The sequence below is a fragment of the Corynebacterium sp. HMSC074A01 genome, assembly GCF_001831515.1.
Lineage (GTDB): Bacteria > Actinomycetota > Actinomycetes > Mycobacteriales > Mycobacteriaceae > Corynebacterium.
In genome coordinates this window covers 1-48,154 of the sequence record NZ_KV825630.1, presented here as the reverse complement: position 1 = coordinate 48,154, position 48,154 = coordinate 1, and the positions used below count along the sequence as shown (strand labels likewise).

Annotated in this window: 41 protein-coding genes and 1 tRNA gene; 29 read left to right on the top strand and 13 right to left on the bottom strand. The window is 64.7% G+C overall.

Annotation, left to right across the window (positions count from 1 at the left end; genetic code table 11):
• Positions 1 to 72: 72 nt before the first annotated feature.
• Both HMPREF2550_RS09915 and HMPREF2550_RS09910 read right to left on the bottom strand, forming a co-directional pair.
• Entirely contained in the window at positions 73 to 1,269 is a 1,197-nt protein-coding gene (locus HMPREF2550_RS09915; protein WP_210400227.1) for an MFS transporter, read from the bottom strand.
• A gap of 24 nt (positions 1,270 to 1,293) precedes the next feature.
• A complete protein-coding gene (locus HMPREF2550_RS09910; protein WP_070790900.1) occupies positions 1,294 to 1,734 on the bottom strand; it encodes a MarR family winged helix-turn-helix transcriptional regulator in 441 nt (146 codons plus the stop codon).
• 139 nt (positions 1,735 to 1,873) lie between these two features.
• Between HMPREF2550_RS09910 and HMPREF2550_RS09905 the strand changes: the two genes are divergently transcribed.
• Positions 1,874 to 2,968: a DNA alkylation repair protein gene (locus HMPREF2550_RS09905; RefSeq protein ID WP_070790899.1), complete on the top strand. Its 1,095-nt coding sequence runs from the start codon at positions 1,874 to 1,876 to the stop codon at positions 2,966 to 2,968.
• A 47-nt stretch (positions 2,969 to 3,015) separates the two neighbouring features.
• On the opposite strand, the gene HMPREF2550_RS09900 is transcribed toward HMPREF2550_RS09905, so the two are convergent.
• Positions 3,016 to 3,089: transfer RNA gene (locus HMPREF2550_RS09900), tRNA-Leu, on the bottom strand.
• A 117-nt stretch (positions 3,090 to 3,206) separates the two neighbouring features.
• Between HMPREF2550_RS09900 and polA the strand changes: the two genes are divergently transcribed.
• The gene (polA, locus tag HMPREF2550_RS09895) at positions 3,207 to 5,807 is read left to right on the top strand and encodes a DNA polymerase I (protein WP_070790898.1); all 2,601 of its coding nucleotides are present in this window, start codon (positions 3,207 to 3,209) and stop codon (positions 5,805 to 5,807) included.
• Between the two features lie 454 nt (positions 5,808 to 6,261).
• Here polA and HMPREF2550_RS09890 read toward each other — a convergent pair whose 3' ends face one another.
• Positions 6,262 to 6,999 carry a class I SAM-dependent methyltransferase gene (locus tag HMPREF2550_RS09890; protein ID WP_070791129.1) on the bottom strand — a complete coding sequence of 246 codons (738 nt, stop codon included), beginning with the start codon at positions 6,997 to 6,999 and terminating at the stop codon, positions 6,262 to 6,264.
• A 235-nt stretch (positions 7,000 to 7,234) separates the two neighbouring features.
• Between HMPREF2550_RS09890 and rpsA the strand changes: the two genes are divergently transcribed.
• The 3 genes from rpsA (at position 7,235) to HMPREF2550_RS09875 (ending at position 9,853) form a co-directional block, all read left to right on the top strand.
• Positions 7,235 to 8,698: a 30S ribosomal protein S1 gene (gene rpsA, locus HMPREF2550_RS09885; protein WP_070790897.1), complete on the top strand. Its 1,464-nt coding sequence runs from the start codon at positions 7,235 to 7,237 to the stop codon at positions 8,696 to 8,698.
• A gap of 78 nt (positions 8,699 to 8,776) precedes the next feature.
• Positions 8,777 to 9,385, top strand: a complete 609-nt coding sequence (gene coaE, locus HMPREF2550_RS09880; protein WP_070790896.1) for a dephospho-CoA kinase — start codon at positions 8,777 to 8,779, stop codon at positions 9,383 to 9,385.
• 57 nt (positions 9,386 to 9,442) lie between these two features.
• Positions 9,443 to 9,853: a DUF4259 domain-containing protein gene (locus HMPREF2550_RS09875; protein ID WP_070790895.1), complete on the top strand. Its 411-nt coding sequence runs from the start codon at positions 9,443 to 9,445 to the stop codon at positions 9,851 to 9,853.
• Here the strand turns inward: HMPREF2550_RS09875 and HMPREF2550_RS09870 are convergent.
• Genes HMPREF2550_RS09870 through HMPREF2550_RS09845 form a run of 6 tightly spaced genes read right to left on the bottom strand, consistent with a single transcriptional unit; the run spans position 9,795 to position 17,543 of the window.
• Complete coding sequence (locus HMPREF2550_RS09870) at positions 9,795 to 11,513, bottom strand: choline/carnitine O-acyltransferase (protein ID WP_168167707.1); 1,719 nt, start codon at positions 11,511 to 11,513, stop codon at positions 9,795 to 9,797. The two genes, HMPREF2550_RS09875 and HMPREF2550_RS09870, sit on opposite strands and share 59 nt — an antisense overlap.
• A 55-nt stretch (positions 11,514 to 11,568) precedes the next feature.
• Positions 11,569 to 13,182 (bottom strand): ABC transporter ATP-binding protein, encoded by a 1,614-nt coding sequence (locus tag HMPREF2550_RS09865; RefSeq protein WP_070790894.1) that lies wholly within the window; start codon positions 13,180 to 13,182, stop codon positions 11,569 to 11,571.
• Positions 13,183 to 13,186: 4 nt separating this feature from the next.
• Complete coding sequence (locus HMPREF2550_RS09860) at positions 13,187 to 14,164, bottom strand: ABC transporter permease (RefSeq protein WP_070790893.1); 978 nt, start codon at positions 14,162 to 14,164, stop codon at positions 13,187 to 13,189.
• Positions 14,164 to 15,111 (bottom strand): ABC transporter permease, encoded by a 948-nt coding sequence (locus HMPREF2550_RS09855; RefSeq protein ID WP_070790892.1) that lies wholly within the window; start codon positions 15,109 to 15,111, stop codon positions 14,164 to 14,166. Before HMPREF2550_RS09855 ends, HMPREF2550_RS09860 begins: the two co-directional genes overlap by 1 nt.
• A 5-nt stretch (positions 15,112 to 15,116) precedes the next feature.
• Positions 15,117 to 16,670: an ABC transporter substrate-binding protein gene (locus HMPREF2550_RS09850; protein ID WP_070790891.1), complete on the bottom strand. Its 1,554-nt coding sequence runs from the start codon at positions 16,668 to 16,670 to the stop codon at positions 15,117 to 15,119.
• Positions 16,671 to 16,673: 3 nt separating this feature from the next.
• The gene (locus tag HMPREF2550_RS09845) at positions 16,674 to 17,543 is read right to left on the bottom strand and encodes a TetR family transcriptional regulator C-terminal domain-containing protein (RefSeq protein ID WP_070790890.1); all 870 of its coding nucleotides are present in this window, start codon (positions 17,541 to 17,543) and stop codon (positions 16,674 to 16,676) included.
• 107 nt (positions 17,544 to 17,650) lie between these two features.
• Here HMPREF2550_RS09845 and uvrB point away from each other — a divergent pair, with 107 nt between their 5' ends.
• From uvrB to HMPREF2550_RS09830, 3 genes are all read left to right on the top strand, one after another.
• Complete coding sequence (gene uvrB, locus HMPREF2550_RS09840; RefSeq protein WP_070790889.1) at positions 17,651 to 19,744, top strand: excinuclease ABC subunit UvrB; 2,094 nt, start codon at positions 17,651 to 17,653, stop codon at positions 19,742 to 19,744.
• Between the two features lie 25 nt (positions 19,745 to 19,769).
• Positions 19,770 to 20,228, top strand: coding sequence for a universal stress protein (locus HMPREF2550_RS09835; RefSeq protein WP_038590371.1), 459 nt, complete (start codon positions 19,770 to 19,772; stop codon positions 20,226 to 20,228).
• A gap of 70 nt (positions 20,229 to 20,298) precedes the next feature.
• On the top strand, positions 20,299 to 20,742 hold the full coding sequence (locus HMPREF2550_RS09830) for a universal stress protein (RefSeq protein ID WP_038590374.1): 444 nt from the start codon (positions 20,299 to 20,301) through the stop codon (positions 20,740 to 20,742).
• Positions 20,743 to 20,809: 67 nt separating this feature from the next.
• Here HMPREF2550_RS09830 and HMPREF2550_RS09825 read toward each other — a convergent pair whose 3' ends face one another.
• From HMPREF2550_RS09825 to HMPREF2550_RS09815, 3 genes are all read right to left on the bottom strand, one after another.
• Positions 20,810 to 23,011, bottom strand: coding sequence for a HelD family protein (locus HMPREF2550_RS09825; protein WP_246819802.1), 2,202 nt, complete (start codon positions 23,009 to 23,011; stop codon positions 20,810 to 20,812).
• A gap of 111 nt (positions 23,012 to 23,122) precedes the next feature.
• Positions 23,123 to 24,157 (bottom strand): DoxX family membrane protein, encoded by a 1,035-nt coding sequence (locus tag HMPREF2550_RS09820; protein WP_070790887.1) that lies wholly within the window; start codon positions 24,155 to 24,157, stop codon positions 23,123 to 23,125.
• 150 nt (positions 24,158 to 24,307) lie between these two features.
• The gene (locus HMPREF2550_RS09815; protein WP_070790886.1) at positions 24,308 to 24,904 is read right to left on the bottom strand and encodes an MBL fold metallo-hydrolase; all 597 of its coding nucleotides are present in this window, start codon (positions 24,902 to 24,904) and stop codon (positions 24,308 to 24,310) included.
• A gap of 114 nt (positions 24,905 to 25,018) precedes the next feature.
• Between HMPREF2550_RS09815 and uvrA the strand changes: the two genes are divergently transcribed.
• The 21 genes from uvrA (at position 25,019) to tyrS (ending at position 48,016) form a co-directional block, all read left to right on the top strand.
• A complete protein-coding gene (uvrA, locus tag HMPREF2550_RS09810; RefSeq protein ID WP_070790885.1) occupies positions 25,019 to 27,871 on the top strand; it encodes an excinuclease ABC subunit UvrA in 2,853 nt (950 codons plus the stop codon).
• 306 nt (positions 27,872 to 28,177) lie between these two features.
• Entirely contained in the window at positions 28,178 to 28,699 is a 522-nt protein-coding gene (gene infC / locus HMPREF2550_RS09805; RefSeq protein WP_083317190.1) for a translation initiation factor IF-3, read from the top strand.
• 32 nt (positions 28,700 to 28,731) lie between these two features.
• A complete protein-coding gene (rpmI, locus tag HMPREF2550_RS09800; protein WP_070790884.1) occupies positions 28,732 to 28,926 on the top strand; it encodes a 50S ribosomal protein L35 in 195 nt (64 codons plus the stop codon).
• A 60-nt stretch (positions 28,927 to 28,986) separates the two neighbouring features.
• Positions 28,987 to 29,370 carry a 50S ribosomal protein L20 gene (gene rplT, locus HMPREF2550_RS09795; RefSeq protein ID WP_038590394.1) on the top strand — a complete coding sequence of 128 codons (384 nt, stop codon included), beginning with the start codon at positions 28,987 to 28,989 and terminating at the stop codon, positions 29,368 to 29,370.
• Positions 29,371 to 29,478: 108 nt separating this feature from the next.
• Positions 29,479 to 29,889: a TM2 domain-containing protein gene (locus HMPREF2550_RS09790; protein WP_083319889.1), complete on the top strand. Its 411-nt coding sequence runs from the start codon at positions 29,479 to 29,481 to the stop codon at positions 29,887 to 29,889.
• A gap of 22 nt (positions 29,890 to 29,911) precedes the next feature.
• Complete coding sequence (locus tag HMPREF2550_RS09785; RefSeq protein ID WP_038590397.1) at positions 29,912 to 30,715, top strand: TrmH family RNA methyltransferase; 804 nt, start codon at positions 29,912 to 29,914, stop codon at positions 30,713 to 30,715.
• An 83-nt stretch (positions 30,716 to 30,798) separates the two neighbouring features.
• On the top strand, positions 30,799 to 31,845 hold the full coding sequence (gene pheS, locus HMPREF2550_RS09780) for a phenylalanine--tRNA ligase subunit alpha (RefSeq protein ID WP_070790883.1): 1,047 nt from the start codon (positions 30,799 to 30,801) through the stop codon (positions 31,843 to 31,845).
• Positions 31,846 to 31,880: 35 nt separating this feature from the next.
• On the top strand, positions 31,881 to 34,388 hold the full coding sequence (gene pheT, locus HMPREF2550_RS09775; protein WP_070790882.1) for a phenylalanine--tRNA ligase subunit beta: 2,508 nt from the start codon (positions 31,881 to 31,883) through the stop codon (positions 34,386 to 34,388).
• 54 nt (positions 34,389 to 34,442) lie between these two features.
• Positions 34,443 to 35,486 (top strand): N-acetyl-gamma-glutamyl-phosphate reductase, encoded by a 1,044-nt coding sequence (argC, locus tag HMPREF2550_RS09770; protein ID WP_070790881.1) that lies wholly within the window; start codon positions 34,443 to 34,445, stop codon positions 35,484 to 35,486.
• A gap of 55 nt (positions 35,487 to 35,541) precedes the next feature.
• A complete protein-coding gene (argJ, locus tag HMPREF2550_RS09765) occupies positions 35,542 to 36,714 on the top strand; it encodes a bifunctional glutamate N-acetyltransferase/amino-acid acetyltransferase ArgJ (protein ID WP_070790880.1) in 1,173 nt (390 codons plus the stop codon).
• Between the two features lie 24 nt (positions 36,715 to 36,738).
• Positions 36,739 to 37,686, top strand: a complete 948-nt coding sequence (gene argB / locus HMPREF2550_RS09760; protein ID WP_070790879.1) for an acetylglutamate kinase — start codon at positions 36,739 to 36,741, stop codon at positions 37,684 to 37,686.
• Positions 37,683 to 38,873, top strand: coding sequence for an acetylornithine transaminase (locus tag HMPREF2550_RS09755; protein ID WP_070790878.1), 1,191 nt, complete (start codon positions 37,683 to 37,685; stop codon positions 38,871 to 38,873). Before argB ends, HMPREF2550_RS09755 begins: the two co-directional genes overlap by 4 nt.
• A 1-nt stretch (position 38,874) precedes the next feature.
• Positions 38,875 to 39,807 (top strand): ornithine carbamoyltransferase, encoded by a 933-nt coding sequence (gene argF / locus HMPREF2550_RS09750; RefSeq protein WP_070790877.1) that lies wholly within the window; start codon positions 38,875 to 38,877, stop codon positions 39,805 to 39,807.
• On the top strand, positions 39,804 to 40,301 hold the full coding sequence (locus tag HMPREF2550_RS09745) for an arginine repressor (RefSeq protein WP_070790876.1): 498 nt from the start codon (positions 39,804 to 39,806) through the stop codon (positions 40,299 to 40,301). Before argF ends, HMPREF2550_RS09745 begins: the two co-directional genes overlap by 4 nt.
• Positions 40,302 to 40,406: 105 nt before the next feature.
• Positions 40,407 to 41,615 (top strand): argininosuccinate synthase, encoded by a 1,209-nt coding sequence (locus HMPREF2550_RS09740; protein WP_070790875.1) that lies wholly within the window; start codon positions 40,407 to 40,409, stop codon positions 41,613 to 41,615.
• Between the two features lie 12 nt (positions 41,616 to 41,627).
• A complete protein-coding gene (argH, locus tag HMPREF2550_RS09735) occupies positions 41,628 to 43,061 on the top strand; it encodes an argininosuccinate lyase (RefSeq protein WP_070790874.1) in 1,434 nt (477 codons plus the stop codon).
• A 51-nt stretch (positions 43,062 to 43,112) separates the two neighbouring features.
• Complete coding sequence (locus tag HMPREF2550_RS09730; RefSeq protein WP_070790873.1) at positions 43,113 to 44,273, top strand: hypothetical protein; 1,161 nt, start codon at positions 43,113 to 43,115, stop codon at positions 44,271 to 44,273.
• Positions 44,270 to 45,856: a vWA domain-containing protein gene (locus HMPREF2550_RS09725; protein ID WP_038590434.1), complete on the top strand. Its 1,587-nt coding sequence runs from the start codon at positions 44,270 to 44,272 to the stop codon at positions 45,854 to 45,856. Before HMPREF2550_RS09730 ends, HMPREF2550_RS09725 begins: the two co-directional genes overlap by 4 nt.
• Positions 45,843 to 46,502: a hypothetical protein gene (locus tag HMPREF2550_RS09720; RefSeq protein WP_051904835.1), complete on the top strand. Its 660-nt coding sequence runs from the start codon at positions 45,843 to 45,845 to the stop codon at positions 46,500 to 46,502. The genes HMPREF2550_RS09725 and HMPREF2550_RS09720 overlap by 14 nt, the downstream gene beginning before the upstream one ends.
• An 11-nt stretch (positions 46,503 to 46,513) precedes the next feature.
• Positions 46,514 to 46,699, top strand: coding sequence for a Trm112 family protein (locus HMPREF2550_RS09715; RefSeq protein WP_038590438.1), 186 nt, complete (start codon positions 46,514 to 46,516; stop codon positions 46,697 to 46,699).
• A 54-nt stretch (positions 46,700 to 46,753) separates the two neighbouring features.
• A complete protein-coding gene (gene tyrS / locus HMPREF2550_RS09710; RefSeq protein ID WP_070790872.1) occupies positions 46,754 to 48,016 on the top strand; it encodes a tyrosine--tRNA ligase in 1,263 nt (420 codons plus the stop codon).
• The last annotated feature ends 138 nt before the right edge of the window (positions 48,017 to 48,154 follow it).

Below are 48,154 nucleotides of genomic sequence, written 5' to 3'. Positions count from 1 at the left end.
ACCGCAAACCACCCGACTAAACCTGCACGCAACGCCTGCGCGCCAGCAAGCCTGGCGCGCCACAGGCATGCCCTAAACAATCCGACCCAGGTGGCGCTTGCCGCCGAAGAGGATGAGCAGCGAGATGCCCAGACTGGCTGCGCCGAACCAGTAGGGCATCCCAGCCCCGCGGGCCGTGGCAAGCGGGCCGGAAACGGCGGGGGCGAGCGCGCCACCCAGGAAGCGCAAGCCGGAGTAGGTTGACGAGGCGACGTTGCGCGGCAGGTGGGTGGCCTCCATGACGGCCTCGGTAAGCACGGTGTTAAACACGCCGATAAACAGACCCGCGAGAATCACCAGCACGATGATGGCGGTGAGGTGTTCTGCGGCGAAGCCGAGCGCGGCCAGCAGGATGCCGAAGCCGCCCAGAATGACGATCAGCACCGGGAACAGCCCGAGTCCTTGCACGAGGCGGGGCGCGAGGAAGACGGAAGAGACCGCGAGCGTGAGCCCCCAGCCGAAGAAGACAAAGCCTAGCTCGATCGCGCCGAAGTCTTTCCCGGCCGCAGCGGCCGCCGCGTCGATGGGGTAGGGGGAGTAGGCGAGCAGGGTGAAGAAGCCGAAGTTGTAGAAGAAGGCCACGAGCCCAAGTGTGAGCAGCGCGGGCTCTTTGAGGGCGGTCAGCCCTGCCGTGAAGTCGACCGGCTCAGGCGTATGCGAGCGCGAGTGGAGCAGTGTGGCGATAGCGATAAACCCGATGGCCATGAGGGCGGCTGTGCCGTAGAAGGGGGCGCGCCAGGAGATCTCGCCAAGCAGGCCGCCGGCAAGCGGGCCGACGGCGAGGCCGACGCCCATAGCGGCCTCGTACAGGATGATCGCCTGCCCGGCGCTGCCGGCTGCCGCGCCGACGATCGCGGCGAGAGCGGTTGAGATAAACAGTGCGTTGCCCAGGCCCCAGCCCGCGCGGAAGCCGATGATCGCGTCCACCGAGCACGCCGCGCCGGAGAGGAAGGAGAAGACGACGATCAGCGCGAGCCCGATCAAGAGCGTGACCTTGACCCCAATTCGGGAGGAGATGAACGCACTGAAGAACATCGCGAGCGCCGTAATCAGCAGGTAGCTGGTAAACAGCAGCATCGTCTGCGTCGGCGACGCGTGCAGCTCCCGGCTAATCGCCGGCAGGATCGGGTCGACGAGCCCGATACCCATGAACGACACGGCGCAGGCAAAGGCAAGGGCCCAGACGGCGACGGGCTGGTTCAGGATGGAGTGCGGTTCTTCGTTGTGCAAGGGTGTGGCCTCCTTTGGGGGTCGTTAGCGGTTGGTGGACAGCTCCTCGGTGATGTGCTGGAGGAGTTCGGCGGCGCGCTTGAGGCAGGCGACGTCTTCGTCGTCAAGCGACTCGAGCACCGGCACGATCTGTGCGGCGGAGTCGGCGCGGTACTGCAGGAGGATGTCGCGGCCCTTGTCGGTGATCATGAGGTCGGTGGCGCGTGCGTCTTCGGGGGAGGGGTGGCGGGTGATGAAGTTTTCGTCGACAAGCTTCTTTATTGCCTGACTCATTGACGGTTGTGTGATACCCTCACGACGTGCGAGTTCGCCGACTCTGAGGCCCGGTTCGCGGTTAATCGCGGCCATCGCGCGCAGCGAGACGTAGGAGAGTTGGACTGGGGTGGCCTGGTACGCGGTCCGCGCGAAGCGGCTGCTGGCCCACACGAGGTCGTTGGCCAGTTGTTTCTGAGGGTCGTTATCCATAGGGGGAATATATATACAAGCTATGGAAATTGCAAGCGCGAAAAAGCCCGGCGGTGAGGTGGCACCAAGGGTGTGCCCCAGCTGAGACGCACATTCGGGTCGTGCACGAGCGCTCCCGCGCAAGGTAGAGTGCACAGCCATGGCCCCCAAAATGAAGGACTATTTCAACGAGGACACAGCGAGAAAACTCGGTGCCCAACTTGACATTGACGGCGAGGAGTACGCCGCGTGGGTCGCGCCGCGCGTCGAAGGTCTAGAGATTTCGGACCGCGTCACCGTCTTTGCGCAGGGGCTTCAGCAGCGGCTTGTGGGGGATTACGCGGGGGTGGTTGGCGGGATCGTCGATAAGCTTGGGCCCGAGCTTGCGGAGGGGGAGGGCTACTTCAACCATGCATTCCACCTGTGGCCGGTCAGCCGTTTCATTGAGCTGTACGGGGTGGATGAGCCGGACGTTTCTTTGGATGCGATCGAGGCGCTCACGCGGGCTTTTACTGGCGAGTGGGCGGTGCGTCCCTACTTGGAGCGCTATCCGGAGCGCACCTTGGCGCGGGTGCATGGGTGGGCTGGCTCGGACAGCCACAACGTGCGCCGCCTCGCTTCCGAGGGCATCCGCCAGCGCCTGCCCTGGGCGAAGGTGCACACGCCGTTTGTGGAGGACCCCTCGCCGATCATTCCGGTCTTGGATCGGCTTTACGACGACGCTTCGCTGTTCGTGCGCAAATCCGTCGCAAACAACCTCAACGACATCGGGCGCACGCACCCTGAGCTCGCGCTCGCCACCGCCGCGCGCTGGGCTGACAGCGGCACGCCGCACGCTGCGTGGGTGGTGGAACGGGGGCTGCGCGGGCTGATCAAGCGAGGCCATAGCGAGGCCTTGGAGCTTGTTGGCTTCTCGACGCCTACCGCACTCACCACCTCCCGCCCCGAATTCCCCAGTGCCGTGGCCATCGGGGAGAAGGCCACCCTTTCAGCGACGCTCACCAACACAAGCGATGCCGCCGTCAACGTGCTCGCCGAGTACCGCGTGCATTTTTTGAAGAAGAACGGTGCGAGGAAGCCGAGCGTGTTCCGCCTCGGCAAATTCACGCTTGAGCCGGGTGAAACCCGTGTGGTGACCAAGTCGCACCCGTTTCGCGTGGCGAGTACGCGCACCTACTATCCGGGCACGCAGGCGCTCAGCGTGGTCATCAACGGACGAGAAGGCGAGCTGGTGGACTTCGAGCTCACCGAGTAGCTACAGCTACAGCGCGAAAAAGCCCCGCGTTGAAACGGGGCGAAGCGTGCCCCAGGTGAGACTCGAACTCACACTGGACGGGTTTTGAATCCGTTGCCTCTGCCAATTGGGCTACTGGGGCTCGCGGGAAAGCTTAACCCATCTGCGCGCCGATCCGGAAATTGCCGGCCACGGGCGGCGGCTAGACTGGGGCACCGTGACTGATCAAAAACGCCTTCTGCTCATCGACGGACACTCCATGGCCTTCCGCGCCTTCTACGCACTGCCCGCGGAGAACTTCTCCACCACGGGCGGCCAGCACACGAACGCGGTCTACGGCTTCCTCTCCATGTTTGCCAACATCCTCGCCGAGGAGGCACCGACGCACGTCGCGGTGGCCTTCGACGTGGGCCGCAAAACCTTCCGCACGGAGCGCTTCCCGGAGTACAAGGCGCAGCGCGAATCGGCACCGCCGGAGTTTAAGGGCCAGGTGCCGATCATCGAGGACGTGCTGCACAGCCTGGGCATCGTGACCCTGTCGAAGGAAAACTTCGAGGCCGACGACATCGTCGCCACGCTGGTGACCCAGGCGCGCGGGGACTTCGAGATCGTCATCGTCACCGGCGACCGCGACTACCTGCAGCTTGTCGACGCCACCACCACCGTCCTCTACCCAACCCGCGGCGTCTCGACGCTCACCCGGTTTACCCCGGAGGAGGTGGAGCGCAAGTACGGGCTCACCCCAGAGCAGTACCCGGATTACGCAGCGCTGCGCGGGGACCCTTCGGATAACCTGCCGAGCGTGCCGAAGGTGGGGGAGAAGACGGCGACGAAGTGGATCGTGCAATACGGCTCGCTGAAAGAGCTGATCGCGCATGCCGACGAGATCAAGGGCGTGGCCGGCAACAACTTCCGCGAGCGCATCGAGCAGGTCCAGCTCAACCGGGAGCTGACCCAGATGGTCACCGACGTCGAGCTGCCCGTCGGCCCGGAGGACTTGGAGCTCAAGACCGCCGACGTGAGCGAGGTATCCAAGGACTTCGACGACCTGCAGTTCGGCGCGAACCTGCGCGAGCGCGTGCTCGCCGCCGTGCCCACCGACGGCGAGGACGCCAGCGCTCAGCCGCCGGTGGAGCTGCCGGAGGTGGAGGTTTCCGAAGAGCCGCTCGACACCTGGCTGAAGGCGCGCCGCGGCGAGGGCCTGGCACTCTACCTGTCCGGTACGGCGGTGCCGGCGGGTGGAGATGTGACGGGTTTGGGGATCGTCGATAAGCAGCGGCGCGGCATCCAGCGCGACACCGCCGACCTTTCCCCGGCCGAGGACGCGGCGCTCAAGGCGTGGCTGGAGTCGGAGGACCCGAAGTATTGCCACGACGCGAAGGCGGCCTACCACATGCTGCGCGGGCGCGAGATCACGCTGCGCGGCATCGCGCACGACATGGCGATCGCCGCCTACCTGCTGCGGCCCGGGCAGCGCACCTACGAGCTGGAGGACGTCTACCAGCGACACCTGCAGCGCCAGCTCACGATCGGCGGCGACCAGCTGAGCTTGCTCGCCGACACTTCGCTTATCGACGCCGCCGCGGCCGTCCTCGAACTCGCCGAAGCACTCACCGCGCAACTGCGCGAGATCGACGAGTACGAGCTCTACGCCGACCTCGAAGTGCCACTGGTGACGATCCTGGCCGAGATGGAGCACACCGGCATCGCCGTCGACCGCGACGTGCTCGAGGCGCAGCGCAAGGACTTCGCCGACAAGGTCACGCAGGTCGAGGAGAAAGCCCGCGCGCTTGTCGACGAGCCCGACCTCAACCTGTCCAGCCCGAAGCAGCTCTCGGTGGTGCTCTTTGACAAGCTCGCGCTGCCGAAGACGAAGAAGACGAAGACCGGGTATTCGACGGCCGCCGCCGAGATCGAATCGCTCGCGGAGAGGCATCCGCACGAATTCCTCGACTACCTGCTGCTGCACCGCGAGTACCAGAAGATGAAGTCCACCATCGAGGGCCTCATCAAGGCGATCCACGACGACGGGCGGATCCACACCACCTTTAAACAGACTGTCGCCTCGACTGGACGCCTAAGCTCTGCGGACCCGAACCTGCAGAACATCCCGGTGCGCACCGACGCGGGGCGCGAGATCCGCTCCGCGTTCACCGTGGGCCAAGGCTACGACTGCCTGCTGACCGCCGACTATTCGCAGATCGAGATGCGCGTGATGGCGCACCTCTCTCGTGATGAGGGCCTCATCGAGGCGTACAAGGCGGGGGAGGACCTGCACAACTTCGTCGGCTCGCGCGTGTTCGACGTGCCGATCGACGAGGTCACCCCGGAGCTGCGCCGCCGCGTGAAGGCGATGAGCTACGGCCTGGTCTACGGGCTCTCAGCCTACGGGCTGTCGAACCAGCTGGGCATTACCCCCGGTGAGGCGAAGCAGATTATGGAGAGCTACTTCGAGCGCTTCGGCGGGGTCAAACGCTACCTCGACGAGGTGGTCGAGCAGGCGCGTCGGGACGGGTACACCTCGACGGTGTTTGGCAGGCGTCGCTATCTGCCGGAGCTCAATAGCGACAACCGGGTCGCGCGCGAGAACGCCGAGCGCGCGGCGCTGAACGCGCCGATCCAGGGCACGGCCGCCGACATTATTAAGGTGGCGATGGTGCGCGTCGACCACGCACTTGAAGGCTACGACTCGCGCGTGCTGCTGCAGGTCCATGACGAACTCGTCGTGGAGATCGCCGATGGCGAGCTCGACGCGGTGCGCGAGATTGTGGAGCGCGAAATGGACCAGGCGATCACGCTGCGCGTCCCGCTGGAGGTCTCCGCCGGCACGGGTAAGAACTGGAACGAGGCTGCGCACTAAAAGGGCACGAGCTTCTTACCTCGTCACCGGCGGGCGCGGGGCGTGCATAGCCCTTGCAAGGGCAGTACACCCCCGCGCCCGTCTCCGTCCATAGCTCCTCGCCCCCAAGAAGAGCTATGCCCCCCGGTCCCCCCAGTGGTGAGGTATCCCCCAATACCTCGGGTTTCTTCCCTCTTCATTTTTCAATGCCCCCCTGCTGGGGAAGAGGTTTCCGGTGTGGTTCCGCTGGGCCGTTCCGAAAACCAAGGGTGACTTTAACAGCTTCAGAGCCTGCTGCCAGCGGACCGTTATTGGTCATTCAGCTATGAGTGATGTTTTATATTTTTCGGCAGATTTCACAATGTGGGATTCCTGTGACCTGCGGCGCTGCCGGATGGGCGAAACGGCCGAAGCGTACGGCATAAAATAGCGACTATGTTCGCCAACCTTCTGCTTACCCTATCCGGGGGAAAGGCTATGCCGCGCGCGTGGAGAAGATCGCGGTGCCTGGAAAGAGCGCGCCACGCGCGGGTGACCACTGGCCCCAGGTGGTGGTGAGGTCGGTGGGCCAGGTGGGCTCGGTGACGTCGAGAAGCGAAAAGCCCGCGGTGCGCAGCGCGTGCACCCAGTCGCCGAAGGTGCGGTGGTACTCCGCGTAGGTGAGTGCGCCGCTGCTGTCGCGCTCCTCGTAGGCGCGGTCAAAGTAGCTGATGGCGGCGGTGAAAATGTCTGGGTCGTCGGGGAAGACCCAGCGCATTGGGTGGGTGACGCTGAAGACGAAGCGGCCGCCTGGGCGCAGGACGCGGCGGATCTCAGCGAGCGCGACGTCGAGCTCGGCAACGAAGGGCAGCGCACCGAAGGCGGAGAAGACGGTGTCGAAGGCGTTATCCCGGTAGGGGATTGCGAGCACGTCGGCCTGGGTGAGCGCGAGGCCGTCCGCGGCGCGGGCGAGCATGCCGGCGGAGATGTCGAAGCCGGTAACAAGGCGCGCGCCTTGACTCGTGAGCCATTCGGTGCAGGCGGCGGAGCCGCAGCCGATTTCGAGGATGGAGGTGCCGGTGACGTCGCCGAGCAAGCGCGCGTCGGCCTCGTGCAGCATTTCCGGGCACCAGTAGAAGCTGGACAAATACTCAGTGTGATCGGCGTGGTAGCGCTGCGCGTCCGCGTCCCAAAAACGGCGGTTGGCTTGCGAGGCGGTGGGGCTTAAGCTCATAGGGCCTTTCGGGGTCGGGGAAAGGGCGGTGACGTGCATATATGATTTGCTCGCGCAGGTGGCAGGCAGTAGTGTGTTTGGGGCGTATCGCAGTATCGGGGCGACACCAGCCGTAATAGGAGGGCTCGGGTCGATCCTCGCGCGAGATCCACCCTGGAGTCAAACATGCCCAAGGTGTGAGAGATGCGCCCCTGTCCAATCACGATCTCCTATTCAATTCGGAGCACATACACTTATGCGCACTACTAACGCACCGCAGGTAGCCATCAACGACATCGGTGGCCCTGAGGAATTTCTCGCTGCAGTCGACGCCACCATCAAGTACTTCAATGATGGTGACATCGTCAGCGGCAAGGTGGTCAAGGTTGACCACGACGAGGTTCTGCTTGACATCGGGTACAAGACCGAAGGTGTCATCCCGACCCGCGAGCTGTCCATCAAGCACGACGTCGACCCGGACGAAGTGGTCGAGGTCGGCGATGAGATTGACGCGCTTGTCCTGACCAAGGAGGACAAGGAAGGCCGCCTCATCCTGTCCAAGAAGCGTGCTCAGTACGAGCGTGCTTGGGGCACCATCGAGGAGCTGCAGAACAACGACCAGCCGGTTACCGGTACGGTCATCGAGGTCGTCAAGGGTGGCCTCATCCTGGACATCGGGCTGCGCGGCTTCCTGCCGGCATCCCTGGTTGAAATGCGCCGCGTCCGCGACCTGGAGCCGTACATCGGCCAGGAGCTCGAGGCGAAGATCATCGAGCTGGACAAGCACCGCAACAACGTCGTCCTGTCCCGCCGCGCGTACCTGGAGGAGACCCAGTCCGCGGTTCGCTCCGACTTCCTGCACCAGCTGCAGAAGGGCCAGGTACGCAAGGGTGTCGTGTCCTCCATCGTCAACTTCGGCGCTTTCGTCGATCTCGGCGGTGTCGACGGCCTGGTCCACGTGTCCGAGCTGTCCTGGAAGCACATTGACCACCCGTCCGAGGTTGTCACCGTTGGCGACGAGGTCACCGTCGAGGTGCTCGACGTCGATCTGGACCGCGAGCGCGTCTCCCTGTCGCTGAAGGCGACTCAGGAGGATCCGTGGCGCGTCTTCGCCCGCACCCACGCTGTGGGCCAGATTGTGCCGGGCAAGGTCACCAAGCTCGTCCCGTTCGGTGCGTTCGTGCGCGTCGAGGAAGGCATCGAGGGCCTCGTCCACATCTCCGAGCTGGCCCAGCGCCACGTCGAGGTGCCGGACCAGGTTGTCAACGTCGGCGAAGAGGTCATGGTCAAGGTCATCGACATCGACCTGGACCGTCGTCGCATCTCCCTGTCGCTCAAGCAGGCTGACGAGGACTTCACCGAGGAGTTCGATCCGTCCCGCTACGGCATGGCCGACTCCTACGACGAGCAGGGCAACTACATCTTCCCGGAGGGCTTCGACCCGGAGACCAACGAGTGGATGGAAGGCTACGACGAGGCTCGCCAGGAGTGGGAGGCACGCTACGCCGAGGCAGAGCGTCGCCACCAGGCACACGCCGCACAGGTCGAGCGTCACCGCGCCGCAGCTGCCGAGGCCGCGGACCAGGCAGCAGACCAGGCAAACTACTCTTCCGACTCCAGCGCTGCAGCTCCGGCAGCCGAGCCGGCAGAGTCGTCCATGGGCTCCCTGGCTTCCGATGAGCAGCTCGCCGCACTGCGCGACAAGCTCACCGGCAACTAAACTCGCTTGAGTATCGGCCCGCGCCGGCGTCGCTTACCGACGTCCGGCGCGGGCCCTTTGTGTTCTATCATCGCCTTTATGTACATGATCGGACTTACCGGCGGCATCGGCAGCGGCAAATCGACGGTCGCCGAGATGCTGCGCGCCCACGACTTGCCAGTTGTCGACGCCGACCAGATCGCCCGGGACATCATGGAACCGGGCTCTCCCGTGCTGGATGACGTCGCCGCGGTGTTCGGCGCGGACCTCATCGGCTCGGATGGGGCGCTCGACCGGGCGGGGCTGGCCGCCCGCGCGTTCGTCTCCGAAGAGCAGACGCAGAAGCTCAACGCGATCACGCACCCGGCGATTCGTGCGGAATCGGCGCGACGCTTCAGTCAGCTCGAGCGGGCAGGCGAGAAGGCCGCTGTCTACGACATGCCCTTGCTCATCGAGCTCGGCATGAACAAAGACATGGACATGACAGTCGTGGTGGACGTGGACGCCGATGAGCGGGTGCGCCGCCTTGTGGCGCACCGCGGGCTCTCTGAGGATGATGCGCGGAACCGAATCGAGCGTCAGATCCCAAACGCGCAGCGTCGCGCTGCCGCGGACGAGATCCTGGACAACAACGGCACGCTCGCCGATCTGGAACGGCAGGTGGAGGCGCTGACCGCGAAGATCACCAACATATTGCTTGGTGTTTAACCATTGTTTGCCTAGGCGACAACCCTGGGAAACTTCGCTGGCTTAGATTCTTTCCCCATGGGTACGTGGAACTATGGGCCGTTTGATAATGACCACGCGCTTGATGCCGTGCGCGCACTCGCGGACGGCTCTTTCAAGATGGATCGGTTCCGCTTCGATTGCGGCGAGCTGCCTCTGGAATCCGCGCAGGCAGAAGTCGTCGTCGCGCTCGTGGCGGTGATGAACGGCCATCTGCCCTCCGACGAGTTCGAGGAGGCGCTCGCCTTCGAGTTCTCCTTCCACGACCGTATTTGGCTGAAAAGGCAGGTCAGGGAGCTGCTGACCGCCCGCGATTCAGACCTGTACGAGCAGTGGCAGGAGGCGGGCGAGCTGGATCAGTGGCTCGCCGCCACCCGGTACGCCACCGGCGTTAGCCGTCGAGCTCGCCACAGAACTGCCAAAGCAACTCGGAAGCGCGCGCGAGGTTAGCCAAAAACTCCTGCGGCTTCTCCGCGGTATCCGTGTTGTAGGACACACAGTATTCGGTGGCCGTCGCGTGCGGGGTGTAGGCGATGCCGAAGCCCTCCGGCAGCGTCGGCGCAAAGGCGTAGCGCACGATCTGGCTGGCGCTGCCGACGGAGGTGGTGGACAAGAAGTCCTTGCGCGCGGCAGTGACAACGGGATCGCGGAAGAAGGCGTCGGTCTCATGGGCGTCGAGATGCTCGAGCATTTGGATATGGCGGTCGATGCCGTTGCCGGACTTGCAGCGCTTCACCCATCCGCGGTGCGCGTCGGCCGCGGCGACGAGTTGCTCGCGGGTTGCGGTGCCAGCGACGAGGGCGCGTGCGAACGCGGCAGCCTCCGGGGTCAGCGCGCGTAGGCACTCGGTGCGCCCGGCGCGGTATTCGCGCATGTCTACCGCCTCGTAGACGGCGCGGACGCGGCCGTAGGTCAGCTGCTGCGCGATCGTCATGGTCAGCTGGGCGCTCGCGTCACGGCTGAACTTGAAGGGCAGGTCGGTAGGCGGGATGTCTATGGTGTGCAGCTCGACCGTGTAGGGAGTGGCCGGCGTGTTTGGGGTGTGGTCGAGGTCCCAGCGCAGCTCCTCGGCAGCGTGTTTGCTGAGGGTGCTGGATTCCTGGACCTGGGCGTCTTGCATGCGCGAAACCGCGGTGACGAGGGTGCCGCCGTCCTGGCAGGTGTGCTCGACGTGGACGGCGGTCCAGTCGCTGTCGAGGCCGAGCTGGTAGCTCAGCGGCTTGTACACCCACGCGCCGCGGGGACGGAACGCGAGGTCGGCAAGCAATGCGGCGTCGTCGCGCCCTGCAGCGTTGATCAGGTCGACGGTGAACAGTAGGTCGGCGAGGCGCTGGTAGGTGCGCGGGTTGTGCTCGATGAGCTCCGTGAGTTCCGATACATCGCCGGAGAGTGCGGCTGCGTTGAAGTCCGCCTGGTCGGGCGACGAGGTGCGCGCGGCGGCCAGCACCGTGTCCAGGTTCGCGGCGAGATACTCACGCGGGGTGATGTTGCCCTCGGCGTCGCTGATGGGGAGGGCGAACAGGCGGCCGTCGACGAAGACGCCGATCTCACGGTGCGCGGCCGACTTCGTGCAGATCGCGACCTCGTCGACCTCCGGGCGCGGGTGGCGCAGCCCACCGTTGAACACGAACCACTGGTTGAGCGTGATGCGGTTACCGCGCGCGTCCACGTCCGCCGGCAGCGCGTCGCTGGCCGCCTGCAGGTGGACGGTGGCGATGCGCTGGATGGCCGCGGCGGCGCGCTGCGACCCGGCGGCCTCGCCGCCCAAAGGAGCGAGCTGGAAGCCGACGTTCGTGCTCAACTGGAGCGGGCCGCGGACGGCGAGGTAGCCCTCGTACCACTCGTCGTGCAGCCAGTTCGTGCCCTCGTGCTCGCGTGTGGTGGCGCGGTCGCGCAGGGTGGCGTCGAGAAGCGGGCCCTTGCTCTGTGAGAAGTCCTCGATTACCCGGGAGGCGTGGGCGCGCTCGTCGTCATCGAGTACCGCGGAGAGGGCGGTGGCGTACTGCGCAAGTGTCTGCTCGAGCGGGGGAAGCGGCAGCGGCTTCAGATCAGCGGTGGCAGGGTGAGCGGAAAGGGAGTGCACATCGACGGTACGCAGGGTTTCGGACACGGTGTCACGCTTCCTTGAACAGGGGATAGTTACACTCCCTCAGCCTAGCGAGTCCCTACAGCGAAGGGATGTCCGCCAGCAGGTGTTTGGTGTAGTCGTGCTGCGGGTTGTGCAGCACCTCGTCCACCGGCCCATAATCGACGATCACGCCCTTGTTCAGCACCGCGATGCGGGTGGCCACGTGGCGGGCCAGCGCAATGTTGTGGGTGACGAAGAGCATGGACAGGCCGCGCTCGCGGCGCAGCTTGGCCAGCAGGCGCAGGATCGAGGCCTGCACCGAGACGTCGAGCGCGGAGGTGATCTCGTCGCACACCAGCACGGAAGGTGCGTTGACCAACGCGCGCCCGATCGCGGCGCGCTGGCGCTCGCCGCCGGAGAGGTCGCCGGGGCGGCGGTCGTAGAAGCTGGGATCCAGCTGGACCGCCTCGAGGACCTCGTGGACCACCTCGCGCTGCTTGGCGCGGGGTAGGCGCTTCGACATCTCCATCGGCACGCTCAGCGACTCACCGATGGTGCGCCGCGGGTTGAGCGAGGAAAACGGGGACTGGAAGATGTACTGCACACCCTGGCGCTGATCCAGCGTGCGCTCGCGGCTGCTGTGCTCGAGTTCCTCGCCGCGGAAGCGGACGGAACCGGTGTAGCCCGGGTTCAGCCCCGCGATCGAGCGGGCAAGCGTAGTTTTGCCGGAGCCGGATTCGCCGAGCAACAGGGTTGACTCGCCTTCTTCGAGCTCGAGGTTGATGCCGTGGAGGACCTTGTTGTCGCCATAGGACATCTCGAGGTTGCGCACCTCGAGGAGCGGAGTCTCGCTGCGTTCGGCGGGCGCGACGTCTTGGAGCTCGGCGATGTTCTTCTTGCCCTCCAGGTCGGGGATGGAGGCCAGGAGCTTCTTGGTGTAGCGATGCAGGGGAGAGTAAAGCACCTCGTGGGCAGTGCCGACTTCCACGATGTCGCCGCGCAGCATCACGATCACGCGGTCGACCAGTTCCGCGACTACGGCTAGGTCGTGGGTGATGTAGAGTGAGGCGACGCTGTGGCGCTGCGTCATCTCGCGGATGGTTTCCAGCACGTGCGCCTGGGTGGAGACGTCGAGGCCGGTGGTGGGCTCGTCGAGAATGAGCACGTCCGGGTGCAGGGCAAAGGCCATCGCGATGCCCACGCGCTGCTGCTGCCCGCCCGAGAGCTGGTGCGGCCAGCGGGCGAGGTACTCGTCCGTGTCCGGCAGGTCCACGTCGCGCATGACCTCGCGGATGCGGGCGAGTTTGTCGCCGTCGTAGTTGTGCTCGTCGAGGACCTCGCGGATTTGCTCGCCGATGCGCATGGCGGGATTCAGACTGAGCGCCGGGTCCTGGGGGACGTAGGCGACACGGGACCCGCGCATGTTGCGCAGTTCATCCTCGTTGAGGCTCAGCACGTCAATGTTGTCGTTGTTACGGGTGTGGAGGGTGATCGTGCCGTCGGTAAGCGAGAGCCCCGAGCGGCAGTGGCCAAGGGCTGCGAGCCCGGCGGTGGTCTTGCCCGAGCCGGACTCGCCGACCAGGCCGACGATCTCGCCGCGGTGCAGCTCGAAGTCGATGCCGTGGAGGATCTCGGTGCCGTCGTTGGCGCGGATGCGCAGGTCGCGGACCTCGAGCACGACCTCAGCGGAGGGGGTAATAGCGGTCGACATGGGGTTAGGCCTCCTCGGTGTGGCGGATCGGTTCGTTCTTCGGCTGGCGGGCAGCCTCTAACTCCTCCGCGGTCGGCTTGGCGGGCATTGCGGTGGACGCGGTGGCGCGTGCGGTGGCGTCGGCAAGCATGTTGGTGCCGATCGTCAAAAGCGCAATCGCCAGCACCGGCAGAAGCACGCCCCAGGGCTGCAGCGAGAGCGCGATGCGGTTCTCGTTGATCATCAGGCCCCAGTCCGCGGCCGGCGGCTGGATGCCCAGGCCCAGGAAGGACAGCGAGGCGATTGAGCCGATGGAGTAGGTCAGGCGCAGCCCGGCCTCGACGGCGAGCGGGCCGGTGATGTTCGGCAGGATCTCGCGGGTGAGGATGCGGCTGTGCGGCATGGAGTACATCTGGGCGGCGCGGATGTAGTCCTCGTTGGTGACTGACATGGTCGAGGCGCGTGCCACGCGCGCGATGCGCGGCGCGTGGGTGAGCCCGATGACCAGCACTAGCACGGTTGCCGACGGCCCGAAGATCACGATCGCCAACATGGCGAAGATGAGCTGTGGGAAGGCGAGGATGACGTCGTTAAGCCGCATGAGCACCGAATCGACCCAGCCGCCGGTGTAGCCCGCGACCATACCGATGATAGTGCCCACGATCATGCCGAGTGCGGTGGCGAGGAAGGCCGTAACCAGCAGCACCAGGCCGCCGGCGATGAAGCGGGAGAACACGGAACGGCCCAGGTTGTCCGTGCCGAAGGTGCCCTCATTGGTAAAGGGTAGGCCGAGGAACTCGGTGGTGGAGTAGCCGGTGATCTGCTCGGCGAAGAGGTATCCGATCACCGTGCAGATGACGATCAGGCTGGTCAGCACAAGGCCTACCTTGCCTTCCGGCTGGGCCCAAATGCGGGCGAGCACGGGGGCCGGTTTGGACAAGGAGACCTTCAGCTCATCGTCCGGGGACACGGTGGATTCCGGGGTGGTGTGAGGCGTTGTCATCAGTTGCTCCTCAGCTTCGGGTTGGCCATGATGCTCACGATGTCGGCGATGAGGTTCACCACGACGTAGACCACGGCGATCAGGAGGGACACAGCTTGTACGACTTGGACGTCGCGGTAGTTGACGGCGTCGATCAGCGCGACACCTAGGCCCGGGTACCTAAAGAGGTACTCGACGACCACGATGCCGCCGGCGAGCCACGCGAGCTGGATCGCTACGACCTGCGCGATCGGGCCGACGGCGTGCGGCAGCGCGTGGCGGAAGATCACGCGGCGCTCGGGCACGCCCTTCAACCGCGCCATCTCGACGTAGCCAGAGTCCAGGGTTTCCACCATCGTCGCGCGCGTCATGCGTGCGATGTAGGGGCTGACCACCAGCGCGAGCGTGAGCGTCGGCAGGATCAGCTGCGCGGGGAACTCCCACACGTGGCTGCCGGGCGGGGACATCGTCACCGCGGGCAGGACCTGGAAGACAGAGGTGGCAAAGATGGTGATCAGCGCGATACCGATGACAAACTCCGGCATGGCCGCAAGGATCAGCGTGACCCAGGTGATCGCCTGGTCACGCTTGTAGCCGCGCCACCAGGCCGCGTAAATGCCCACGAGGATGCCCACTGGGATCGACACCAGCGCGGCGAGCAGCATGAGCACGAGCGAGTTGGCCAGCGGCTCTCCGAGCAGCTCCACGACCGGGCCGCCCGTCGAGGTAGACGTGCCCAGATCGCCAGTAAACAGGCCGCCCAGCCATAGGAAGTAGCGCTGGATCGGGGGCTTGTCCAGGTTCATTTCCGCCTCGAGCGCGGCGATGCGCTCGGGCGTGGCCTGCTGGCCGAGGATCGCAGTTGCGGGCGAGCCCGGCAGCAAAAGCGTGGCGCAAAAGATGATGATGGACACCGCGATGAGGATGAAGATACTCACCGCGAGTCGTCGCAGAATAAATTTCCCCATTGCTGTTATGCCTCCGCAATCCAGATTTGGTGGAAGTTAGCGTGTGAAAGCGGCACACCGCTCGGGTGAGGGGTGAGGCCGACGATGTAGTTGTGGTAGGCGTCGATCTGGTTGGCAAAGCCCCAGATGATGTACCCGCCCTCGTCGTAAAGCTCTTGCTGCAGCTCGCGGATGCGCGCCTCGCGCTGTTGCTTATCGACGATCGCGCGCGCCTCATACACCCGGTCGGTGAAATCCTCGCGCACCCAGTGCGTCTCGTTGAACGGCGAGTCCGCGGTCGCGCACTGGTTGACCTGCTGCAGGAAGTTGCGGGTGTACCAGAACGACTGCGCAAACGGGTACTCCAAGTAGTTGCCCGAGGCGTAGAAGGTCGAGGCATCAACCTGCTTGATGTTGACCCTGATTCCGGCCTGGCTTGCCTGCTCGGCGAAGACTTGGGCCGCGCGCACCGCGCCGGATTGGATCTCGGAGGTAACAAGGTCGACCTCGATGCCGTCCGGGTAGCCGGCCTCGGCGAGTAGCGCCTTCGCCTTCTCCACGTCCTGCTCGCGCTGCGGGAAGGCCGCAGGGTACGCGTCGTCGTACCGCGCGAACATGTCGTTGCCCAGCTGTCCTTCGCCGGAGTAGACCTGGTCGACCATCTGCTGACGGTTGACGGCAAGCCGCATCGCCTGACGTACGCGGAGGTCGTCGAAGGGCTCGACATCGACGCGCATGGTTAGCGGCAGCCACATGCCGGTCTCGGACACCAGCGTGTCCAGGCGCGGGTCGGACTCGATGACGCGCGCGAGCGCGTGGTTCAGGCTGCCGATCGCGTCGACTTGGGATGACAGCAGCGCGTTGAGCATCGCGTCTTCTTCCTGGAAGTCGATGATGCGCACCTTGTCCAGGTGGGCTGGCCCGGCCCAGTAGTTTTCGTTGCGTTCCAAGGTGGTTGACTGGCCCGCAGTAAAGTCCTTGAGCTTGAACGCACCGGCACCGATCGGGTGCTTCGGGTCGTAGTCCTCCGGCACGATGCCCATCTGGTACTCGGCGAGCGAGTCCACCAGCGCGGCGTCTGGCTCAGAAAGGCGCAGCAGGAGCCGACGCTCGTCGAGCACCTCCATGTCCGCGAGATGGGCGATTGAGGCGGCACCGGACTTCGGGTCCTCGGGGTCGCGGATGCGGTTATAGGAGAACATGACGTCCTCAGGCCGGACCGGGCGGCCGTCGGAAAACTGCACGCCCTCGCGCAGCGTGATGGTCCACTCCGTCGCGTTGTCGTTCGGCTCGATGGCCTCGGCAAGGAGGTATTCCAGGTTGTAGTCGTCGTCGCGGCGCGCCAGTGCGTCGTACAAGTTAATCACGCGGGCGGCGTCACTGGTGCTGGTGGGCACGTGCGCGTCGATCGTGTCGGTGGAGGAGCCACCGACGAGCCCGATGCGCAGCGTGCCGCCCTTGCGCGGGGGACCGGAGGTATCGATTTCCTCCACGGGGGCGGTCGAACACGACGCGAGCGCTAGCGTCGCCCCTCCCATCACCGTGGCGCGCAGGAGCTGCCTGCGGCTGAGTTGCAACATGTGCTACACCGTTCTTTCGTCTTGGTCGTTTCCAGCAGAGGGGGTTGAGGCAATTGGCGGCCCGCCGCTGTCGCTGCTGGCCATCCACCCGCGCACACTCGCGCTGAAGATTTCGCGGATGCTCAGCGGGTCGAGAGCGCCTGCGAGCAACCGGACTCCGAGCCCGTCGATAAGCGCGGTCAGCGAGGCGATCATGACCTGCGGGTCGCCGGACACAAACTCGCCGCTGGCCATGCCTTCCTCGACAATCGGCAGCAATTCCTGCTGCCAGCGTGCATAGGCGATCTCAGTGGCCTGCTGGGCGTCGGCAAAAGCGGCGGAGGAGGACCAGAACTGTGCCCAGGTCGCCCACTCCTGGCGGGACTCCGGCGAGCCGTCGAGCTGAATGGCAAAGAGGGCGCTCAGGCGCTCGGCCGGCGTGGCGAGGGTGTGGGCGCGTGCGCGGCGCTGCGCACCTTGGCGGGAGCACTCGTCGAGCGTGGCGAGGAAGATCTCGTTTTTGCTAGGGAAGTAGTAGTGGACCGCTGAGGGGGACAGGCCGGCGGCCGTGGCGATATCGGCGACGGTGACCGCCTGGTAACCGCGCTGGGTAAACAGCGGCCATGCGGCGGCGACAATAGCGCGCTTGCGGGTCTGTCGTGCACGATCGCGTGTGGACGTACCCGGCTCGCTGACCGTGGCGAGGGACTGCGCGTCGACTCCGGTGAGCGCGGCCAACTGGGCAAGCTCAGTCGCGCTGAAGCGGCGGACGCCGGAGAGCGACTTGGACAGCTTGCTTGCGTCGATGCCCAAGTGCGCGGCGACGTCGCGGTGGCGAAGGCCGGCTGCGGCGATAGCAGCGCGTGCAGCGTTGCGTGGCTGAGCACTAGTCATGATGACAACCGTATGAATTCCTGGCAGAAGTCGCAACCGTTTGATGCTTAGTGTAAAAAACTATCGCAACTTCGCCCCTTTCGGGGGCAACGCGTATGGTTGTGGGCATGGCTTTTGCTGCAGAACACCCGGTCCTGGCGCACTCTGAATTCCGCCCCGTCGGCGAGATCGAGCGGCGCGAGAAGCCCTTCGAGGTGGTCTCCGAGTTCGAGCCTTCGGGCGATCAGCCCGCGGCGATTGCGGAGCTGGACGAAAGGCTGCGCCGCGGGGAGGAAGACGTGGTGCTCATGGGTGCCACCGGTACCGGTAAGTCCGCTACCGCCGCCTGGTTGATTGAGCAGCAGCAGCGCCCGACTCTGGTGATGGCCCCGAATAAGACGCTTGCCGCGCAGCTCGCCAACGAGTTACGCCAGCTGCTGCCTAACAACGCGGTCGAGTACTTCGTGTCCTACTACGACTACTACCAACCAGAGGCGTACATCGCGCAGACCGATACGTACATTGAAAAGGACTCGTCGATTAATGACGATGTGGAGCGCCTGCGCCACTCGGCGACCTCGGCGCTGCTTTCACGACGCGACGTCGTGGTGGTCTCCTCCGTGTCGTGTATCTACGGTCTTGGCACCCCGCAGTCCTACCTGGATCGCTCCATTGTGCTGCGCGTGGGCGAGGAGGTCGAACGTGATCGCTTCCTGCGGCTGCTTGTCGACGTGCAGTACGAGCGCAACGACGTCGACTTCAAGCGCGGCACCTTTCGCGTCAAGGGCGACACCGTGGACATCATCCCCGCCTATGAGGAAGTCGCGGTGCGTGTGGAGTTCTTCGGCGACGAGGTCGACGAGCTCTACTACATCCACCCGCTCACCGGGGATGTGCTCAGCCAGGAAGACGAAGTCCGCATCTTCCCGGCCACCCACTATGTGGCCACTGACGAGCGCATGGAAAAGGCGATTGAGGCGATCAAGGAGGAGCTCGCGGACCGGCTCGAGGAACTGGAGAATAAGGGCAAGCTGCTCGAGGCACAGCGCTTGCGCATGCGCACCGAGTACGACCTGGAGATGATCCAGCAGGTCGGGTTCTGCTCCGGCATTGAGAACTATTCGCGGCACATGGACGGCCGCGGCCCCGGCTCCGCACCGGCGACGCTCATTGACTATTTCCCAGAGGACTTTCTCACTATCATCGACGAGTCCCACGTCACTGTGCCCCAGATCGGCGGCATGTTTGAGGGCGATATGTCGCGCAAGCGCAACCTGGTGGAGTTTGGGTTTCGCCTGCCGAGTGCCGTCGATAATCGGCCCCTGACCTTCGACGAGTTTGAGGCCCGCGTGGGCCAGACCGTGTACATGTCGGCTACGCCGGGCGACTACGAGCTCGAGGCGGCGCACGGCGAGTTTGTCGAGCAGGTCATCCGCCCAACCGGCCTGGTGGATCCGAAGGTGACGGTCAGGCCGACGAAGGGACAGATCGACGACCTCATCGAAGAGGTACGCAAGCGCGTCGAGAAGCAGGAGCGCGTGCTCGTGACCACGCTGACGAAGCGGATGGCCGAGGACCTGACCGACTACCTGCTCGACCATGGCATCAAGGTGCGCTACCTGCACTCCGACATCGACACCCTGCAGCGCGTTGAGCTGCTGCGCCAGCTGCGTCTTGGCGAGTTCGACGTGCTCGTCGGCATTAACCTGTTGCGCGAGGGCCTCGACCTGCCGGAGGTCTCGCTCGTGGCGATCCTGGATGCGGATAAGGAGGGCTTCCTCCGCTCGACAAAGTCGCTGATCCAGACCATCGGCCGCGCCGCCCGCAACGTGTCCGGCGAGGTCATCATGTACGCCGACCAGGTCACCGAGTCGATGCAGCAGGCTATCGACGAAACCGAGCGCCGCCGCGAGAAGCAGCTCGCCTACAACAAGGAACACGGCATTGACCCGCAGCCGCTGCGCAAGAAGATCGCCGACATCTTGGACCAGGTCTACGAGAACGCCGACGCCGAGAGCGCCGGCGCTGGCGAGGCGGCGGTGGTAGCCAAGCCGGACACCTCGACTATGGCCTCTGACGAGGTGCAATCGCTTATCGACGACCTGACGAAACAAATGGGCGACGCCGCCCGCGAGCTCAAGTTCGAGCTGGCGGGTCGCCTGCGTGATGAGATCGCGGACCTGAAAAAGGAACTCCGTGGTATGAAAGACACAGGAAACTAAGACTAGAAAGGCGCATCGACGCACCATGCATTCCTATAACTCGATCGCAGTAGGTACCGACGGCTCGCCGACGTCGCTCGTCGCTGTCCGCGCGGCAGCGAGCCTCGCCCGCGTCTACGACGCACAGCTGACGGTCATCTGCGCGCACTACACGGCCTCCGGCTCGATGCTGAACTCCACTAACGCGGAGTTGAGCAAAATTGACATCGTCACCGAGACCGGCTCGCAGGAAATCCTCGCCCGCGCCCGCGCCATCGCAGAGGAGGAACAGGCACCGCGGATCAACGTGGTTTCCAAGGCGGGCCAACCGGCGAACGTGCTGCTCGAGTCGGTTGCGGAGTACGAGGTCGACCTGCTCGTGGTGGGCAACAAGGGCATGCGTTCGCTGGCGGGCAGGCTCTTCGGCAACATCCCCGGGAACGTGGCGAAGAAGGCACCAGTAGACGTTATGCTGGTGGACACCAGGGCAGAGGGACACGACTAACCAATAGGGTCGGGTCCGGAGTATCATGTGTAAAGATTCCCCAACTTGATGAAAGGTCATCCACTACACCATGGCTGATTACTACAACACCATCGTCGTCGGCTCTGACGGATCTAAGTCCTCCTTGCTTGCAGTGGAGCGTGCAGCAAAGATGGCCGCGGCCTTCGACGCGACGCTGGTCATTGGCACGGCCTACTACCGCAGTGAGGAAGACGCTTCCAAGGCGCTCCGTCAGGACTCGGTAACCATCCTGGGCGATGATCAGGCGTTGAAGAACCTGGAGGAAGCTGCTGAGCACGCGCGTAGCTTCGGTGTTTCGGACGTGCAGACCGCGACGCGCCCGGGTACCCCGGTTGAGGCGCTCATGGCGATCGTCAACGACAACAACGCTGAGCTGCTGGTGGTTGGTAACCGCGGCATCAACTCGCTGACCGGCCGCCTGCTCGGCTCCGTGCCGGCAGATGTGGCCCGCCAGTCCGACTGTGACGTGATGATCGTCCACACCGTCAAGTAAATACGTTCACACAAAACCGGCCGCCTCTCGCAGAGAGACGGCCGGTTTTGTTGTGCGCGGTGGGGGATTAAAGCTCGCCGATCACCGTTAGGCTCTGGGTCGCGCGAGTGGCGGCGACGTAGAGATCCTGCAGGCCCTGCGGTGAGGCGTCGATGATGCGGCGGGGATCAACCAGGATGACGTGGTCGAACTCCAGCCCCTTCATCTGGGCAACGTTGTCTGCGTCGATGATGGCGACCATCCTGCCATCGGCCTGCAGTGAACCAACAACCTCCGCCGGATCTGTGCCTGCCGGCAGGTGGCGCACGGGGACGCCGGTCTCGCGGATCGCCACCGATGAGCTTGCCTCGGGGTCGATCTCGGTGAGGAGTTCGTCGGCGTACTCCATCACCTCGGCGGGGGTCCGGTAGTTCACCGTCAGCTGATGGGTGCGGAAGCGCTCGCCCACGAAAGGCTCGAGGGTTGTGGCCCAGTCGTCGCTGCCGGCGGGGGAGGAGGTCTGCGCGGTATCGCCCACCAGCGTCATCCACTTCGATGGGCAGCGGCGGAAGACCATCCGCCACTCCATCGGTGTGAGCTCTTGAGCTTCGTCGACGATGACGTGGCCGTAGGCCCAGGTGTGGTCCTCGCGGGCGCGCTGAGCCGTGGAGCGAATGTCGGTGACACGCTGGCGGCTGGCCAGGGTCTCGGCGTCGATAACGTCGGCGGCGGAAAGGATCTCGGCCTCGAACTGGTCGTCGTCGTTATCCGTCGACTCGGAGGACGCCAACACGTCGAGCGCGTCCTCGGCTTCCTCCACGAGCTGTCGCCACTGCGCCTCCTCCTTGGCCTTCTGTTCGGTGGGGTCGGTGACGCCGATGAGGACGGACAGCTCGTCGTAAAGCGCGGTGTCTGAAGGATAAAACCCTGTGCTCGGCGCGCGGTAAAGCGCATCCTGGGTGTAGGCATCGTAGTCGCCGGCGACGGTCTCGATGCGGGCGCGGTCGGTGAGCGTGGCCTCGAGTACCTCGGCTGGGTCGAGCTCGGGGAAGTACTCGTTGACCAAGTCGATGACCTGCTGCTCCTCAGCGAGATCGTCGTGGAGCTGGTCCACGTCGGCGGTGGACAGGAGGTTCTCGCCGCCGAGCGGGTCGCGCCCGATGCGATCGGCGAGCGCCTCCGCGAGCGACTGCGTGAGGTGTTCCGCGAAGAACTCGCGCGCCTGATTGTGCGGCTTGCGGGAGCGGCGCGCACGCGTCCGTGCCGCCTTGACCATGGTCGGGGTCGCCGCGATGTCGACCGAGCCGATCTTCAGCGGCACCGGAGCAGCAGGGACCGTCTCGTAAGCCTGGACGGCGCGCTTAAGGATGGTGACCATCTCCTCGGAGCCTTTCACCTCGCGCGCTGCCGCCGACTCACCGCTGGCGGTTGGGCGGAAGCCGGGCACCAGATCCTCGATGGTCGAAAGCACCACGCCGGTCTCGCCCAGCTCCGGCAACACCCGCGAGATGTAGTCCAAAAAGGCGGGGTTCGGCCCGATGATGAGCACACCGGTACGCGAAAGCTGCTCGCGCCACGTGTACAAAAGGTACGCCACCCGGTGCAGCGCGACCGCGGTCTTGCCAGTGCCGGGCCCGCCCTGCACCACCATCACGCCGCGGGTGGGGTCGCGGATGATCTCATCCTGTTCGCGTTGGATCGTCTCCACGATGGAGCGCATGTGTCCCGTGCGGGCGGCGTTCATCGCGTGCCGCAGGGCTGCCTCGGAGCCGACGTTGCCGCGCTCGACCTCCGCGTCGAGGCCTTCCCCGGCGAGTACTTCATCATCCACGGCGGTGACAGTGCGCCCCCGCATGCGGATGTTGCGCCGCTGCTCCACACCCTCTGGGTGCGCGGTGGTGGCGAGGTAGAAGGGGCGCGCGAGCGGGGCCCGCCAGTCGAGGAGCAAGGTGCGGTAGTTGTCCTCGCGGTCGTCCATGCCCATTCGCCCGATGTAGCGCCGCTCCAAGCCTTCGCGGCCGGGCACTGGGTTTTCCACCTCGTCGTCAGCCACATCGATACGCCCGAAGACGAGACCCACCTCGGCGATGTTCAGTGCGTCGAGTTTCGCGTTAAGTCCGTGGTACTCGGTCTCGCGCCGCACGAGCGCATCCGAGTCGGGGTTGTCTGGATCCACGTCGCGCTGCACTGCGGCAAGCTTTTCCTGCGCCGCTGTCACCTCTGCGTCGAGGTGCGCAAAGAGCGTGTCCACATACGCCTGTTCGGCTGCGATGTTCTCGGGGGTTCCCACCCGGTCATTCCTCCTCACGGTTGGTCGCGGGGTGTACCGCTGTAGCAACAAACAGCCCCGCCGCCCGGATTATTCCGGACTGGCGGGGCTTCAGTGTAAAAGCGCGGGGGTTTAGCCCAGCTTCTTCTGCAGCTTCTTCACGGTCTGCTTGGCGCGCTTCTCAGCCTTCTTTGCCTTGCGCTTCCACTTCAGCTTCGTGATGAAGGAGGGATCAGTGTCGAGCTTGTCGAAAGCCTTCTGCAGCTTATCGACGGAATCCTGCGCCTTCTTCTCCAACTTCTTGTGGTTCTTCTTCACCTTGTGCTTGGCGGACAGCTTGTCCAGCGTGCTCGGACGCAGGTCATCGATGGAGTCCTGCAGATCACCGACGACGGCGTTGACCTTGCGCTTTGCCTTGTACTGCTGCAGCTTGGAAGGCTTGGCCTGGTCAATGAGCTTCTCCGCGTCGAAGTCCTCGTAGGCGTCCTGCGCACGATCCGCGGTCTCGGAGAGGAACTTCGAGGTCTGCTTCTTGGCGTCATCGAACCAGTCGCCGGCGACCTCGGTGGCGTGGGCAGCGGTCTTCTTCCAGTCGTCCTTGTTGTCATCGACGTAGTCGGTGACGGTCTCGGTCGCGTCGCTGAACCAGTCGCTGGCCTTGTTCATGGCCTTCTCGGTCTCAGACTGGGTCGGCAGCGCCTGCTGCACGTTCTTCTTTGCAACCTTTGCTGCGTTCTGCGCGCGCCACTGCAGGCCCGGCTTGCCGTCCGTATCGACGGTGGCGAGCAGCACACCACCGGCGAGCGCGACGTCGGTCAGAGCGCCGGTGCGGCGGCGAGCCTTGTCGTCCTCATCCTCGGCCTCCCAGAAGGCGTTGCGGCCAATCAGGGAAGGCACGGTGGTCAGCGCCAGCAGGGATGCGGAAGTGCGCGGCATCTTGCCGATGGCGAAGAGGCTGCCAGCACCTGCCTTCACACCGCCAACGAGCTGCGCGGCGGTCTCCGGGTCTTTCGGCACCAGGCCACGGTACTCGCGCGGCACGACGGAGCGTACCTTCTTCAGCGCGGATGCTGCGGCCTCCTTGTGGCCGGCCGGGTTCAGCATGGTCTCAACACCATCGATGATGTACACGGACGCCAGCATCGGGCGAGCGATCTTACGAATCATCTCTATAACCATTCCTTCTCATTTACGTTTATGGGGATCTTGCGATCGGAGCCCGAAACGGACTCGTCTACCACCAACTGTACTTGCGTTTCCGTGCTTCTGGTGGGGACCCGGGCTACGAGCGTGCAAACGTGCCGGTATTGGCAGGTATTACCAGCGTCGCTGCCACCACTCGTCCAGGTGCGGGCGCTCCTCACCCAGGGTGGTTGGCTTGCCGTGACCGGGCCACACGATGGCCTCGTCCGGGTAGACGGCGAAGAGCTTGTCCTTAACTTCCTTGTACAAGCGGACGAAGTCACCCTCCGAGGACGTCTTGCCCAGCCCGCCCGGGAATAGGGAATCGCCGACGAAGAGGTTCGGTACGCCGTCGATTTCCACGGCAATCGCGGCTCCGCCCGGGGTGTGGCCGCGCAGAATGCAGACAGGAAACTGGTGTCCGGCGAACTCGAGCACGTCGTCGTCGCGCAGCTCGTGGTCGACTGCGGCGGGCAGCGCCGGCGCGTCCAAATAGGGAGCCCAGTGCCGGGCCCCGGTCGCCTCGAGCACCTCGACGAGCGCGCGGGTGTGGTCGTGGTGGCGGTGGGTGGTCAGCACGTCCGTGATCTTTACGCCGGCGTCGCGGGCGAGGGAGAGGAGTGCTTGGGGGTCCGCGGCGGCGTCGATAAGCAGCCCCTTGTCCCCGGCACAAATGAGGTAGCAGTTGTTGTCCATCTCGGACACAGAAATGTGATGCAAAGTAAGCGTCATGGGCCCCAGCGTAGACAGATATGGAATAGGCCGGGGGAAAGCACAGTTGTGAGGGGTTGGTAGCTTCTAGGGCAGAAGAGCAATAGAAACGTACTCGGGAAGGGACGTGGTGACGTGGCTGAATGGCTCACGGTGCGCGGCGCGCGCGAACATAACCTTAAGGGCGTAGATATCGCCCTACCGCGCGACAAGATGGCCGTGTTTACTGGGCTTTCTGGCTCCGGCAAATCCTCCCTGGCCTTCGACACCATCTTTGCCGAAGGGCAGCGGCGCTACGTGGAATCGCTGTCTTCCTATGCCCGCATGTTCCTCGGGCAGATGGACAAGCCCGACGTCGATTACATCGACGGCTTAAGCCCGGCGGTCTCGATTGACCAGAAGTCCACGAACCGCAACCCGCGCTCGACGGTAGGCACGATCACAGAAATCTACGACTACCTGCGCCTGCTCTACTCGCGCGCGGGCACCCCGCACTGCCCGCAGTGCGATGCGGTGATCCAGCGGCAGACGCCGCAGCAGATCGTGGACCAGATCCTGCAGTACGAGGAGCGGACGAAGTTCCAGGTGCTCGCGCCCATCGTGCGCAAGCGCAAGGGAGAGTTCCAGGACCTGTTCGCCGACCTGGCCGCGCAGGGCTACTCGCGCGTCAACGTTGATGGCGAGACCTACCAGCTTTCTGACCCGCCGAAGCTGGAAAAGCAGATCAAGCACACCATCGACGTGGTCGTCGACCGCCTGCAGGTCAAAGCAAGCCAGAAGCAGCGCCTCACCGATTCCGTTGAGACCGCGCTCAAGCTTGCCGACGGGCTGGTCGGCTTCGATTTCGTCGACCTCGAGGCGGACGACCCGGAGCGCGTGCAGATCTTTTCGGAGAAGATGGCCTGCCCCAACGGGCACAAGCTGGACGTGGAGGAATATGAGCCCCGCGCCTTCTCCTTCAACTCGCCCTTCGGCGCGTGTCCTGCCTGCGACGGGTTGGGCGTGCGCAAGGAGATCGACACCGACCTGGTCATCCCGGACCCGGACGCGCCGGCCGTGGACGCCTTCCAGCCGTGGAACTCCAGCCCGAACAAGAAGTACTTCGTGCGGCTGATCGAGGCGCTTGCGAAGGAAGAGGACTTCGACGCGCATGCGCCGTTTTCCTCGCTGACGAAGACGCAGCAGAAGCACCTGGTGCAGGGCTCGAGCACGAAGGTCAGCGTGCGCTACAAGAACCGCTACGGGCGGCAGCGCTCGTTCACCGCGGCCTACGAGGGCGTGATCGGCTACCTCGAGCGCAAACTCGAGCAGGCGGAGACGGACACGCAGAAGGACCGCCTGTTGGCGTATACCCGCGAGGCGCCGTGCCCGACGTGTAAGGGCGCGCGCCTGAAGCCGGAGATTCTTGCGGTGCGGCTGGATTCGACCACGCACGGCGAGCGTTCGATCGCGGGGCTGACCGAGCTTTCCATCGAAGACGCTTCTGAGTACCTGGACAACCTGGTGCTGGGCTACCGCGAGGAGATGATCGCGGGTGCCGTGCTGCGCGAGATCCAGGCGCGCCTGCATTTCCTGTTGGACGTCGGCCTGAACTACCTTACTTTGGCCAGGTCCGCGGGCACGCTCTCCGGCGGCGAGGCACAGCGCATCCGCCTGGCCACCCAGATCGGCTCCGGGCTGGCGGGCGTGCTCTACGTGTTGGACGAGCCGTCGATTGGCTTGCACCAGCGCGACAACAACCGCTTGATTGCCACGCTGAAGAAGCTGCGGGATCTGGGCAACACGCTTGTCGTGGTGGAGCACGACGAGGACACGATTCGCGAGGCGGACTGGCTCATCGACATCGGCCCGCGTGCAGGCGAGTACGGCGGGGAAGTGGTCTACCAGGGAGAGCCGGAGGGCCTGAAGGAGGCAGAAAACTCGATCACGGGTGATTACCTCGCCGGCAGGAAGAAGATCGAGGTGCCTGCCACACGCCGCCCGGTGGATGCGGATCGCACCATCAAGGTGGTCGGCGCGCGGGAGAACAACCTGCAAAACGTCGAGGTGGAGATCCCGCTTGGCCTGCTCGTGGCCGTGACCGGTGTCTCGGGATCCGGCAAGTCCACGCTGGTCAACGAGATTCTGGCGAAGACGCTGCAAAACGAGCTCAACGGTGCGCGCCAAGTGCCGGGGCGTGTGAAGCGCGTCGAGGGCCTCGACTCGCTGGACAAGCTCGTGCAGGTGGACCAGAGTCCGATCGGGCGCACGCCGCGCTCGAACCCGGCAACGTACACCGGCGTGTTTGACAAGATCCGCAACCTCTTCGCGGAGACGCAGGAGGCGAAGGTGCGCGGGTACAAGGCAGGCCGCTTCTCCTTCAACGTGAAGGGCGGGCGCTGCGAAGCCTGCCGCGGCGATGGCACTATCAAGATCGAGATGAACTTCCTGCCGGACGTGTACGTGCCCTGCGAGGTCTGCGGGGGTGCGCGCTACAACCGCGAAACGCTCGAGGTGCGCTACAAGGGCAAGACCATCGCCGAGGTGCTGGACATGCCAATTTCCGAGGCAGCGGAGTTCTTCGAGCCGATCTCGTCCATCCACCGTTACCTCGCCACGCTTGTCGACGTCGGGTTGGGCTACGTACGCCTCGGCCAGTCCGCAACGACCTTGTCCGGCGGCGAAGCGCAGCGCGTGAAACTGGCAACCGAGCTGCAGAAGCGCTCCAACGGGCGCACGATCTACATCCTTGACGAGCCGACCACCGGCCTGCACTTTGAGGACATTCGCAAGCTCATGCTGGTGCTCAACGGCCTGGTAGAGAAGGGCAACACTGTGTTGGTCATCGAGCACAACCTAGACGTGGTCAAGTCCGCGGACTGGATCATCGACATGGGCCCCGAGGGCGGCTCCGGCGGCGGCACGGTGGTCGCGCAGGGCACTCCCGAAGACGTGGCGCAGGTCGAGGGCTCCTTCACAGGCGAGTATTTGCAGCGCGTGCTCGTCTAAAAGCCTTTGGCGGGCGGTGATTTTGACTTTCTAGCCGAAGCTGTTAATGTTTCAAGGCACTACCGCCCAGTGCTCCTTTTCTAGGTGTACGGGCCGCAAGTGGAGTTACTCCCACCCCAAGCCGCGCGGCACACTCGCTGCGAAGGATACGGGTCAACGGTAGGGCGCACGGAGATATGTCCCTGCCCTGCCGGTATGGATGAACTCCCGCTAGCCTGTGTAAGACTAGCGGGTTTTTCGTGTGGGACGAGCATCGCTTGGGGCTTGGTAGCGATCACATTGTAATTCTCGTCTTTAGGAGTTCTCATCAGCGCTGAAGCTCGAATCAACGAACGCATCCGCGTTCCGGAAGTTCGCCTTGTCGGTCCGTCCGGCGAGCAGGTGGGCATCGTCCGTACGGATGACGCTCGCAAGTTGGCATACGACGCCGACCTTGACTTGGTCGAGGTGGCACCGAAGGCCAAGCCGCCCGTAGCCAAGATCATGGACTACGGCAAGTACAAGTACGAGCAGGATCAGAAGGCCCGCGAAGCGCGCAAAAACCAGCAGCAGACCGTGGTCAAGGAACAGAAGTTCCGCCCGAAGATCGATGAGCACGACTACCAGACGAAGAAGAACAACGTCGAGCGCTTCCTGGAGAAGGGCAACAAGGTCAAGGTCACTATCATGTTCCGCGGCCGCGAGCAGTCCCGTCCGGAGCTTGGCTTCCGTCTGCTTGAGCGTCTCGCTGATGACATCGGCGAGCTGGGCGTGGTCGAGTCCCGCCCGAAGCAGGACGGTCGCAACATGACGATGGTCTTTGGTCCGGCTCGCAAGGGCAAGAAGTAGCACACATTTTTCAACTCTGAAGGGCTTTTACCATGAAGCAGAAGACCCACAAGGGCACCGCAAAGCGCATCAAGGTTAACGGCAAGGGCAAGCTGCGTCGTGAGCAGGCCGGTAAGCGCCACCTCAACGAGTCGATGACCTCCAAGCGTCGTCGCAAGCTGTCCCGCACCACCGACGTGGCTCGCGCAGACCAGAAGCGCGTCAAGCGCCTGCTGGGCAAGGCTTAAAGCCTTCCGCGCATCCCATTACCGCACATATACCTCAAAAACGTAAAGGAAGTTTGACTCATGGCACGTGTGAAGCGTTCAGTCAACGCCAAGAAGAAGCGCCGCGCGATTCTGAAGTCCGCGAAGGGCTACCGCGGCCAGCGTTCCCGCCTGTACCGTAAGGCGAAGGAGCAGTGGCTGCACTCCCAGACCTACGCCTACCGCGACCGTCGTAAGCGTAAGAGCGAGTTCCGCAAGCTGTGGATCCAGCGCATCAACGCTGCTGCTCGTCTCAACGACATCACCTACAACCGCCTCATCCACGGCCTGAAGCTGGCTGAGGTCGAGGTCGACCGCAAGATTCTCGCTGAGCTTGCCGTCAACGACTTCGCTGCGTTCTCCGCTATCTGCGAGATCGCTAAGAACGCCCTCCCGGAGGACGTCAACGCACCGAAGGCTGCATAAGCGCCTTTAGCTTGTCGACGCCCACCTGCACCCGCAGGTGGGCGTTTTACGTATGTGCGGACAGTTCGTGCGGAGACCGTATCGGTGTCAGTGTGTATCGTGTGTGCCATGACGAACCCCTACAGCAACAGTGGAAAGCGCGAGTCACCGTACGCGTCCAGCTTTCAGAATGACTGGGCGGAGCACGGCGCGCAGGCTCCCAGCTGGCAGCCACCGCAGTCGCTGTCGGAGCCTGGGGCGGTGCCAGCGGGCCAGGAGCAACCGCGCTCGTGGGTGATCACCGTGCTGCTGTGCTTGTTCTTGGGCGTTTTCGGCGCGCACAGTTTCTACGCCGGCTACACCAAGCGCGGGCTTATCCAACTCGGTCTTTACTTGGCTGGCTGGTTCACGACTGCGGTGCTCATCGGCTTCCTGTTCTGGTTTGCACTGGTGATTTGGGTGATCGTGGATCTGTGCATGGTGTTCACCCGCAGCGGAACGTTCCGCACGGATGCACGCGGGGTGCGGCTCCTGCGCTAGTGGGTGAGTAGAGTGTGAGGACATGGCACTCGATTTCTCCCAACCTTTTACCGAGCGCACCCCGCGCGTTATCAATGCGGCAAAGCTGCACCGGGCGCAGGCGCGCAAGAAGGCAAAACAGTTCCTCGTGGAGGGGGAGAACTCCGTCGAGGCGGCGGTGGCCACGGGGGCGGCCACAGACTTGTTTGTCACCGAGCGTGCCGCCGATGAGTTTGCGGAGATCGTCACCACCGCCGAGTACATGGATGTGTACACCCACGCGATCACGGATCAGGCCGCAAAGCACATGACGGACATGGTGAGCACCACCGGCATTTTCGCGGTGTGCAAGCCGGCGCTGTGGACCGTTGGTGCCGCGCTGCGCGGAAATCCGCAGTTCGTCGCGGTCGGGGTGGAGACAAATGACCCTGGCAACGCGGGCACCATCATCCGTATCGCGGACGCGACCGGTGCCAACGCGGTAATTTTCGCCGGCGACACGGTCGACCCGGAATCTTCCAAGGTGGTGCGCGCCTCGGCAGGCTCGCTGTTCCACCTGCCTGTGGCCCGGGAACGCAACATCAAGGATGTCGTAGGCCAGCTGAAGGCGCAGGGCCTGCAGATTGTGGCGACGGCAATGGATGGGGAGGTCCCGCTCGATGAGGCCAGCGAGGTGCTGGCGAAGCCGACTGCGTGGTTGTTCGGCAACGAGGCGCACGGGCTGCCCTCGGAGCTTCTCGAGCTCGCGGACCACCGCGTCTCCATCCCGATCAAGGGCAGTGCAGAGTCGCTGAACCTGGCGACCGCCGCGGCAATGTGCATGTGGGAGTCCTCGAAGGCGCTCTAAGCACCTCCTCCTGGTGGTGCTCCGTTGCGCGGGTATGCTGGTGTGCGCGAAATTTATCATCTTTAGAAGTGGAAGGGACGAGAGTGTCCGAGACTCCCGAGATCCAACTGACCGAGGAGGCACTCGACGCCGCCGCCGCGGCAGCTATCGAGGCCTTTGAGCACGCAGCCGACCTGCCCGCGCTGGAAGAAGCACACCGGCAGCATCTGGGGGAGAAGGCCTTTATCCCGCAGGCACGCCGCTCCCTTGGTTCGCTGCCGAAGGACCAGCGCAAGGATGCGGGGCGGATGGTGAATATGGCGCGAGGCCGCGTCGAGAAGCGCTATGCCCAGCTGCGCAAGCTGCGCGAGGCGGAGTACCGCGAGCAGCAGCTCAAGGAAGAGGCTGTGGATGTCACCTTGCCCACGACCCGTCGGCAGGTGGGTGCGATGCACCCGATCACCACGTTGAGTGAGCAGATCGCGGACATCTTCATCGGCATGGGCTGGGAGATCGCGGACGGCCCGGAGGTTGAGGCGGAGTACTTCAACTTCGACGCGCTGAACTTCATCCCGGATCACCCTGCGCGCACCCTGCAGGACACCTTTTACATCGGTGCGGAGGATTCCAAGCAGGTCATGCGCACGCACACCTCGCCGGTGCAGGTGCGCTCCCTGCTTGAGCGTGACGTGCCGCTGTACATCGCGTGCCCGGGCCGCGTGTTCCGCACTGATGAGCTGGACGCGACGCATACCCCGGTCTTCCACCAGATCGAGGGGCTTGCGGTGGATAAGGGCCTGACGATGGCCCACCTGCGCGGCACGCTCGACCACCTGGCGAAGACGCTGTTCGGGCCGCAGGCAAAGACCCGCATGCGCACGAACTACTTCCCGTTCACCGAACCGAGTGCCGAGGTGGACGTGTGGTTTGAGAACAAGAAGGGCGGCGCTGGCTGGATCGAGTGGGGTGGCTGCGGCATGGTCAACCCGAACGTGCTGCGTGCTGTTGGCGTGGACCCGACCGAGTACCAGGGCTTCGCGTTTGGCATGGGCCTGGAGCGCACGCTGCAGTTCCGCAACGGGCTGTCTGATATGCGCGACATGGTTGAGGGCGATGTGCGTTTCACCCTGCCGTTCGGTGTACAGGCTTAACGCAGGCGTTACCGAGAAGGAGTTTTGATCAAAGCATGCTGATTTCTAAGAACTGGCTTACCCGCCTGCTGCAAGGTGCTGGCAACGAAGGCTGGACCGTTACCGACGAGGAGCTCGACGCCGGATTCGTGCGCGTTGGGTTCGAGACCGAGGGCTACGCGCCGATTGAAGAGACGACCGGGCCGCTCGTGCTCGGCCGCGTCGCGGAGATCGAGGAGCTCACCGGCTTTAAGAAGCCGATCCGTTACTGCCAGGTCGACGTGGGCCAGGCCAACGGCACTGGCGAGTTGCAGGGCATCATCTGCGGCGCGCGCAACTTTGCGCTGGGCGACTACGTTGTGGTGTCGCTGCCGGGAGCAGTGCTGCCCGGCGGTTTCGAGATCGCCGCGCGGAAGACCTACGACCACATCTCCAACGGCATGATGACCTCGGCTGCTGAGCTGGGCATGACGCAGAAGAGCGAGGGCATCATCACGCTGCCCGAGGGGCTGGGGAACCCGGGCGATGACGCGCGGGAGATCCTGCAGCTCGCCGACACGATTTTTGACGTCAACGTCACGCCGGACCGCGGCTACGCGCTCTCGGCGCGCGGCCTGATGCGTGAGCTCGCCTCCGCCTTTGACCTGAAGTTTGCCGACCCCGCGCAGGACCCGCAGGTCGCAGGCGTCGACACGTCGGCGGTGCCCGCACCGCAGGGCTCGCTTATCGACGTCACGCTGAACCCCGACCCCCGCGCCTCCCGCTTCGGCCTGGCCAAGGTGGAGGGCATCGACCCGGCAGCGCAAGCCCCGTTCTGGATGCAGCGCGAGCTCATGCTGTCCGGCATCCGCTCCGTCAACGCCGCCACGGACGTGACCAACTACGTCATGCTGCTGCTCGGCCAGCCGATGCACGCTTTCGACGCGGACAAGATCTCCGGGAACCTCACCGTGCGCAAGGCGCAGGCGGGCGAGGAGTTCGAGACGCTGGACCACTCCACCCGTAAGCTTCGGGACAGTGACGTGGTCATTGCGGACGAAGCGGGCATCCAGTCGCTGGCCGGCGTGATGGGCGGGGTGACCTCGGAGATCTCCGAGACCACCACGAACGTCTACTTCGAGGCTGCGACGTGGGACGAACTGACCGTGGCGAAGACGGCGCGCCACCACAAGCTGAGCTCCGAGTCTTCGCGCCGTTTCGAGCGCGGCGTGGATCCGGCGATTGTGGAGGTGGCCCTGGACGTTGCCTGCGCGCTGCTGCAAGACATTGCCGGCGGCACCATTGCCACCGGCCGCACGCTGGTTGGCGAAGTACCGCAGCGCGAGCCGATCGCGCTTGGGGCGCAGCACCCCTCGCAGCTGATCGGCGTGGACTACAGCTCGGAGGTCATCACGCGCCGCCTCGAGGAAGTCGGCTGCCAGGTCACCTCAGAAGGCGAGCGCTTCCTGGTGACCCCGCCAACCTGGCGTGGTGACCTGAACGAGGACGTGGAGCTGATCGAGGAGATCGTGCGCCTCGAGGGGCTCGACGCGATCCCGTCGATCCTGCCGACCCCGCGCGGTGGGCGAGGACTCACCCCGGCGCAGAAGCGCCGCCGCGCGGTGACCCACGCGCTGGCGTACGCAGGCTATGCGGAAATCATCCCGACCCCGTTCATTGCCAACGGCACCTTCGACACCTGGGGCCTGGACGCGGACGACCCGCGCCGCAACACCGTGCTGGTGCAGAACCCCCTGGACAACGACTACGGTGTGCTCGCCACCACGCTTCTGCCCTCCATGCTGGAGGCCGTGGGCAAGAACGTCGCCCGCGGCAGGGCAGACCTGGCCATCTACTCGGTGGCGCAGACCAGTTTCAAGCGAGCGGAGTCCTCGCCGATGCCGAGCGTGGCCGCGCGCCCGGACGAAGCAACCATCGCGGAGCTGCTTGCCTCGGTACCGGAGCAGCCACTGTACGCCGCGACCGTCGCGGTCGGCGACGCGGAGGCGGAGGGTCCGCTTGGTGAGGCGCGCGCCTACACCTGGGCGGATGCCATCGAGTCCGCGCGCGTGGTTGCCCGCGCCGCAGGTGTGGAGCTCGAGGTCGCCGCTGCGAACTACCTGCCGTGGCACCCGGGCCGCTGCGCGGAGCTGCGTGTGGGCGAGACCGTGGTTGGCCACGCCGGTGAGCTGCACCCGCAGGTGCTTGAGGCACTCGAGCTGCCGCCGCGCGTGTGCGCAATGGAACTCGACCTCTCCGCGCTGCCCTTTGACGCGGTGCTGCCCGCCCCGAAGCTGTCCGCCTACCCGGCGCTGCACCAGGACATCGCCCTGGTGGTGGACGAGTCGGTACCCGCAGAGAAGGTGCGGGAGGTCGTCGCAGAGGGTGCCGGTGAGCTGCTCGAGTCGGTCACGCTTTTCGACGTCTACCGTTCCGAGCAACTCGGCGCGGACAAGAAGTCCCTGGCGTTTGGCCTGGTCTTCCGCGCGCCGGACCGTACGCTGACCGAGGACGAGGCCTCGGAGGGCCGCTTGGCGGCAGCGGAAGCGGCGAAGGAGCGCTTTGGCGCGGAGATGCGTGGCTAAGCACCACGGCGTGTATAATTTGCAATCGACTGCATAAACGCGTAGGGTGTCGGTATGACACTGAACGTAGCAGTCGCCGGGGCGACCGGGTACGCAGGCGGGGAGATCCTCCGCCTGCTTTTGCGTCACCCGGCCTATGAATCAGGCGCGCTGACCATCGGCGCGCTCACCGGAAACTCGAACGCGGGCCAGCGCGTCGGCGAGCTTATGCCGCACCTGACGGAGCTGTCAGATCGCGTGATCGAGCAGACCACGCCCGAGGTGCTCGCTGGACACGATGTCGTCTTTTTGGGCCTGCCGCACGGCTTTTCCGCCGAGATCGGCAAGGCGCTGCCGGACGAGGCCGTGGTGATCGACTGCGCCGCCGACTTCCGGCTGCGCGATGCCGCCGCCTGGCAGCACTACTACGGCAGCGAACACGCTGGTTCGTGGCCCTACGGCATTCCGGAGATGCCCGGGCACCGCGAGGCGCTGCGCGGTGCGCCCCGGATCGCGGTGCCCGGCTGTTTCCCCACTGGCGCGACGCTGGCGGCGCTGCCTGCGGTTGCTGCGGGTGTGTGTGAGCCTGACCTTCGCGTGGTGGCGATCACTGGAGTTTCCGGCGGGGGCAAGAAGGCGTCGGTAGGCATGCTCGGGGCTGAGACCATGGGCTCGCTCAAGGCTTATAAGACTGCCGGAACGCACCGTCACACGCCGGAAATTATGCAGAATATTGCCGAGGTGACCGACGCCCCGGTGAACGTGAGCTTCACGCCGGTGCTTGCGCCGCTGCCGCGCGGCATCCTCACCACCATCACGGCACCGCTGGCGCAGGGCGCAACGAAGGAGTCTGTGCGCGCTGCCTACGAGGCCGCGTACAAGGACGAGCCTTTCGTCCACCTGCTGCCGGAGGGCGCGCAGCCGCAGACCCAGAATGTGGTCGGCTCGAACATGTGCCACCTGCAGGTCGAGGTGGACGAAGGGGCTGGCGTGGTGCTGATGACCTCGGCGATCGACAACCTGACTAAGGGCACCGGCGGGGCGGCGGTGCAGTGCATGAACTTGGCGCTTGGGTACGCGGAGACGGATGGACTCCCGCGACAGGGCGTTGCACCTTAAACCTGCACCCCAATCCGACACCCCGGACGCTTAAAGAAAGAGAACAATAGAGACTATGAGTACGCACAATGCACAGGGCGTGACCGCCCCGCAGGGTTTCACGGCAGCTGCCGCACAGGCAGGGATTAAGCCTTCCGGCAAGCCGGACATGGCGCTGGTGGTGAATGCCGGGCCGCGCTTCGACGCCGCCGCGGTGTTTACACGCAACCGCGTGAAGGCCTCTCCGGTGAAGCTTTCGCAGCAGGCGGTGGCTGACGGGTCGCTGCGTGCCGTGCTGTACAACTCTGGCAACGCGAATGCCTGCAACGGTGCGCAGGGGGATGCGGATGCCCGCGAATCCCAGTCGTATGCTGCGGCGGCGCTCGGCGTGGACGCGGGCGAGGTCGCGGTCTGCTCGACCGGGTTGATCGGCGAGCTGTTGGAGATGGACAAGGTCAAAGGGGGAGTAGACGCGCTCGTCCCGGCGCTTGGCACCGACAACGGCCAGGCGGCCGCAGACGCGATTCTGACCACCGACCTGGTGCGTAAAGAAGCCGTGTACTCCGGCGAGGGCTTCACCGTCGGCGCGATGGGCAAGGGCGTGGGCATGATGGCACCCTCGCTGGCGACGATGCTGGTGTGCATCACCACGGACGCGCAGGCCACGCCGGAGGCGCTGGAGGTGGCGCTGCGCAAAGCCACGAAGGTCACGTTCGACACGGTGGATATTGACGGCTCGACGTCCACAAACGACACGGTGATCGTCATGGCCAACGGTGCCAGTGGCACCACCCCGCGCCAGGAAGAGCTCGACGCTGCCATCCTGCACGTGTGCGACTCGCTCGCGCGCCAGATGCAGGCGGACGCCGAGGGCGTGACCAAGCGCGTCAACATTACGGTCACCGGTACCGCCGACGATGAGCAGGCGCTCAACGCCGCGCGCACGCTCGGGCGCGACAACCTGTTCAAGTGCGCGATGTTCGGCTCGGACCCGAACTGGGGCCGCACGCTCGCCGCCGTCGGCATGGCGGATGCGGAGATGGACCCGGACAAAATCTCTGTCTCTTTCAACGGCGAGGCGGTCTGCATCGACTCGACTGGTACGCCGGGAGCACGCGAGGTAGATCTGAGCGGTGCGGATATCGACGTGCTCGTGGACCTTGGCACCGGCGGACCGGGCAAGGCCACGGTGCACACGACCGATCTGTCGCACGACTACGTGGAAATCAACTCGGCCTACAGCTCTTAATACCCGCAGGAATAGAGGAAGCATATGGATAGCGCACTGCAGTCGTTGACCAGCGAGGCGCGCGCACACGTACTTGCCGAGGCGCTGCCTTGGCTGCAGCACTACCGCGACAAGATCGTGGTGGTGAAGTACGGCGGCAACGCCATGATTGATGAGTCGCTCAAGACCGCCTTCGCCGCAGACATGGTCTTTCTGCGCACCGTCGGCGCGAAGCCGGTGGTGGTGCACGGCGGCGGCCCGCAGATCACCGCGATGCTCAAGCGCCTGGACTTGGACGGCGGCGAGTTCGTCGGCGGGTTCCGCGTGACCACCCCGGAGATCCTGGACGTGGTGCGCATGGTGCTCTTCGGCCAGGTCGGCCGCGACCTGCTGGGCAAGATCAACTCGCACGGCCCGTATGCGGTGGGCACCTCCGGCGAGGACGCCGGGCTGTTTACCGCCGAGCGCCGCTTTGTCGACGTTGACGGCACGCCCACCGACATCGGCCTGGTCGGCACCATCACAGACGTGAACCCCTCCGCGGTGATGGACATCATCGAGGCAGGCCGCATCCCGGTCGTCTCCGGCATCGCCCCGGGCACGGATGGCAACGTCTACAACATCAACGCCGACGAGGCCGCCGGTGCCCTAGCCGCCGCCATCGGCGCGGAGCGCCTGGTGGTGCTCACGAACGTCGAGGGCCTGTACACCGACTGGCCGGACAAGGATTCGCTGCTGTCCAAGATCAAGGCCGATGACCTGGCGCAGATGATGCCTAAGCTGGATACGGGCATGATCCCGAAGATGGGCGCGTGCCTCACCGCCGTCAACGGCGGGGTCAAGGCAGCGCACGTCATCGACGGCCGCATCGCGCACTCGGTGCTGCTTGAGCTGCTGACCGTCGGCGGCATCGGCACGATGGTCTTGCCGGAAGCTTACGACGCGAACGAGTACCCAGAAGGCACAGTCTTCAGGAAGGATGAAACCGCATGACCGATACGCCAACGTCTAAGTGGAACGCCACGCTGATGAACACCTACGGCACCCCGCCGGTCACGCTCGTCTCCGGCAAGGGCGCGCACGCCACCGGCGAGGACGGCACCGACTACATCGACCTGCTCGCAGGTATCGCGGTGAACTCCTTAGGCCACGCACACCCGGCGATCGTGGAGGCCGTGAGCAACCAGATCGGCACGCTCGGGCACGTGTCCAACCTCTTCGGCTCCACGCCGGTCGTGGCCGCCGCGGAAAAGCTGAAAGCCCGCTTCGGCGACGAGAGCGCGCGTCTGTTCTTCTGCAACTCCGGCGGCGAGGCCAACGAGGCCGCCTTCAAGCTTGCACGCTTGACTGGACGGTCCCGGGTGCTGGCCGCGGTCCACGGCTTCCACGGCCGCACGATGGGTTCGCTGGCGCTGACCGGCCAGCCGGAAAAGCGCGCGCCTTTCGAGCCGCTGCCCGCCGGCGTCGAGTTCTTCGACTACGGCGACCTCGACGCGGTGCGTGCGCTCGTGGCCGAGAACCCGTCCGAGGTGGCCGCGATCATCGTCGAGCCCATCCAGGGCGAGACCGGCGTGATCCCCGCCCCAGAGGGCTTCCTTACCGGCCTGCGCGAAATCTGCGATGAGAGCGGGGCACTGCTGCTTATCGACGAAGTACAGACCGGCATCGGACGGACCGGCGACTTCTTCGCGTTCCAGCACGAGGGCATCAGGCCCGATGTCGTCACCATGGCCAAGGGGCTCGGCGGCGGCCTGCCGATCGGCGCGGTCCTCGCGCGCGGCAAGGCGGCGGAGCTGTTCACCCCGGGCAGCCATGGCACGACCTTCGGCGGCAACCCGGTGGCCTGCGCCGCTGCCAACGCCGTCCTCGACACGATCGATGATGACTTCCTCGCCGAGGTGCGCCGCAAGGGCGAGAAGCTCGCCGAAGGGCTGGCGGCGATTGACGGGGTACGCGAAGTCCGCGGCCGCGGACTCATGCTCGGTGCCGTGCTCGATGCGCCCGTGGCGAAGGAAGCTGTGGCGGCTGGGCTGAAGCGCGGGGTGATCGTCAACGCGCCGTCGGCAAGCGTGCTGCGCCTTACACCGCCACTGGTAATCACAGATGAAGAGATTGACACCGCACTCGAGCGGGTCGCGCTCGCGCTGCGGGACGTGACGGAGCAGCAGAAAGGGAACTAGGATGACCAGGCATTTTTTGGCAGACGACGATCTTTCCCCGGCCGAGCAGGCCGAGGTGCTCGCGCTGGCCGCGGAGATGAAGCGCGACCGCTTTGCGCACCGGCCGCTGGAGGGGCCGAAGTCGGTGGCGGTGCTCTTTGACAAGACGTCGACGCGCACCCGCTTCTCCTTCGACGTGGGCATCACGCAGCTTGGTGGGCACGCGATCATCACCGATACCTCGCAGTCGCAGATGGGCAAGGGGGAGACGCTGCAGGACACAGCGGCGGTGCTTTCCCGCTTCGTGGATGCGATCGTGTGGCGCACCTACGCGCACGAGAACTTCCACAAGATGGCGGAGACCGCGACGGTGCCGCTGGTCAATGCGCTCTCCGACGATCTGCACCCGTGCCAGATTCTGGCGGACCTGCAGACGATTCAGGAGAACTTTGGCAAGCTTAAAGGTCTGCGCGCCGCCTACCTCGGCGACGGCGACAACAATATGGCCAACTCCTACATGCTTGGCTTTGCCACCGCGGGCGTCGACATCGCCATCGTGGCACCGGAGGGCTTCCACCCGAAGGAGGAGTTCGTCACGCGTGCCCGCGCCCGCGCAGCAGAAACCGGTGCCGAGGTGACCGTGACCGCTGACTTGGCCGCCGTTGACGGGGTCGACGTGGTCATCACCGATACCTGGGTGTCCATGGGACAGGAGGACGACGGCAAGGACCGCCGCACCCCATTTTTGCCCTACCAGGTCAACGCTGACCTCATGGCTCGAGCCGGTGAGAACGCCATTTTCCTGCACTGCCTGCCCGCTTACCGCGGTAACGAGGTCACGGCCGAGGTTATCGACGGCCTGGCCTCCCGCGTCTTCGACGAGGCGGAAAACCGCCTGCACGCGCAGAAGGCGCTGCTGGCTTGGCTGATGGCACACCAGGAGGAAAGCGCATGACCCAACCCGTTTCGCGTACCGCCCGCCAGGCACGCATCCTCGAGATCATTGGCTCGACGCGGGTCTCTTCGCAGGCCCAGCTGTCCGAGATCCTGCAGTCCGACGGCATCGAGATCACTCAGGCGACGCTCTCGCGCGACTTAGACGAACTCGGTGCGAAGAAGATTCGCCCGCTTGGCGGCGGCCGCGCCTACTACACGGTGACTTCTGATACCGGTTCCATCAACGTGGTGCAGTCCGGCCCGCGGGAGAAGCTGCGCCGGATGATCGAGGAACTGGTGGTTTCCGTGGACTACACGGGCAACACCACCGTGCTGCGCACACCGCCGGGCGCTGCGCAGTACCTGGCCAGCTACATCGACCGGGTCGGCTTGGACGAGGTGGTCGGCTGCATCGCCGGCGACGACACGATCTTCGTGCTCGCGCGGGAGCCGCTTACCGGCAAAGACCTGGGCGTCAAAGTCTTCGGGCACGTCCACCCGGCCAACGAATAGGCAGTGCACGCCGGTTGCCCCGCTGCTTAAGGCACCGGGGTACGCTTAGCCAAGCGTGAAATTTTTGAACTTCATTTACACCTAAAGCAAAGGAGCTTTCAACTCATGAGCAATCGCGTTGTTCTCGCGTACTCCGGCGGTCTGGATACGTCCGTCGCCATCCCGTATCTGGGCGAAATGCTTGACGCCGACGTCGTCGCTGTGGCGCTCGACCTGGGCCAGGGCGGCGAGGACATGGATTCTGTCCGCCAGCGCGCGCTGGACTGCGGCGCTGTCGAGTCCATCGTGGTGGACGCCAAGGACGAGTTCGCCGAGGAGTACTGCCTTCCCACCATCAAGGCCAACGGCATGTACCAGGGCGAGTACCCGCTGGTATCCGCCATTTCCCGCCCGCTGATTGTCAAGCACCTGGTGGAAGCAGCGCAGCAGCACGGCGGTACCCACGTCGCTCACGGCTGCACCGGTAAGGGCAACGACCAGGTCCGCTTCGAGGTCGGCTTCCTCAACCAGGATCCGGACCTGGAGATCGTGGCACCCGCGCGCGACTTTGCGTGGACCCGCGACAAGGCCATCGAGTTCGCAGAGGGCAAGGACCTGCCGATCGAGCAGTCCGCAGCGTCCCCGTTCTCCATCGACCAGAACGTGTGGGGCCGCGCCGTCGAGACCGGCTTTTTGGAGGACCTGTGGAACCCGCCGACAAAGGACCTCTACGCCTACACCGAGGACCCGGCGCTGGGCAATGCTCCGGACGAGGTCATCATCTCCTTTGAGTCCGGCAAGCCCGTCGCCATCGACGGCCGCAAGGTGACCGTGCTCGAGGCCATCGAAGAGCTCAACCGCCGTGCAGGTGCCCAGGGCATCGGCCGCCTGGACATGGTTGAGGATCGCCTGGTGGGCATCAAGTCCCGCGAGGTCTACGAGGCACCGGGCGCGATCACTCTGATCACCGCGCACAAGGCGCTGGAGGATGTCACCGTCGAGCGTGAGCTCGCGCGCTACAAGCGGCTTATCGACGCCCGCTGGTCCGAAGAGGTCTACGACGGCCTCTGGTTCGGCCCGCTGAAGCGCTCCCTGGACGCGTTTATCGAGTCCACTCAGGAGCACGTTACCGGCGATATCCGCATGGAGCTGCACGCAGGCAAGGCGACGGTCAACGGTCGCCGCTCCAACCACTCGCTCTACGACTTCAACCTGGCCACCTACGACACGGGTGATACCTTCGATCAGACCCTGGCCAAGGGCTTCGTGCGCCTGCACGGCCTGAGCTCGCAGATTGCCAACAAGCGCGACCGCGAAGCGGGCGCGCAGAAGTAGGAGCCGATAGGTATGGAGCAGCACAAGACGAATGAAGGCGCGCTGTGGGGTGGCCGTTTCTCCGGCGGTCCCTCGGAAGCGATGTTCGCACTGAGCGTGTCCACCCACTTTGACTGGGTACTCGCACCGTATGACGTGTTGGCCTCGAAGGCGCACGCCAAGGTGCTGCACAAGGCGGGCCTGCTTTCCGACGCCGACTTGGACACCATGCTCGTCGGCCTCGATCAGCTGGGCAAGGACGTTGCAGACGGCACCTTTGTCCCAGCTCCGACGGATGAGGATGTCCACGGCGCGATGGAGCGCGGCCTGATCGAGCGCGTCGGCCCCGAGGTCGGCGGCCGCCTGCGCGCGGGGCGTTCCCGCAACGACCAGGTCGCCGCGATGTTCCGCATGTGGTGCCGCGACGCCCTGCGCGGGGTCGCGGTTGAGGTGAGCAACCTCATCGACGCGCTCGTCGACCAAGCGGCGGCGCACCCGGACGCGATCATGCCGGGCAAGACCCACTTCCAGGCGGCGCAGCCGATCCTGCTCGCGCACTCCCTGCTCGCGCACGCGCAGCCGCTGCTGCGCGACCTGGAGCGGATCCAGGACGCAGATAAGCGCCTGGCGGTCTCGCCCTATGGCTCAGGCGCCTTGGCCGGATCTTCGCTGCACCTGGACCCGGAGGCAATCGCCACCGAGCTGGGCTTCGACTCTGCGACCGACAACTCGCTCGACGGCACCGCCTCGCGCGATTTCGCGGCGGAGACTGCCTACGTGCTCGCTCAGATCGCCGTGGACATCTCCCGGCTGTCGGAGGAGCTCATCGCGTGGTCCACTCCGGAGTTCGGCTACATTACGCTCGACGACGCCTGGTCGACCGGCTCGTCGATCATGCCGCAGAAGAAGAACCCGGACGTTCCTGAGCTTGCTCGTGGCAAGACTGGCCGCCTACTGGGCAACCTGACGGGCTTGCTGGCCACGCTCAAGGCGATGCCGCTGGCGTACAACCGCGACCTGCAGGAGGACAAGGAGCCGGTGATCGACTCGGTCAACCAGCTGCGCATCCTCCTGCCGGCGATGACCGGGTTGGTCTCCACGCTGGTGTTCCACGAAGATCGCATGCGCGAGCTCGCGCCGGCAGGTTTCACCCTGGCCACGGATCTGGCGGAGTGGATGGTGCGCCAGGGCGTGCCCTTCCGCGAAGCCCACGAGGCTTCCGGAGCCTGCGTGCGTATCGCCGAGCAGCGCGGCGTGGATCTGGTGGATTTGACGGACGAGGAACTCGCGGGCGTCGATAAGCGGCTGAAGCCCGAGGTGCGCGAAGTGCTCACCATCGATGGGGCAGTGGCCTCCCGAGACACGCGTGGCGGCACCGCCAAGGTGCGAGTAGTAGAGCAGCGCGAGCGTGTGGCGGAAGCCAACGCAGCCTTCCGCGCATGGGCTGAGAAGCCCGTGCGTGGCTAGGTGACACTCCTTTCCCCTGCGAAGTGACTTAGCACACTCTATGCTGGGTGCATGACTGTTTCGAACGGCAACAACCGAAAGCAGCGCGGATCTCGCGTGCTTTCGGTTGTTTTGGGTTGCATCCTGCTCGTGCTGGCTGGCTATGCGGTCTACAGCGCGCGAGACTCCCAGTCTTCTGGAGGGTTTTTCGGGCTTGGTGGCGGCTCGGGTATGACCACAGTGCGCGGTGTGATCGGCTCGGAAAAGCGGGACTACTTCGACGACCCGGAAGTCAAAGAGCGACTGGAGAAGCTCGGCTATACCGTCGAGTTTTCAACCGCGGGCTCGCGGCAGATCGCCACGAGTACTGACTTAGAGAAGCAGGACTTTGTCTTTCCCTCGTCCGGCCCGGCTGCGCAGAAGGTGAAGAGTCTGGGATCCAACTACTCGGTGGACTATCCCTTCTTTACCCCGATGGCCATTGCGAGCTGGAAGCCGCTGGCGGAGATGCTCGAGCGGGAAGGCGTGGTTCACAGCACCGATGGCGGCTATGCCTTCGACATGGCTGCCTATATCAAGCTGGTGGAAGAGGGGAAGCGCTGGCGCGACCTCGGCGATGGCTACGCCTCGCCCCGCCAGGTGCAGGTAAGCACCACGGATATTCGTACTTCCAACTCTGCGGCGATGTACCTGTCGCTGCTGGCGTGGCAGTTCCAGGAGGAAGAGCCCGGCATCTCCCCTGATGCGCTGGTGGACAAGATTGCCCCGTTTTTCGTGGGCCAGGGATACTCCGAATCCTCGTCCTCGGCGCCGTTTCGCGATTACCTGAGCCAGGGGATGGGTTCCATGCCGCTGGTGCTGGTGTACGAGGCGCAGTTCCTCGGCGAGCAGATGAAGGAGCGCTCGCGGATCCGCGAGGACATGGTGCTCATGCGACTTGAACCCACTGTGGTGGCCAACCACGGCATCGTCGGGATCTCCGATGGAGGCAAAGAGCTTGGACGCCTGCTGAGCACGGACCCGGAGCTGCAGCAGCTGGCCGCCAAGCACGGCTTCCGCCCGGCTGAAAGTGGCTCGCTGGCAGAAGAGCTTGAAGCACACGGCCTGCCCGCGCCGTCCGATTACGTCAACAGCGTCGACCCACCCACCTTTGACCAGCTCGAGCAGCTGCTTGACGGGGTGGGCGAGCGCTACGGAGGCCAACCGCCCGCCAACGAGGAGGCAACCCTATGAAGAGAATCTTTGCCCTCTGCACGACGCTGATGCTGGCACTGGTCGCATCCGGGTGCTCGGCGCTGGACCAGCTCCCGCAGCTGGGAGAAAACAAGCCGCTGCACATTGTGGCGGCCACTGAGCTGCAAGACCTCGAACCGCTAATTCAGCAGGCCGGTGAGGAGCTGGGCACCGATATCGAGGTGACCTACCTCGGCGGCACCCTAGAGAACTCGCAGGCGCTCAAGGCCGGTGAGCTGGACGGGGCGTACGACGCGACCTGGTTCGCCACGAACCGCTACGCCAACCTGATCGGTGCCGCGGATGCGCTGGGGGAGGAGTACCCGCTGGCGAGCTCGCCGATCGCGATTGGGCTGCGCAGCGAAATCGCTCGCTCCAACGGCTGGGTTGACAACCCGCCCACCTGGGAAGACCTTGCCCAGGCCGCGAAGGACGGCGAGTTTACCTTCGGGATGACGGACCCCACCGCGTCGAACTCCGGGTTTTCCACCGTGGTCTCCGCCGCTACCGCGCTCGCGGACACAGGCGTGGCGCTTTCCCAGCAGGACCTTGACGCGGTAGGTCCGCAGCTAGGAGAGTTCTTCTCGGCCCAGACCCTGTCCTCGGGCTCGTCTGGGTGGCTCGCGGACACCTTCCGCGACGACTCGTCGAAAGCCGACGGCATCTTCAACTACGAGTCCACCCTGCACCAGCTGAAGAAGGACGGGGTCGACCTTGAGGTGATCGTGCCCGCAGACGGCACGATCACCGCCGACTACCCGTTGAGCACGCTGCGCACGCCGCAGCACGAAGGCTCCGCTGACACCGTGCGCGAGCTGGCAGAGTGGTTCGAGGAGCACCAGCAGGAAGTCGCAGACACCTACCGTCGCCCGGTCTTCCCGGTAGACGCCCTGCCCGCGGAGCTGTCCGGCCAGAACCCGATCGACCTGCAATACCCGGCAAACGAGACCGTGGCACGCACCCTGCTGGAGCGCTACAACGACGACTTCCGCCGCCCGGGCCAGTCCATCTTCCTGCTGGATACCTCCGGGTCAATGCAGGGCGAGCGCATGACTTCGCTGAAGGCCATCATGGGCCAGCTCATTGGGGGCTCCGCGGCGACGTCGACAGGCGATGTTTCCTTCCGCAACCGGGAATCAGTAAGTCTACGGCCGTTCAACAGCGAACTGCTCGACGGCGTGACCGCGACGCTTTCCGAGGATGATCCACAAAGTCGCGCCACGCTAAGCGAGTTTATCGACGGTCTCGAAGCCGACGGGTACACCGCCACCTACGGAGCCCTGAAGGGAGTGCTGGAAGAGCAAGCCAAGATGCGCAGCGCCGAGCAGGATGGTGAGTTCCGTGCCCCGACGATCGTGCTGCTTTCCGACGGTGAAGCGACCGTGCCACCCTTTTACGATGAGTTCGCAGCCGAGTATGCCCAGCACGACGAGTGGGCAGGTATACCCGTCTTCGTCATTCTGTACGGCGAGGCGAAACGCGCTGAAATGGACAAGCTTGCGGAACTGACGGGGGGTAAAGTTTTCGACGCACAGCAGGCAGAGTTGGCCGAGATGTTTAAGGAGATCCGTGGCTACCAATAAGTGGGAGTACTTCAGCTCGCGCAAGAACCAGGTCGGCATGATCGCCGCCGCGCTGACCACGGGCCTGTTCATCGTGTTTGGCCTCATTGGCGCGGCAGGCGTGATCCCGTGGCTGGTTGCCACTACCGCGGCGTACGGCGCGGGTGCGCTGCTGACCCCCTCGCGCGAGCAGAAGGCCCTGGAGCCGAGTGTCCCGACGCAGGCACTGATCGACGCCGAAGTACAGGAGAACCTGACGAAGCTGCACCGCGCGAACGTACCCCCGCCGGTCTACAACGAGGCGCTCGCCCTGCAAGCTGCGATCCGTTTCGTGCTCTCGCGCTGGGACGATCTGAACGCGACGCCAGAGCACCAGCAGACGGTGTACAACGTGTCGAAAATCTACTTCCCCGAGGTCGTGACCACCTACCTCAACTCCCCGCTGTACCGCGGGGAGGATGCCTCCCTGTGGTGCATGGAGTCCCTCGACACCATGACGAAGGCCGTCGACCGGGTCAAGCAGGGCATTTTGGACAACAACTTGCGCGCGCTCGAATCGCAAGCCACCTACCTCAAGGAGGCGCTGAAAGGGCCAATCCCGCTTGACGACGCAGCGTTGGACCCACCAACCGATCCCGACACTCCTTCGATGAACCCCTACCAGTAAGCTTGAGTGCTATGAGTCTCGATCCGAAACTCCTTGACGTACTTGCCTGCCCACAGGACAAGGGCCCGCTGACGTACAAGGAAGATGAACAGTTGCTGGTGAACGAGCGCCTCAACATTGCCTATCGCATCGACGACGGCATCCCGGTGCTCCTTATCGACGAGGCGCAGGACTATCCGTCCGCACCGTCCGCGTAGCTACGCGCTTCGCTCAGCCCTGTATCACCACGAGAGAATTGAGAGAGACTACCTATGAGCACGAACATTGTTGATGAGCTTGAATGGCGCGGACTGATCAACCAGTCCACCGACCTGGAGGCACTGCGGACCGCGACCGAGGCACCAATCAGCCTGTACTGCGGCTTTGACCCGACGGGCCCGTCGCTGCACGCGGGACACCTCGTCCCGCTGCTCATGCTCCGCCGCTTCCAGGAAGCTGGCCACCGTCCGATCGTGCTGGCCGGCGGCGCTACCGGCATGATCGGCGACCCGCGAGATGTGGGGGGGCGCACGATGAACTCCTCCGACACGGTCGCTGATTGGGCAGATCGCATTTCGAGCCAGCTCGAGCGCTTCGTCTCCTTCGAGGGGGACAACGCCGCGCTGCTGGTGAACAACAATGACTGGATCAAGGACATGACCGTCATTGATTTCCTGCGCGACGTGGGCAAGCACTTCTCCCTGTCCACCATGCTCAGCCGCGACACTGTCAAGCGCCGCCTGGAAAACGATGGCATCTCCTACACCGAGTTCTCCTACATGCTGCTGCAGGCAAACGACTACGTGCAGTTGCGTCGCAACCACGACTGCGTACTGCAAGTAGGCGGCGGCGACCAGTGGGGCAACCTTGTCGCTGGCGTTGACCTGAACCGTCGCATGGATGGCGAGCAGGTCCACGCGTTGACTGTTCCGCTCGTGACCGACTCGGAGGGCAAGAAGTTCGGCAAGTCCACCGGTGGCGGCTCCCTGTGGCTGGACCCGGAAATGACCAGCCCGTACACTTGGTACCAGTACTTTGTGAACACCGCCGATGCCGACGTCATCCGTTACCTACGCTGGTTCACTTTCCTTGACCAGGAAGAGCTTGACCGCCTCGCCGTCGAGGTGGAGGAGCGCCCGTTTAAGCGTGAGGCGCAGAAGCGTCTCGCGCAGGAGATGACCGACCTGGTGCACGGGGTGAAGGCTCGCGAAGGCGTGGAACTTGCCTCGCAGGCGCTGTTCGGCCGCGCCGAGATCCGTGACCTGGATGAGCAGACGCTCGCCTCGGCGGTCTCCGCGACCGAGGTCTTCGAGTTCAGCGACGCCGAGACCTCCATCGTCGACCTGCTTGTTGGTGCAGGATTGGCGGATTCGAAGGGCGCGGCTCGCCGATCCATCAAGGAAGGCGGCATCTACGTCAACAACGAGCGTGTCGAGTCTGAAGAGTGGACGCCTTCTAGTGACGATCTGCTGCACGGTGAATGGCTCGTGCTGCGCCGCGGCAAGAAGAGCTTCGCTGGCGCCAAGAAGATTTAGCACTTCAATTCGCTGCAACGCCGTTGCTTCTCGTGTAAGGGGAAGCAACGGCGTTTTTGCTTAGGGCAAATATGCGCCTTGTACTGGCGATTTGTGTTGGTGTGTGGAAGATGGTTAAGTATTTTCTCGTTGCCGCGA

Coding starts and splice junctions, on each gene's coding strand:
- HMPREF2550_RS09865 (WP_070790894.1), bottom strand. CDS start 13,182: ATGTCGACCGCTATTACCCCCTCCGCTGAGGTCGTGCTCGAGGTCCGC.
- uvrB (WP_070790889.1), top strand. CDS start 17,651: ATGGCTTTTGCTGCAGAACACCCGGTCCTGGCGCACTCTGAATTCCGC.
- rplT (WP_038590394.1), top strand. CDS start 28,987: ATGGCACGTGTGAAGCGTTCAGTCAACGCCAAGAAGAAGCGCCGCGCG.
- argF (WP_070790877.1), top strand. CDS start 38,875: ATGACCAGGCATTTTTTGGCAGACGACGATCTTTCCCCGGCCGAGCAG.
- HMPREF2550_RS09785 (WP_038590397.1), top strand. CDS start 29,912: ATGGCACTCGATTTCTCCCAACCTTTTACCGAGCGCACCCCGCGCGTT.
- polA (WP_070790898.1), top strand. CDS start 3,207: ATGGCCTTCCGCGCCTTCTACGCACTGCCCGCGGAGAACTTCTCCACC.
- argJ (WP_070790880.1), top strand. CDS start 35,542: ATGAGTACGCACAATGCACAGGGCGTGACCGCCCCGCAGGGTTTCACG.
- HMPREF2550_RS09830 (WP_038590374.1), top strand. CDS start 20,299: ATGGCTGATTACTACAACACCATCGTCGTCGGCTCTGACGGATCTAAG.
- HMPREF2550_RS09850 (WP_070790891.1), bottom strand. CDS start 16,670: ATGTTGCAACTCAGCCGCAGGCAGCTCCTGCGCGCCACGGTGATGGGA.
- HMPREF2550_RS09910 (WP_070790900.1), bottom strand. CDS start 1,734: ATGGATAACGACCCTCAGAAACAACTGGCCAACGACCTCGTGTGGGCC.
- tyrS (WP_070790872.1), top strand. CDS start 46,754: ATGAGCACGAACATTGTTGATGAGCTTGAATGGCGCGGACTGATCAAC.
- HMPREF2550_RS09730 (WP_070790873.1), top strand. CDS start 43,113: ATGACTGTTTCGAACGGCAACAACCGAAAGCAGCGCGGATCTCGCGTG.
- argB (WP_070790879.1), top strand. CDS start 36,739: ATGGATAGCGCACTGCAGTCGTTGACCAGCGAGGCGCGCGCACACGTA.
- HMPREF2550_RS09875 (WP_070790895.1), top strand. CDS start 9,443: ATGGGTACGTGGAACTATGGGCCGTTTGATAATGACCACGCGCTTGAT.
- HMPREF2550_RS09820 (WP_070790887.1), bottom strand. CDS start 24,157: ATGATTCGTAAGATCGCTCGCCCGATGCTGGCGTCCGTGTACATCATC.
- coaE (WP_070790896.1), top strand. CDS start 8,777: ATGTACATGATCGGACTTACCGGCGGCATCGGCAGCGGCAAATCGACG.
- HMPREF2550_RS09740 (WP_070790875.1), top strand. CDS start 40,407: ATGAGCAATCGCGTTGTTCTCGCGTACTCCGGCGGTCTGGATACGTCC.
- HMPREF2550_RS09745 (WP_070790876.1), top strand. CDS start 39,804: ATGACCCAACCCGTTTCGCGTACCGCCCGCCAGGCACGCATCCTCGAG.
- HMPREF2550_RS09855 (WP_070790892.1), bottom strand. CDS start 15,111: ATGGGGAAATTTATTCTGCGACGACTCGCGGTGAGTATCTTCATCCTC.
- HMPREF2550_RS09755 (WP_070790878.1), top strand. CDS start 37,683: ATGACCGATACGCCAACGTCTAAGTGGAACGCCACGCTGATGAACACC.
- rpsA (WP_070790897.1), top strand. CDS start 7,235: ATGCGCACTACTAACGCACCGCAGGTAGCCATCAACGACATCGGTGGC.
- HMPREF2550_RS09815 (WP_070790886.1), bottom strand. CDS start 24,904: ATGACGCTTACTTTGCATCACATTTCTGTGTCCGAGATGGACAACAAC.
- HMPREF2550_RS09845 (WP_070790890.1), bottom strand. CDS start 17,543: ATGACTAGTGCTCAGCCACGCAACGCTGCACGCGCTGCTATCGCCGCA.
- HMPREF2550_RS09835 (WP_038590371.1), top strand. CDS start 19,770: ATGCATTCCTATAACTCGATCGCAGTAGGTACCGACGGCTCGCCGACG.
- HMPREF2550_RS09905 (WP_070790899.1), top strand. CDS start 1,874: ATGGCCCCCAAAATGAAGGACTATTTCAACGAGGACACAGCGAGAAAA.
- HMPREF2550_RS09890 (WP_070791129.1), bottom strand. CDS start 6,999: ATGAGCTTAAGCCCCACCGCCTCGCAAGCCAACCGCCGTTTTTGGGAC.
- HMPREF2550_RS09715 (WP_038590438.1), top strand. CDS start 46,514: ATGAGTCTCGATCCGAAACTCCTTGACGTACTTGCCTGCCCACAGGAC.
- HMPREF2550_RS09860 (WP_070790893.1), bottom strand. CDS start 14,164: ATGACAACGCCTCACACCACCCCGGAATCCACCGTGTCCCCGGACGAT.
- pheT (WP_070790882.1), top strand. CDS start 31,881: ATGCTGATTTCTAAGAACTGGCTTACCCGCCTGCTGCAAGGTGCTGGC.
- argH (WP_070790874.1), top strand. CDS start 41,628: ATGGAGCAGCACAAGACGAATGAAGGCGCGCTGTGGGGTGGCCGTTTC.
- argC (WP_070790881.1), top strand. CDS start 34,443: ATGACACTGAACGTAGCAGTCGCCGGGGCGACCGGGTACGCAGGCGGG.
- HMPREF2550_RS09790 (WP_083319889.1), top strand. CDS start 29,479: ATGACGAACCCCTACAGCAACAGTGGAAAGCGCGAGTCACCGTACGCG.
- HMPREF2550_RS09725 (WP_038590434.1), top strand. CDS start 44,270: ATGAAGAGAATCTTTGCCCTCTGCACGACGCTGATGCTGGCACTGGTC.
- rpmI (WP_070790884.1), top strand. CDS start 28,732: ATGAAGCAGAAGACCCACAAGGGCACCGCAAAGCGCATCAAGGTTAAC.